Annotated in this window: 50 protein-coding genes and 4 pseudogenes (1 of these 54 running past the window's edge); 20 read left to right on the top strand and 34 right to left on the bottom strand. The window is 59.1% G+C overall.

All coding sequences use genetic code 11. From position 1 onward, the window contains the following. The 4 genes from AX760_RS10695 to AX760_RS10710 form a co-directional block, all read left to right on the top strand. Nucleotides 1–958, top strand: a 958-nt coding sequence (locus AX760_RS10695; protein WP_071832873.1) for a TRAP transporter large permease, incomplete at its 5' end; no start/stop codon positions are given. Between the two features lie 63 nt (nucleotides 959–1,021). After that, complete coding sequence (locus AX760_RS10700; protein ID WP_071832874.1) at nucleotides 1,022–2,089, top strand: L-idonate 5-dehydrogenase; 1,068 nt, start codon at nucleotides 1,022–1,024, stop codon at nucleotides 2,087–2,089. Nucleotides 2,090–2,100: 11 nt separating this feature from the next. Further along, entirely contained in the window at nucleotides 2,101–3,297 is a 1,197-nt protein-coding gene (gene uxuA / locus AX760_RS10705; RefSeq protein ID WP_071832875.1) for a mannonate dehydratase, read from the top strand. A gap of 3 nt (nucleotides 3,298–3,300) precedes the next feature. Continuing rightward, nucleotides 3,301–4,704: a mannitol dehydrogenase family protein gene (locus tag AX760_RS10710; RefSeq protein WP_071832876.1), complete on the top strand. Its 1,404-nt coding sequence runs from the start codon at nucleotides 3,301–3,303 to the stop codon at nucleotides 4,702–4,704. 299 nt (nucleotides 4,705–5,003) lie between these two features. On the opposite strand, the gene AX760_RS10720 is transcribed toward AX760_RS10710, so the two are convergent. The 4 genes and pseudogenes from AX760_RS10720 to kdpF form a co-directional block, all read right to left on the bottom strand. Beyond that, nucleotides 5,004–6,965, bottom strand: coding sequence for a potassium transporter Kup (locus AX760_RS10720; RefSeq protein ID WP_425348838.1), 1,962 nt, complete (start codon nucleotides 6,963–6,965; stop codon nucleotides 5,004–5,006). 107 nt (nucleotides 6,966–7,072) lie between these two features. Next, the gene (locus tag AX760_RS10725) at nucleotides 7,073–7,771 is read right to left on the bottom strand and encodes a response regulator (protein ID WP_071832877.1); all 699 of its coding nucleotides are present in this window, start codon (nucleotides 7,769–7,771) and stop codon (nucleotides 7,073–7,075) included. After that, nucleotides 7,768–8,237: pseudogene (locus tag AX760_RS10730) on the bottom strand (sensor histidine kinase); the annotation flags it as partial. The gene AX760_RS10725 and the pseudogene AX760_RS10730, both read right to left, overlap by 4 nt. A 5-nt stretch (nucleotides 8,238–8,242) precedes the next feature. After that, nucleotides 8,243–8,554, bottom strand: coding sequence for a K(+)-transporting ATPase subunit F (gene kdpF / locus AX760_RS28170; RefSeq protein ID WP_139275959.1), 312 nt, complete (start codon nucleotides 8,552–8,554; stop codon nucleotides 8,243–8,245). Between the two features lie 502 nt (nucleotides 8,555–9,056). On the opposite strand from kdpF, the gene AX760_RS10740 reads away from it, so the two are divergent. Continuing rightward, nucleotides 9,057–10,358 (top strand): TrkH family potassium uptake protein, encoded by a 1,302-nt coding sequence (locus tag AX760_RS10740; protein ID WP_245294982.1) that lies wholly within the window; start codon nucleotides 9,057–9,059, stop codon nucleotides 10,356–10,358. Beyond that, nucleotides 10,351–11,022 carry a potassium channel family protein gene (locus AX760_RS10745; RefSeq protein WP_071832879.1) on the top strand — a complete coding sequence of 224 codons (672 nt, stop codon included), beginning with the start codon at nucleotides 10,351–10,353 and terminating at the stop codon, nucleotides 11,020–11,022. Before AX760_RS10740 ends, AX760_RS10745 begins: the two co-directional genes overlap by 8 nt. A gap of 397 nt (nucleotides 11,023–11,419) precedes the next feature. Here AX760_RS10745 and AX760_RS10755 read toward each other — a convergent pair whose 3' ends face one another. The 7 genes from AX760_RS10755 to AX760_RS10785 form a co-directional block, all read right to left on the bottom strand. Next, the gene (locus tag AX760_RS10755) at nucleotides 11,420–12,310 is read right to left on the bottom strand and encodes a LysR family transcriptional regulator (RefSeq protein ID WP_071832881.1); all 891 of its coding nucleotides are present in this window, start codon (nucleotides 12,308–12,310) and stop codon (nucleotides 11,420–11,422) included. Nucleotides 12,311–12,448: 138 nt separating this feature from the next. Further along, a complete protein-coding gene (locus tag AX760_RS10760; protein WP_245294983.1) occupies nucleotides 12,449–12,766 on the bottom strand; it encodes a hypothetical protein in 318 nt (105 codons plus the stop codon). Nucleotides 12,767–12,794: 28 nt separating this feature from the next. Then, on the bottom strand, nucleotides 12,795–13,259 hold the full coding sequence (locus AX760_RS10765) for a nuclear transport factor 2 family protein (protein ID WP_071832882.1): 465 nt from the start codon (nucleotides 13,257–13,259) through the stop codon (nucleotides 12,795–12,797). A gap of 70 nt (nucleotides 13,260–13,329) precedes the next feature. Then, nucleotides 13,330–13,878, bottom strand: coding sequence for a carboxymuconolactone decarboxylase family protein (locus AX760_RS10770; RefSeq protein ID WP_071832883.1), 549 nt, complete (start codon nucleotides 13,876–13,878; stop codon nucleotides 13,330–13,332). Between the two features lie 128 nt (nucleotides 13,879–14,006). Then, nucleotides 14,007–16,073 carry a 2Fe-2S iron-sulfur cluster-binding protein gene (locus tag AX760_RS10775; protein ID WP_071832884.1) on the bottom strand — a complete coding sequence of 689 codons (2,067 nt, stop codon included), beginning with the start codon at nucleotides 16,071–16,073 and terminating at the stop codon, nucleotides 14,007–14,009. Nucleotides 16,074–16,129: 56 nt separating this feature from the next. Beyond that, the gene (locus AX760_RS10780; RefSeq protein ID WP_071832885.1) at nucleotides 16,130–16,741 is read right to left on the bottom strand and encodes a glutathione S-transferase family protein; all 612 of its coding nucleotides are present in this window, start codon (nucleotides 16,739–16,741) and stop codon (nucleotides 16,130–16,132) included. 168 nt (nucleotides 16,742–16,909) lie between these two features. Next, nucleotides 16,910–17,860 carry a LysR family transcriptional regulator gene (locus AX760_RS10785; RefSeq protein WP_071832886.1) on the bottom strand — a complete coding sequence of 317 codons (951 nt, stop codon included), beginning with the start codon at nucleotides 17,858–17,860 and terminating at the stop codon, nucleotides 16,910–16,912. A gap of 141 nt (nucleotides 17,861–18,001) precedes the next feature. Between AX760_RS10785 and AX760_RS10790 the strand changes: the two genes are divergently transcribed. From AX760_RS10790 to AX760_RS10825, 8 genes and pseudogenes are all read left to right on the top strand, one after another. Beyond that, nucleotides 18,002–18,847: an SDR family NAD(P)-dependent oxidoreductase gene (locus tag AX760_RS10790; RefSeq protein WP_071832927.1), complete on the top strand. Its 846-nt coding sequence runs from the start codon at nucleotides 18,002–18,004 to the stop codon at nucleotides 18,845–18,847. Between the two features lie 220 nt (nucleotides 18,848–19,067). Then, a pseudogene (locus tag AX760_RS10795) lies at nucleotides 19,068–19,549 on the top strand (IS630 family transposase); the annotation flags it as partial. A gap of 532 nt (nucleotides 19,550–20,081) precedes the next feature. Beyond that, on the top strand, nucleotides 20,082–22,217 hold the full coding sequence (locus AX760_RS10800) for an EAL domain-containing protein (protein WP_245294984.1): 2,136 nt from the start codon (nucleotides 20,082–20,084) through the stop codon (nucleotides 22,215–22,217). A gap of 74 nt (nucleotides 22,218–22,291) precedes the next feature. Further along, the gene (locus tag AX760_RS10805) at nucleotides 22,292–23,188 is read left to right on the top strand and encodes an amino acid ABC transporter substrate-binding protein (RefSeq protein WP_071832888.1); all 897 of its coding nucleotides are present in this window, start codon (nucleotides 22,292–22,294) and stop codon (nucleotides 23,186–23,188) included. Nucleotides 23,189–23,201: 13 nt separating this feature from the next. Next, nucleotides 23,202–24,131 carry an amino acid ABC transporter substrate-binding protein gene (locus AX760_RS10810; protein WP_083531151.1) on the top strand — a complete coding sequence of 310 codons (930 nt, stop codon included), beginning with the start codon at nucleotides 23,202–23,204 and terminating at the stop codon, nucleotides 24,129–24,131. Between the two features lie 579 nt (nucleotides 24,132–24,710). Beyond that, complete coding sequence (locus tag AX760_RS10815; protein ID WP_175552045.1) at nucleotides 24,711–25,286, top strand: RNA polymerase sigma factor; 576 nt, start codon at nucleotides 24,711–24,713, stop codon at nucleotides 25,284–25,286. 330 nt (nucleotides 25,287–25,616) lie between these two features. Further along, nucleotides 25,617–26,933 (top strand): tetratricopeptide repeat protein, encoded by a 1,317-nt coding sequence (locus AX760_RS10820; protein ID WP_071832890.1) that lies wholly within the window; start codon nucleotides 25,617–25,619, stop codon nucleotides 26,931–26,933. A 52-nt stretch (nucleotides 26,934–26,985) separates the two neighbouring features. Further along, complete coding sequence (locus AX760_RS10825; RefSeq protein ID WP_425348841.1) at nucleotides 26,986–27,462, top strand: hypothetical protein; 477 nt, start codon at nucleotides 26,986–26,988, stop codon at nucleotides 27,460–27,462. A gap of 98 nt (nucleotides 27,463–27,560) precedes the next feature. Here the strand turns inward: AX760_RS10825 and AX760_RS28055 are convergent, their stop codons facing one another. Further along, nucleotides 27,561–28,235 carry a CE1 family esterase gene (locus AX760_RS28055; RefSeq protein WP_087149221.1) on the bottom strand — a complete coding sequence of 225 codons (675 nt, stop codon included), beginning with the start codon at nucleotides 28,233–28,235 and terminating at the stop codon, nucleotides 27,561–27,563. 220 nt (nucleotides 28,236–28,455) lie between these two features. Between AX760_RS28055 and AX760_RS10835 the strand changes: the two genes are divergently transcribed. Genes AX760_RS10835 through AX760_RS10845 form a run of 3 tightly spaced genes read left to right on the top strand, consistent with a single transcriptional unit; the run spans nucleotide 28,456 to nucleotide 32,473 of the window. Continuing rightward, on the top strand, nucleotides 28,456–30,090 hold the full coding sequence (locus tag AX760_RS10835; protein ID WP_071832893.1) for a thiamine pyrophosphate-binding protein: 1,635 nt from the start codon (nucleotides 28,456–28,458) through the stop codon (nucleotides 30,088–30,090). Then, the gene (locus AX760_RS10840; protein ID WP_087149222.1) at nucleotides 30,068–31,234 is read left to right on the top strand and encodes an OpgC family protein; all 1,167 of its coding nucleotides are present in this window, start codon (nucleotides 30,068–30,070) and stop codon (nucleotides 31,232–31,234) included. The genes AX760_RS10835 and AX760_RS10840 overlap by 23 nt, the downstream gene beginning before the upstream one ends. A 24-nt stretch (nucleotides 31,235–31,258) precedes the next feature. Beyond that, complete coding sequence (locus AX760_RS10845; RefSeq protein ID WP_245294987.1) at nucleotides 31,259–32,473, top strand: CaiB/BaiF CoA transferase family protein; 1,215 nt, start codon at nucleotides 31,259–31,261, stop codon at nucleotides 32,471–32,473. 55 nt (nucleotides 32,474–32,528) lie between these two features. Here the strand turns inward: AX760_RS10845 and AX760_RS10850 are convergent, their stop codons facing one another. After that, nucleotides 32,529–32,969 carry a YHS domain-containing (seleno)protein gene (locus tag AX760_RS10850; protein ID WP_071832895.1) on the bottom strand — a complete coding sequence of 147 codons (441 nt, stop codon included), beginning with the start codon at nucleotides 32,967–32,969 and terminating at the stop codon, nucleotides 32,529–32,531. A gap of 69 nt (nucleotides 32,970–33,038) precedes the next feature. Continuing rightward, entirely contained in the window at nucleotides 33,039–33,350 is a 312-nt protein-coding gene (locus tag AX760_RS26715; protein ID WP_139275957.1) for a hypothetical protein, read from the bottom strand. A gap of 163 nt (nucleotides 33,351–33,513) precedes the next feature. Between AX760_RS26715 and msrP the strand changes: the two genes are divergently transcribed. The 3 genes and pseudogenes from msrP to AX760_RS28180 form a co-directional block, all read left to right on the top strand. Next, nucleotides 33,514–34,461, top strand: a complete 948-nt coding sequence (msrP, locus tag AX760_RS10855; RefSeq protein WP_071832896.1) for a protein-methionine-sulfoxide reductase catalytic subunit MsrP — start codon at nucleotides 33,514–33,516, stop codon at nucleotides 34,459–34,461. Continuing rightward, nucleotides 34,461–35,099: a protein-methionine-sulfoxide reductase heme-binding subunit MsrQ gene (gene msrQ / locus AX760_RS10860; RefSeq protein WP_071832897.1), complete on the top strand. Its 639-nt coding sequence runs from the start codon at nucleotides 34,461–34,463 to the stop codon at nucleotides 35,097–35,099. The genes msrP and msrQ overlap by 1 nt, the downstream gene beginning before the upstream one ends. 203 nt (nucleotides 35,100–35,302) lie before the next feature. Next, nucleotides 35,303–35,458 (top strand): annotated as a pseudogene (locus tag AX760_RS28180) (type II toxin-antitoxin system RelE/ParE family toxin); the annotation flags it as partial. 96 nt (nucleotides 35,459–35,554) lie between these two features. Here the strand turns inward: AX760_RS28180 and AX760_RS10870 are convergent. The 20 genes and pseudogenes from AX760_RS10870 to AX760_RS10965 form a co-directional block, all read right to left on the bottom strand. Further along, nucleotides 35,555–35,743: pseudogene (locus tag AX760_RS10870) on the bottom strand (P-loop NTPase family protein); the annotation flags it as partial. 76 nt (nucleotides 35,744–35,819) lie between these two features. Then, nucleotides 35,820–36,911, bottom strand: coding sequence for an ABC transporter ATP-binding protein (locus tag AX760_RS10875; RefSeq protein WP_071832899.1), 1,092 nt, complete (start codon nucleotides 36,909–36,911; stop codon nucleotides 35,820–35,822). A gap of 121 nt (nucleotides 36,912–37,032) precedes the next feature. Continuing rightward, the gene (locus AX760_RS10880) at nucleotides 37,033–38,487 is read right to left on the bottom strand and encodes an extracellular solute-binding protein (protein ID WP_071832900.1); all 1,455 of its coding nucleotides are present in this window, start codon (nucleotides 38,485–38,487) and stop codon (nucleotides 37,033–37,035) included. Between the two features lie 45 nt (nucleotides 38,488–38,532). Next, a complete protein-coding gene (locus AX760_RS10885) occupies nucleotides 38,533–39,561 on the bottom strand; it encodes a carbohydrate ABC transporter permease (protein WP_071832901.1) in 1,029 nt (342 codons plus the stop codon). After that, a complete protein-coding gene (locus AX760_RS10890) occupies nucleotides 39,558–40,433 on the bottom strand; it encodes a carbohydrate ABC transporter permease (RefSeq protein WP_071832902.1) in 876 nt (291 codons plus the stop codon). The genes AX760_RS10885 and AX760_RS10890 overlap by 4 nt, the downstream gene beginning before the upstream one ends. Further along, nucleotides 40,430–41,362 carry a ribokinase gene (gene rbsK / locus AX760_RS10895; RefSeq protein WP_071832903.1) on the bottom strand — a complete coding sequence of 311 codons (933 nt, stop codon included), beginning with the start codon at nucleotides 41,360–41,362 and terminating at the stop codon, nucleotides 40,430–40,432. The genes AX760_RS10890 and rbsK overlap by 4 nt, the downstream gene beginning before the upstream one ends. 16 nt (nucleotides 41,363–41,378) lie before the next feature. Beyond that, complete coding sequence (locus AX760_RS10900) at nucleotides 41,379–41,834, bottom strand: RbsD/FucU family protein (RefSeq protein ID WP_071832904.1); 456 nt, start codon at nucleotides 41,832–41,834, stop codon at nucleotides 41,379–41,381. Nucleotides 41,835–41,981: 147 nt separating this feature from the next. Continuing rightward, nucleotides 41,982–44,381 carry an aldehyde dehydrogenase family protein gene (locus AX760_RS10905; protein WP_425348840.1) on the bottom strand — a complete coding sequence of 800 codons (2,400 nt, stop codon included), beginning with the start codon at nucleotides 44,379–44,381 and terminating at the stop codon, nucleotides 41,982–41,984. A 5-nt stretch (nucleotides 44,382–44,386) separates the two neighbouring features. After that, on the bottom strand, nucleotides 44,387–45,376 hold the full coding sequence (gene deoC, locus AX760_RS10910) for a deoxyribose-phosphate aldolase (RefSeq protein WP_071832931.1): 990 nt from the start codon (nucleotides 45,374–45,376) through the stop codon (nucleotides 44,387–44,389). Between the two features lie 164 nt (nucleotides 45,377–45,540). Continuing rightward, nucleotides 45,541–46,269 (bottom strand): DeoR family transcriptional regulator, encoded by a 729-nt coding sequence (locus AX760_RS10915; protein WP_071832906.1) that lies wholly within the window; start codon nucleotides 46,267–46,269, stop codon nucleotides 45,541–45,543. 239 nt (nucleotides 46,270–46,508) lie between these two features. Beyond that, on the bottom strand, nucleotides 46,509–47,492 hold the full coding sequence (locus tag AX760_RS10920) for a sugar-binding transcriptional regulator (protein ID WP_071832907.1): 984 nt from the start codon (nucleotides 47,490–47,492) through the stop codon (nucleotides 46,509–46,511). 6 nt (nucleotides 47,493–47,498) lie between these two features. After that, complete coding sequence (locus AX760_RS10925) at nucleotides 47,499–49,010, bottom strand: FGGY-family carbohydrate kinase (RefSeq protein ID WP_071832908.1); 1,512 nt, start codon at nucleotides 49,008–49,010, stop codon at nucleotides 47,499–47,501. A 21-nt stretch (nucleotides 49,011–49,031) separates the two neighbouring features. Next, nucleotides 49,032–50,048 carry a galactitol-1-phosphate 5-dehydrogenase gene (locus AX760_RS10930; RefSeq protein WP_071832909.1) on the bottom strand — a complete coding sequence of 339 codons (1,017 nt, stop codon included), beginning with the start codon at nucleotides 50,046–50,048 and terminating at the stop codon, nucleotides 49,032–49,034. A 38-nt stretch (nucleotides 50,049–50,086) separates the two neighbouring features. Next, nucleotides 50,087–51,205, bottom strand: a complete 1,119-nt coding sequence (locus AX760_RS10935; protein WP_071832910.1) for a glycerol dehydrogenase — start codon at nucleotides 51,203–51,205, stop codon at nucleotides 50,087–50,089. 82 nt (nucleotides 51,206–51,287) lie between these two features. After that, complete coding sequence (locus AX760_RS10940) at nucleotides 51,288–52,046, bottom strand: SDR family NAD(P)-dependent oxidoreductase (protein WP_071832911.1); 759 nt, start codon at nucleotides 52,044–52,046, stop codon at nucleotides 51,288–51,290. A 42-nt stretch (nucleotides 52,047–52,088) separates the two neighbouring features. Then, nucleotides 52,089–52,862 carry an SDR family NAD(P)-dependent oxidoreductase gene (locus AX760_RS10945; protein WP_071832912.1) on the bottom strand — a complete coding sequence of 258 codons (774 nt, stop codon included), beginning with the start codon at nucleotides 52,860–52,862 and terminating at the stop codon, nucleotides 52,089–52,091. 7 nt (nucleotides 52,863–52,869) lie between these two features. Then, nucleotides 52,870–54,390 carry a xylulokinase gene (locus AX760_RS10950; protein WP_071832913.1) on the bottom strand — a complete coding sequence of 507 codons (1,521 nt, stop codon included), beginning with the start codon at nucleotides 54,388–54,390 and terminating at the stop codon, nucleotides 52,870–52,872. A 19-nt stretch (nucleotides 54,391–54,409) separates the two neighbouring features. Then, nucleotides 54,410–55,405: an ABC transporter permease gene (locus AX760_RS10955; RefSeq protein WP_071832914.1), complete on the bottom strand. Its 996-nt coding sequence runs from the start codon at nucleotides 55,403–55,405 to the stop codon at nucleotides 54,410–54,412. Beyond that, nucleotides 55,405–56,913, bottom strand: a complete 1,509-nt coding sequence (locus AX760_RS10960; protein ID WP_071832915.1) for a sugar ABC transporter ATP-binding protein — start codon at nucleotides 56,911–56,913, stop codon at nucleotides 55,405–55,407. The genes AX760_RS10955 and AX760_RS10960 overlap by 1 nt, the downstream gene beginning before the upstream one ends. Before the next feature lie 91 nt (nucleotides 56,914–57,004). Next, nucleotides 57,005–57,671, bottom strand: the 3' portion of a protein-coding gene (locus tag AX760_RS10965; protein WP_071832916.1) for a sugar ABC transporter substrate-binding protein. It continues 302 nt past the right edge of the window; only the last 667 of its 969 coding nucleotides appear in the window; its start codon lies off the right edge, out of view; the stop codon is at nucleotides 57,005–57,007.

Here is a 57,671-nt window from a genome sequence, read left to right on the forward strand (position 1 = left end):
CTCCCTGCCCTTCGTCATCTACGGCATGATGGCAAATGCCTCGATCGGCGCGCTTTTCATGGCCGGCATCCTGCCCGGTATCGTGATGACCGCGCTCCTTATGCTGACGGTCTTCATCTTTGCACGACGCCATGGATGGGGTTCGGACACACCGTTCGAGCTTCGTCGGCTGGCTGGTGCATCGCTTGAAGTGGTTATTGTGTTGTGTTTTCCGGCGGCAATCTACCTGCTGATCATGGCCGGGCTTTCCGTCAATATCGCCGTATTGATCGGTCTTGCGGTCCTTGTTGCAGTCGACTGGTACTTCAATTTCCATGCCGTCATGGCACTGATGACACCCGTTCTGTTGATCGGCGGCATGACGATGGGCTGGTTCACGCCCACGGAGGCGGCGGTCGCCGCGGTGATCTGGTCGCTGTTTCTCGGTCTGGTACGCTACCGCACCATGACGTTCAGGGCCCTGGCCAAGGCATCGTTCGATACGATCGAGACAACCGCATCGGTGCTTTTCATCGTCACGGCGGCCTCCATCTTTGCCTGGTTGTTGACCGTCAGCCAGGCCGCCCAGCTGTTCTCGGACTTCATGTTCGCGCTGACCGACAACTGGTGGACCTTCCTCATTCTGGTCAATATCCTGCTGCTCATCATCGGCGCTTTTCTGGATACGATCGCCGCCATTTCCATCCTGGTGCCGATCCTCATGCCTGTAGCAGCCCGCTACGGCATCGATCCGGTGCATCTGGGCGTCATCATCACGCTGAACCTGATGATCGGCCTTCTGACGCCACCAATCGGCATGGTTCTCTTCGTTCTGTCGCGGATTTCCAAGATGTCGGTCGAGCGCACAACCATGGCCATCCTTCCCTGGATGATCCCCCTGTTCGTCGCGTTGCTGCTGATCACCTTTATTCCGGCACTAACGTTGTGGCTGCCGACGCAGCTTGGCCTGATCCGCTGATCACCGGTCTGTGCGTTATCGCGCCGGACCACCATAAAACTGAGTTGGAAAAAGGCTTCGGACATGCTGACGCGAGTGGCACGGCTCTACGGGACACGTGACCTAAGGGTCGAAACGCAGGACCTTGCGCCGCTTGGCGCGGGCGAGGTGCTGTTGCGCATGGCCGCTGGCGGCATCTGCGGCTCCGATCTCCACTATTTTCAGGATGGCGGCTTCGGGCCTGTCCGGGTCATCGAACCGATCATCGCCGGTCATGAGGCGGCAGGCTATGTCGAGGCCCTCGGAGAAGGTATCGATGCCGGAGCATCGAAACTTGTTTCCGGGATGCTGGTCGCAGTCAATCCATCGCAGCCCTGCGGACAGTGCCGGTACTGCGGTCTGAACCAGCCAATCCATTGCCTCGCCATGCGCTTCATGGGCAGCGCCATGCGCCTGCCGCACGAACAGGGCATGTTTCGTGATCGGATGATCGTACCGGCCATTCAGTGCCATCCCGTCGTTGGCAATGTCACAGCCGCGGAAGCCGCCTGCGCCGAGCCGCTCGCCGTCTGCCTGCACGCGGTGGCACAGGCCGGCGATCTCCTCGGAGCGAAGGTCCTCGTCGCGGGCGCCGGCCCCATCGGCCTGTTGACCATCGCCGCGGTCACCCATGCCGGCGCCGCCGAGATCATCGTCACCGATCTCAGCGATACGGCCCTGTCCCACGCGCCGGCCATGGGCGCGACGTCCACGATCAATGTCGCAAGAGATCCTGATGGTCTCGCCCCGTGGCAAACCGACAAGGGCCAGTTTGACGTGGTTTTCGACTGCTCGGCGGCGGGGCCGGCGCTTCGCTCAGCCTTTGCTGCGGTGAAGCCGCGCGGCATCATCGTCCAGGTCGGCGTGACCGGCGACATGACGATTCCGCTCAATGCCCTGGTTGGCAAGGAAATCGTCTGGCGTGGGTCACAGCGCTTCGATCGCGAGTTCGCACAAGCCGTTGCGCTCATATCAAACCGGACAATCGATGTGCGGCCGATCATCTCCCACACATTTCCACTTGAGAATGCGATCGAGGCCTTCGAGCAGGCTGGCGACCGCGCAGTGGCCTGCAAGGTGCAAATCACCTTCGATGGCGCCAACGGACATTAAAGGAAAAGACGATGAAGCACACATGGCGGTGGTTTGGCCCTATCGACAAGGTATCGGTGCGCGACGCCGCGCAGGCCGGAGCGGAAGGCATCGTCAGCGCGTTGCATCATGTGCCGACCGGAACGGCCTGGACGACCGACGAAATCGGCAAGCGCCAAAATGAAATCAAGGCCGGCGGACTCTCCTGGGACGTGGTGGAAAGCATTCCGGTATCGGAGGATATCAAGACCCAGACAGGCCAATGGCGCAGCCACATCGCCAATTGGCAGGAAAGCCTGCGGCGTCTGTCTGCCTGCGGCATCCGCACCGTCTGTTACAATTTCATGCCGGTGCTCGACTGGACGCGCACCGACCTGCGCTGGGAAACCCGTCACGGCGCCAAGGCCATGCGCTTCGACCTCGGCGACTTCGCCGCCTTCGACATCCATATCCTGAAGCGCCCCGATGCCGCCCTCGACTACCCCGAAGGCCTGGTGGAGGACGCCGCAAAGCGGTTCGCCACAATGACCAACACCAAGATCGTTGCGCTCGGCCGCAATATTGGCGCTGGCCTTCCCGGCTCGTCCGACGGCTATAGCCTCGAACAATTGCTTGAAAAGCTTCGTTGCTACCAGGGTACAGACCGCGCCAGGCTACAGCAGAATTTCGTCGACTTCCTCTCGGAAGTCACGCCGGTCGCGGAGGAAGTCGGCATCAATATCTGCGCCCATGGTGACGACCCCCCGTGGCCTTTGCTCGGCCTGCCGCGCATTCTCTCGACCGAGGCCGACTACGCCCACATGCTGAGCCAGGTCAATAGCCGCGCCAATGGCGTCACGCTCTGCACCGGCTCACTTGGCGCGCGTGCCGACAATGACCTGCCCTTCATCGCCAGGCACTTCGCCGAGCGCATCCATTTCGTCCACCTGCGCAATGTCACGCGCGACACCGATACCGTGCCCTGCTCCTTTTTCGAGGATGAGCATCTGGAAGGAGGCACCGACATGGTCGCAGTGATCGCTGCCCTGCTCATCGAGGAGAAGCGTCGCCGTGAAGAAGGACGGGAGGACCATCGCATTGCCATGCGCCCCGACCATGGCCAGGAAATCCTCGATGACCTGACGCGCGGTGCACAGCCCGGCTATCCGGCGATCGGCAGGCTCAAAGGCCTGGCCGAGTTGCGTGGCATCGAACGGGTCCTGCTTCACGATCACTTTGGACTGGCCTGACCCATGGAACGTCTCTCTCAAGCGACCGTTCTACCCTCTTCCATCGCCCAGCCAGCCTATGACCGCGCAGCCCTTCGCCCCGGTATTGTCCATATCGGGCTCGGGGCCTTCCACCGCGCCCATCAGGCCGTTTATACCCAGCGCGCCCTTTCCGCGACCTTCGGTCCGTGGGGTATCATTGCAGTCAATCTGCGCTCTTTCGAGCCCGTCGAAGCACTGGAAGCGCAGGACGGCCTCTACTCCATCGTGGTGCGGGGAACAGCAGGCGATTCGGCCGAAGTGATCGGCGCGACCGTGGACTGGATCTGCGCGGCGAGGGACGGCGCAAGGGTTCTGAGTTGTCTTGCAGATCCCGACATCCGCGTCGTGACGCTCACCGTGTCGGAAAAGGCCTATGGCCTGCACCCGGCCACAGGGGGCCTAGATCTTAATCATCCGGCAGTTGTCGCCGACCTTGCGCATCCGCACGCACCAACCGGCGCCCTCGGTTATCTGATTGAGGGCTTGGCGCTCCGCCGTGCCAAGGGCATAGATCCCTACACCGTGCTCTGCTGCGACAATCTCCCGTCGAACGGGACGGTCGTTCGGCGCCTGGTGCTGGAAATGGCCGAACAACGCGACGCGGAACTTGCACGCTGGATTTCGGACAATGGTGCCTTTCCCTGCAGTATGGTGGACCGCATCGTTCCTGCTGCGACAGAGGTTACCCGGTCGCTGGCAAGCTCCCTCATCGGCGTGGACGACCGTCTTGCGCTCGAGACGGAACCATTCATGCAGTGGGTGATCGAGGATAATTTCGTCTCCAGCCGCCCCGATTGGGAAGCCGGTGGCGCGATTTTTGTCCGCCACGTAGACCCCTATGAAAAGATGAAACTCAGGCTTCTCAACGGTTCCCACACGCTGATCGCTCATCTCGGCCTGCTGCACGGCCACGAATTTGTCCGTGACGTGATGGCCGTACCGGAACTCGTCGACCAGGTACAGCGCCACATGAAAGCCGTTCTACCGACCCTTGATCCCGTCCCGGGCATCGATCTTGACGTGTATCAGTGCCAGCTCATCGAACGCTTCACCAACAGGGCGATTGCCCACCGCAACATCCAGATCGCGATGGACTGCAGTCAGAAGCTGCCGCAACGCATTTTCGCAGCGGCGGTCGATGCCTTGTCCGCCGGCGACAGCGCGACCGAATTTGCCTATGTCGCCGCACTCTGGATCGCCGTCGTTCGCAGGCGTATGGATTGCGACGATCCGCGCCGGGCAGAAATCCTGTCTGCTGCAAGCAACCTCGACCCAGCCGATCCCTCCGCCTCCTTCTTTGCTATTGGCGGGCTGTTCCCGCGCGAACTGGTTGCGGCCAGAGCGTGGCGCGATCTGGTGAACGGCGAGCTGAAGACTCTTTCTTGAACCACCGGATTATTTCGACAACGCCACGATCTAAACCAAGGGATCGATGACAGGATCCCTTGGCATAGCCCTTTTTGTAAATGGTTGTGGCGTGGCAAACTTTCGGCACGCTTGCGGAACTCCGGTGGGCCTTCGATGACGGCACCATCGGAAAGCTGCGTCATAGTTCGGCGATACAGCATCTGTCGGGGTGTGGCGTCAGGCGGTACGGCAGGATGGCCCTCCGTCCTGCGCCGTGCGATCGCTTCCGGCACGACCGAAATATCGCAACTTTCAGCAACAAGGACACGAGACCCGGATCAGATCGTGACCTGGATTCCGAGCTCAACTACGCGGCCCGTCGGAAGCTGGAAATATTCGGTGGCGTTGCTGGCATTTCGGGCAAGACCAATGAACACGCGATCTTGCCAAAGCGGCATTCCGCCCTTCACCGATGGCCTGATCGTGCGGCGCGACAAAAAGAATGACGTGGACATGATATCGAACTTCCAGCCGAGTTTTCGTGCCAGCGCGAGAGCCTTTGGAATGTTCGGCGTCTCCATATAGCCGAAGGTGATGACCGCGCGGCTAAACAGCGGATTGAAGCTCTCAAAATGGATTTTCTCGTCGTCTGGTACGATCGGCGAACTGGATGTAACCACGCTTAGAATGACGTTGTGTTCGTGCAGCACTTTGTAGTGTTTGAGGCTGTGAAGGAGAGCAGTTGGCGCACCCTCGACTTCGCTTGTCAGAAAGATCGCTGTTCCGGGAACGGTGTTGGGCTTCTTCTTCGTTAGATTACCGAGAAGGAAATCCAGCGGCACATCGTCCGCCTTTGTCCGGTCTGATAGCAGTTTGCGTCCCGATATCCAAGTCTGCATCAAAAAAGCGATGAAGATGGCGACAACTGCCGGGACCCAGCCGCCTTGGGCAAATTTGGCAACATTGGCGACAAAGAACCCGGCATCGATGATGAGCAGCGGAATGACAACCGCGAGCGCCGCAACAAGCCGCCAACGCCATATCTGCCGCATGACCACGAGAAGCAGAATAGCCGTCACCAGCATCTCCCCCGTCACAGCAATGCCATAGGCTGCGGAAAGGGCGCTCGAGCTTTTGAAGCCGACCACCAGAAGGACGACGGAGATCAGCAGCAGGAAGTTAACCTGCGGCATGAAGATCTGGCCGGCCTGTGTTTCAGACGTGTGGAGCACGGTAAAACGGGGCAGCAAATTGAGGTGCATCGCCTGGCTCATGAGCGAGAAGGCACCGGAAATCACCGCCTGACTGGCTATAACCGTCGCCATCGTGGCCAGCACCACCATCGGCAGCAACGCCCACTCGGGCTGCATCTCGAAAAAGGGATGCTCGACCGACTCAAGATGGGTCAGCACGAAAGCGCCCTGCCCGAAATAGTTCAGCAGAAGGCATGGAAACACCAGCGCGAACCAAGCGAAGACGATCGGCCGGCGGCCGAAATGTCCGAGATCGACATAAAGGGCCTCGGCACCTGTGACGGCGAGAAAGACCGCTCCGAGCACGGCGATGGAAATATACGCATGGTCGATCAGGAAACGGATGCCATAGTATGGATTGAGAGCGACCAAAACGCCGGGCGCTTCAAATATATGGACAAGGCCAGAAACGCCGAGCGCGAGAAACCATAGCGCGGTGATCGGCCCGAATACGGATGCCACGCGCCCGGTCCCAAATCTTTGGACGAAGAAGAGCGCGACGATGATGCACAGCGTGATCGGCACGACCCAATTGGCGAGCTGGGGCGCAAGGACCTCCAGCCCTTCAACGGCCGAGAGAACGGAAATTGCCGGGGTGATGATGGCATCACCAATAAACAATGACGCACCGATGATGCCGAGAACCAGAACCCAGACGGGTCTGCCCTTCAAGCTGTTTCGGGCAAGCGTCATCAAGGAAAGCGTGCCGCCCTCCCCGTGGTTGTCAGCCTTCAAAACGAAGCCGACATACTTGACCGTCACAACAAGAGTTAGCGCCCAGACTATAAGGGACAGAAGTCCGAGAATCTCTGTGACGGTTCCGCCTACCGACTGTTTCGATGCATGAAGCGCCTCGCGGAAAGCGTAGATCGGGCTTGTACCGATATCGCCGTACACGACCCCGATCGCCCCTAGTACAAGTATGCGAAAGTTCTTGTTCTCAGCGGGTGCTTTGTCTCCGATGTCCGGCTCTGGAGCAGGCGTCAAATTCGATCTCCTGTTATATTCAACAAAGCAATCTAGGGCGGCACACCAAGGATCGCGCATCTGGGCGTGATCGTTCTAGGGCGCACAGCTCTCAACACTCGTCAACCAATATGTTCAGCGCCGGAGAACATAAGTTGCGGCTGATGGGACGCACGGCAGTTACCGATCTACGACATCTCATTCTCCACCTTCATGCGATAGCCCATGCCCGGCTCGGTACGCACGATCCGCGGCTCGGTCGGGTCACGGTCGATCTTCTGGCGAAGCTGGCCGATGAACACACGCAGATAATGCAGGTCGTCGCCATGTGCTGGGCCCCACACAGTGGTTAAAAGCATCCGATGGGTAACGACGCGGCCTGCATGACGGGAGAGCAGGAGCAGCAGGTCATATTCCTTCGGTGTCAGATGGATGGTCTCGGCCCCACGTGTGATCAGTCGCCGGATCGGATCGATGGTGAGGTCGTCCACTTCCATGATCGTCGGGATCGCATCTCGCCTGCCACGGTGGCGAAGGGCATTGCGGATGCGGGCGGTCAGTTCGCCGATGCCGAAGGGCTTTTCGACGTAATCGTCGGCCCCCAAGTCAAGGGCTGCAATCTTCTCGCTTTCCCGATCGCGGGCAAAGAGAATGATGATCGGCACCTCGCTCCAGCCGCGCAGGCTGGAGATTACATCCTTGCCGTCCATGTCCGGCAAGCCGAGATCGAGGATGACCAGGTCCGGCGCTTGGGTTGCCACCGCCTTCAGCGCCTGCGCACCGTTCATGGCTTCAATCACGTCATAGCCTGCTGCTGTCAGGGAGGGCCTCAGGAAACGCTGTATCTGCGGCTCATCGTCAACCACCAGGATGCGGGATACGGTCATCCGGGCTCCCTCGATGCTGTTTCGGCGTCCGGGAAGCGCAGGATAATGCGGGTCCCTTTCTTTTCCACGCCGGGCTCTCCGCATGGATCGTCCCGCCCATCGCCTCGACGAACCCGCGCGCGATGGACAGGCCAAGGCCGGTGCGGGGCGCGCGACCATCCGGCTTGCCCCTGCGATAAAATTTTTCGAACACCCGGTCGAGATCCTCGTTCGGTATGCCCTAGCCAAGGTCCGTCACGGATACCAGCACGGCCGTGCCCTCGCGACGGGCATAGACATTGATCGGTTCATCACCGCCATATTTGACCGCATTGTCGAGCAGATTGAACAGCACCTGGCCGATGAGCACGCTGTCGCCTCTGATCAGCGGCAGATGCGGCGCGATGCCGGTTTCGATGGCGCGGTCCGGGGCGTATTTGCGCGTCCGCTCGACGGCTGACTGGACCACGTCGGCACCGTCCACCCATGCTCCTAAAACCGCTCGGGACGCAGAAGGGTGATCAAAAGATAGATGGCGAGGGCAATGGCGACGAGAAGGCCGAAGAGAGGTTCAAGCATGCTCGCCCCCCCAAAGCCGGTCGAGGGCGCGGCATAAGTGCAAGAACAAGAAGCGTGCCGCCACCAAGCGCCAGAAACATGAGGTCGGACATGTCCGTTTCTCCTGTTGATGCAGCAGGAGACGTAGACGCGATCGCGGTCAGGTTTCGATTGGGAAGAGACAGTGCGGGTATAAGGAAAGCATAAGGAGCGCCGCACTGATCGGCAGCCTGGGCGTTCGAACATGAAAAATTCATCCCCCAGTGTCAAAACGCAATCTATTCCAACAATATCAGTCTGTTGTGAGATGTGATGCGTGGACGGAAACGCTCTATCACGCGGTTTCCTGGACCGCAGAGGACAACCGTTGCGGCGAGCTTTGGGCAGCTATTGACAGATAACCAGCCAATTTTTCCGCTTGCTCTGGATAAAGCGGCAAATTGTCTTGCACATCGTGTCTCGTAGCATGGTGTAGCTCTCGACGGGTGTTCGGACCTTCGTCACGGGTAGAAATAGTGTCAAAGGGACGATCTATTTCGGTATTCGCTCCGGCCGATTTTTGCTCGGGCGGTCATCGGCTGAATGCTGTGCCGAGACCGAATCTGCGGAGCAACATTAAGCGCGAATTTTATACTGGGCTCTTTTATGCACCGTCCTCCCCCTGTAGGAGTTCCAGGTTAGAAACAGAAACGCATACCCGACAGAAGCGTAGGTGATCGTGCTACACCCCGTTCAGCATCCCGCCCGCATGGTGCCAATTGCATTCTTGATTGCAATTGCAATAGGGACCTTGCTTTTGATGCTGCCCTCCGCCCGGACCGCTCCGGGGGCAACTCCATTCCTTACAGCTCTGTTCACAGCCACATCCGCGGTATCTGTAACCGGCCTCATTATAGTCGATACGACCACCTACTGGTCCCGGTTCGGTCAAGGCATCATTCTCGCGCTCATTCAGGTTGGCGGGTTCGGGATCATGACGGCAGCGACACTGCTGGGCCTCCTGATAACGCGAAAACTACGGCTTTCACGACTGCTGATTGCAAAGGCGGAGACCAGAAGCATTGGTCTTGGCGATGTGAAGGACGTCATGCGGCTTATATTGGCCATCACCCTTGGGGTGGAGGCGCTAACGGCTGCGATCCTGACCATACGTCTGCACGGTCAGTACGGGCTTTCCTTTGAAGAGAGCCTCTGGCACGGAATTTTCCATTCTGTCTCGGCATTCAACAATGCCGGCTTTTCAACATTTTCAGACAGTCTGAAGGGATTTGCGCCGGATTTTTTGGTGCTTGTCCCGATCATGTTTGCTGTGATCGTCGGCGGCTTGGGTTTTCCGGTGCTTTTCGAGTTGCGGCAGGGCGTGCGCCATCGCTCTCAGTTTTCCATTCATACAAAAATAACGATTATTGGAACGGCACTGCTTCTCGTTGTCGGTTTTGTGGGTGTAGCGGCCTATGAATGGGCAAACCCCGCCACACTTGGACCCATGACATGGCCGGAAAAGCTGCTCAACGCGATGTCGCACTCCGTCATGACGCGCACGGCTGGTTTCAACAGCATTGAGATCGGCGAACTTCATACGGAAACGCTTACATTGACCAATGCGTTGATGCTGATCGGTGGTGGAAGTGCAGGCACGGCGGGCGGAATAAAGGTCACGACTTTCCTGCTTCTCGGGTTCGTGGTCTGGGCAGAAATTCGAGGCGAGCAGGACTCCAATATCTTTCGCCGCAGGATCGGGCGTCAGACGCAAAGGCAGGCACTCACAGTCGTCCTACTATCGCTGAGCGTGATCGCTGCGGGTGTGCTTTTTGTGCTGAGCGTGACGGATTTCTCCCTCGACGTTGTTTTGTTCGAGGTCATTTCGGCATTTGCGACGGTTGGTCTTTCTACCGGTATAACGGCCAGCCTGCCACCTTCAGCGCTGTATGTGATTATTGCCATAATGTTTATCGGAAGAGTCGGCACGATTGCTGTGGCAAGCGCACTGGCGCTTCGGGAAAGACACGTGCCATATCGCTATCCAGAGGAGCGCCCAATCGTTGGCTAAAAAAACTCATTTCGCGGGTGACGGCGTTGTTGTCATTGGGCTGGGCCGCTTCGGCACAGCCGTTGCACAATCGCTCGTCCATCTAGGGCATGATGTGCTGGCGATCGACGAAAGTGCACGATTGGTGCAGAGTTGGTCCGATCGTCTAACCCACGTCGTCGAGGCCGACAGCACCGATTCAGAAACTCTCAGGCGGCTCGGCGTCCAGGACTTTGGGCACGCAGTTGTAGCGATAGGAACGGACATCGAAGCCAGCGTGCTGACAGTGCTTGCTCTTTCGGAACTTGGCGTTCCCGACATCTGGGCGAAAGCGCTCAGCCAGAATCATGGGCGGATTCTCGATCGCACCGGCGCGCACCACGTGGTTTACCCTGAGGCTGCAATGGGCGAGCGGGTCGCGCATCTTGTAACGGGCAAGATGATCGACTTCATCGAATTCGATGATGGGTTCGCAATCGTCAAGACCACAGCACCGGCAGAGGCCGCAGGCAGGACACTATCCCAATCAGCGTTGCGCACCAGGCATGGTGTGACCGTCGTAGGCGTGAAGAGGCCACATCAGGATTTCACCTACGCAACTCAGGACACGGTCGTGGAGCGGGGCGACCTGCTGATCGTATCTGGACCGACTGCCTTAGTGGAAAAGTTCGCGGCGCTGAAATGAGGCGAGTGAGCAGGGCCCGGTCTTCGTACTGGCGGATGATACGAAGGCCCCCAGCCCCAATGCAGGATGAAGCGCGCAGGGCAATCCGCCTCCTTGTGAACCTTATTCACCGAATAGAAGATTTGCGGTTCATACTGTCAACGCCGGAGTTCTTCGACAATTTCCCGCACGTAACCGGCAGGAAATAGTCACCGCCATCAGTATCACAGTCTCATGCTTGCGACAGCGCCGCATTCGCCGGGCGCTTCGGCGCCGATGAGGCATGGATCGCGGCTGCATGATCCGACCGCGTGCGATGCTACTCGCCGCCCGCGATGAAAACAGCTTGTAGGGCCGCCATGTATGTCGTCGATGAGTGGTCTGCTCCCTGAAAAGGGCCCGCAAGCGGTGGCGACGTTTAGTTCAGAAGGCGGTTTCCTCGCAGGCGCGCGGCTGCCATGTCCACAAACGCGCGAACCTTTGCGGGTGCGTTTCGCCCCTGGGGATGGAGGATGTGGATGGGCATTGGCGGCTCTTCGTAATCGCTGAGAACGATCTTCAACTCGCCCGCAAGCAGAGCGGAGCCGATCTGGTAATGCAAGACCCGGGTCAATCCCCAACCCGCACGGGCCAGCGATATCGCCGCCTCATTGGTATTGCACTGCAGGACAGGGTCGATCGTCACGCGATGGTCATCAGCAAAGCGCCATTCGGGTGATGCCCATGCGCTCGTCGACGCAGCAATGCGATGGCTCTTGAGGTCTGCCGGAACGGCCGGAACGCCGTGTGTTTCCAGATATTGCGGGGATCCGCAGATGACGTGCCTGACGGTACCGACCCTGATGGCAGCGAAGCCTGAATCCCGCAGATGGCCGATACGAACCGCTACATCCATTCCTTCTTCGACGATGTTGACGGGGCGATCGATAAACAGCGTCCTCGCATGCATAGCCGGATAGGTATTCAGGAATTCGGTGACAATGGGCAGCACGTAGATCTGCCCGAACAACGCCGATGCGGTAATGGCCAGTGTGCCGGTTGGCGTGGCATAGGAGCCGCCCGCTGCGGCCTCGGCCTCCGCGATGTCTGCCAGTATGCGCCGGCAATCGTCGAAATACCGGATACCTGCCTCCGTCAATTTTACCGAACGCGTCGTGCGAACGAACAAGCGGGCACCGATGAGATCCTCAAGAGCTGCAACGGCCCGCGTGACCGCCGGCGCGCTCATGTGCATGTGGCGTGCCGCCTCAGCAAAGCTCTCGGTCTCTGCAACCCTGGCAAATATCCGCATCGCCTGCCATCGATCCATTCCGTCCCCCAATCGCTGGTATCGGCACGTTTGTGCCACGGCCGACTGACTTGAATCAAACGCCAAATCAAACCAGGCGTCATCCACTATGCCGGCAATGCCATGAAACGACATTGCCAAAGCCCGAGCGCTTGAAGCCTACGTGGATTTGCGGAGCGCACCGCCCATGTATGACGCTGCTATTTGCTCGATCGCTGCACAAACGCGGTCATCGAGACCTGCCTTTATTGCGCTTTCGCGGTTTGCTTCATTTGGCGCAAGCGCGAACGCAGTTGCCTTGGCGAGCTGGAAATCAAAGCTCGAGCCGCTCCGGGCGATGTCGATGTCCGCCCCGGTCATGCCCAGTGTCCTTGCGTCATTTTCCTGGCGTCGCACGTCAAATTGATCGGCGCTTTTGGCGGAAAGCGCCAATTCTATCGACAACCATGCTCGCGCGTCGAGTTCATAACTGCTCATAGCTCTATGTCCTCAAACAGCCGGTCCTTTAGAATCCAAAATCGCTGAGGTTCGGATGATCATCCGGCCGGCGGCCGATCGGCCAACGGAACTTGCGATCCCCCTCCGTGATTGGGTGCTCGTTGATACTGGCGTGACGCGCCCGCATTAGGCCATCCTCTGCAAACTCCCAATTCTCGTTGCCATAGGCGCGAAACCACTGGCCGCTGTCGTCGTGGTATTCATAGGCATAACGAACAGCAATACGATTGCCCTGAAAAGCCCAAAGCTCCTTGATCAGCCGATAGTCCAGCTCGCGATTCCATTTGCGCGTCAGGAAAGCTTCGGCTTCCGCGCGGCTGGTGACGAACTCCACGCGATTGCGCCAGCGCGTGTCGAGCGTATAGGCCTGCGCCACCTTGGCGGCATCGCGGCTGTTCCAGCCATCTTCGGCAAGGCGGACCTTCTCGATGGCAGTCTGCTCATTGAATGGAGGAAGTGGCGGACGGGACATGGGTTGTTTCCTTGTGAGAAAGAAAGAGGTGGAAGGGTGGCCGGCTGGGACCAGACCACCCGTCGGTTGTTCATGCAGCCAGACGATCGATGCGAGGGAAATCGATCTCGGTGCCCAGGGCTTCGTTGACATAGTTAGTAAAGGTGTTCAGCGCGACATGGGCGATAATTTCCAGAATGTCCGCATCGCTGTAGCCGGCGGCGCGAACCTTTTCGACTTTGCCTGAAGCCACCGAACCGCGCGCGTCAACAAGGGCACGGGCAAACTCGACGGCCGCTGCGGCCTTCGGATCATTCGACGTACCCCGGCGATTGGCGTCGATCTCGTTTTCATCCAGTTTGGCAAACGTTGTGCCCGTGTACGTGTGTGCGGACAGGCAGTAGTCGCAGCCATTGGCTTCGGCCATGGTGAGCGCGATGCGCTCGCGGGTGGCTGGCGCAAGCTTGCCTTTGCCAAGAGCGCCTTGCAGCGCTGTCAGGCCGTTCAAGGCAGCGGGGCTGTTGGAGACCAGGCGAAAGATGTTCGGGACGGAGCCGATCTGCTTCTGGATCGCTTCGAGCATGGGGCGGGATGCTTCCGGTGCATCGTCGATCGTCGCAGGCGTTGGGATGCGTGACATGTCTATCTCCTTGATGTGATTGCGAAAGGCTGTCCCTTTCGTCTTGATCAAGATGCGTTGGTTTGGATTGCTGGTGAACGTCGAAAACAGGCAAGATACCGTTGCGTCAGACGCATCAATGACGATCCTCAGAGTTCAAGCTGGATCCGGTTTTCCTGACCCTTGTTCTGTTCAGCCGGAACAGCGCAGCACAAAAGGACTTCACCTTCGCCGATCGTTGCCGTTGGTTCCTTTATGTAGGTTACGGCACCCTTGGTGAGCTTGGTACGGCAGGTGCCGCATGTGCCTTCCCGGCAGCTGAACTCCGGCTCCAGGCCGCGCGCTTCCGCCAACTCCAGCAGAGTACCGGCTTCAGGCGTCCAGCGCGCCTCCTTCAGCGATGCCATGAACGCGACCGGCACGGGCTTCGTCGATGGCGGCTGGCGCACCGGCGCGCTCACCTCGACGTCGAGCGTTCGCGTCAGGGATGACGGACCGAAGGCTTCCGCGTGGATGCGACTGTCTGCGATATTGTAGCCCCGCAACCCGTCATAAAGGGATTGGGTAAACTGGGGCGGTCCGCAGACGTAAAAATCATAGTCGCCAAACGGCAGGTGACGGGACAGCAGCCCCATATCGATACGGCCGATCGCATCATAGTCGATGCCTTCCCTGGCCCCCTCCGCGTCGCTGAGTACTCTAATCAGCCTGATCGCACCCTTGCCTGCATTGACCAATTCGGTGATTTCCCGGTCGAACGGCCGCTCATTCTTCGAGCGCGCTGCATGGAACAGAATAACCGGACGGATGCGTTGCTTGCGGAGACCTTCGTAGACAACATGGCGCAGCATGGCGAGCAACGGCGTGATCCCAACGCCCCCGGCAAGCAATACCGCCGGGCGGGTGGCGCGGGCATCGATGGTGAAATCGCCGGCTGGCGCCCTTGCCTCGATCGTGTCGCCGACGCGGATATGATCGTGGAGGTACTGCGACACGGCGCCATCGCGCTTGACACTGATCCGGTAAATTCCGTCGGAGGGAGCCGCCGACAGCGTGTAGGTCCGGATCACCGGCTTGTCAGCGCCTGGAATGCTGACTCGGATCGGCAGATGCTGGCCGGCACTGTGCGGCAACAAACCTGCGCCGTCGGAGGGCTTTAGATGAAGCGAACGGATCGACGCACTCTCCTCGACGATCTTCGTCACCGAAAGAGCGCGCCACTGGGTGGCGAGCTTCGCGGCATGCAGCCGATCAGCCGCCTGCGCCCAGTCGCCGGTCATCAGTGAACTCTCAGACCAACCGCCTTCCCGAAAGGCCCAGCGCAGCGCCAGCGCATTGCGACGACGGACGATCTTGCGGGCCTTGAACGTCCAAAGCCGTTCGGCCCCCTGGAAGGCTGCGATCTCGTCTGAATCCAGAACGACTTCGGCATCGCCGGTCATTTGCAGCATGTCGCCGTTTGTGTAGTCGATGAAAACAAGCCCCGCCTTGCCGTTCAGGACGATATTGCCAAGCGTATTGAAGAAGAGATTGCCATCGAAGTCGGGAATGGTCAGCGTCCCGTCTTCACTGATGCGAACAAAACCGGCCTTGCCGCCACGATGCGACACATCGACCTGGCGACGGTCCTTCCGGTCGGCATAGGACGCTACGAAAAAGGCATCGGCCGCAGCAATCATGGACCGTGCTGCATCGTCCGGCACCGGCATGTCTTCGACGGCACCGGAAAAGGGCTGGCCAGGTTTGCGAACGAACTCAAAGTCACGCAACTGGATGTAACGCGGGCAGTTTCCAAAACTCTGGTCGACATCGACGCGAACGCCACCCGCGGTGTGGGAGACGACCCCGTTCATACGATTGCGGCGCCGGGTGTGCATCTCCATTCCGAGAAGGCCGACGGGCTGACCATCGGTCAACCCATCGCTTGCGGGATCGCTCACATCCGCTTTTGCTTCGATCTTGAGAGTTTTGGATGAGGGAGACGAGATAAAACCGGAGCGCCCCTCAAGAAGGGTCGCCCAGGCATTACCGTGGTTGTCCACACTGCCAACGACAATATAGGGCAATTGTGCGTAAAAATCGCGGTGTTGATCGGGCATGAAGTCACGAATGACGCGCTGGCCGACGGTTGCCATGCGGTCCACCACGCCAACCTTCTCTTGCAGGTAGATTTCGCCTTCGTGCCATGCTGGCAACGTCTTGAGCATCTCGGTCATGTCTCATCTCCCTCAAGAGGCGCGGGCCCGCTCAGCCGCGCGCCCGCATCACGACGTCAGGCAGCAAGGCCGGCCGGTGTTTGAACGAAGGAAACGAAGCCCGGCAAAGCTTCGATACGACGGAGAAATGCATCGACTGCCGGATAGGCGGAGAGATCAACATTGCCCTCCGGTGCCCGGGCGACATAGCTGTATATGGCCACATCGGCGATGGTCGGCCCGTTGCCGACAAGCCATTGACGATCGGCAAGGTGGCTTTCGAGCCGTCCCAGCAATGTGTGAGCACGGCCGATGACTTCTTCAGGATTGAACTTTGCACCGAATACAGTGATCAGACGGGCCGCGGCCGGACCATAAGCGACTTCGCCGGCGGCAACCGACAGCCAGCGCTGGACGGCGGCAGCGCCCTCGGCGTCTTCAGGGAGCCAATCGGCACGGTCCGCCTTCTTGGCAAGGTAGACGAGAATAGCATTGCTGTCGGCGACAACGACGCCATCGTCTTCCAGCACAGGCACCTGGCCGAACGGGTTCAGTTTCAGGAAGTCCGGCAGCTTGTGTGCGCCGGATTTCAGGTCGACCTCGACCAGTTCATGCGGCAGCCCAAGCAGCGAGACCATCAGGCAAGCGCGATGCGCATGACCCGAAAGCGGATGATGATAAAGTTTCATTGTGTGCTCCTGCGAAATTGTTGGACGGGTTCATTCCCAATCCGCATTCCGAAGGTGCACCAGACTGTCATCGTTGAGAACGATCAGACTTCGCAGTTCATCATTCCACTTGACGCAATAGTCCCACACACCGGGTGATCACGGCCAATCCGTGGTCGCGACCCCGTGTCACACGCGGGTGCGAATTTGCTGCGCCTGCTCTCGAAGATATGCCACGAAGGCACGCATCGCCGCGCTGAGGTAACGATGGCGCGGATAATAGAGACACAGTCCGGGATAGGGTGGTGTCCAATCCTGCAAGATCTGGACCAGCAGGCCTGCATCGATCGCGGGGCCGGCCATCCATCGGGTCAAGTAACCGAACCCGTATCCGTCCATCGCAGCAGCGAGAATGAGACGGGAGTTATCAAAGACAAGGCCGCCCTTGGTCTCGACGACAATAGCTTCTCCCCGATGCTCGAATTCCCAGCGGTACAATCTACCACTCGGCATGCGGAGTTGAATGCAGCGGTGCGCGCTCAGATCCGCGGGAGAACGCAATGCCGGAAGACCATCGAGATAGGAAGGCGCGGCGATAACGACATGCTGCTGCGTCGCACCGATCGGCACAGCGATCATGTCTTCCGACACGATTTCGCTGGAGCGGATGCCGCAGTCGAAACCGTGCTCGGCAATATCGACGAGTCGCCTCTCGCTGACGATCTCGACCTGCACGTCAGGAAATGCGGCCATGAATTTCAGCAGCAGCGGCCTCAGAACCTGTTCGGCGGCCGTAGCATCGGAATTGATCCGTATCTTCCCAGACGGGGTGGCGTTGAAATCGCCGAGTTCTTCTGTTGCCTTGGCGATCTCGTCCAGCGCGGGGCCGAGCCGCGCAAAGAACCGCCGCCCCGCATCCGTCAGCGAGACATTGCGCGTGGAGCGGTGGAAAAGCTGGACATTCAAACGGGTTTCGAGATTGGCGACGCTGTGGCTGAGCGCAGACGGGCTGAGGTTGCATCTGCGGGCGGCGGCCCGAAATCCGCCAAATTGGGCCACTGCGACAAAGGCTGTCAGTTCAGCCGGCGACAGGGCGCTCACTGTTCGAAAAACCTCAGCATGCTGTTCATTTGTGTCCATCTAAATCGGACAATGGCGGAATGCTATCTCCATTGCAACCAACCACAGTCAAAGGTCAAAGCAATGTCTCAACACCTGCCTTTTGGATTTTTCTCAACTGCCACGGAAGTGCTGTCTGATGTCGATTTGAGCGGCAAGACGATGATCGTCACCGGCGGCGCGAGCGGCATCGGGATAGAAACGGTCAGAAGCCTAGCCGCAGCCGGCGCCTCGGTCACGATCGCTGCGCGCCGCCCGGATGCGGCCGAAGAGGTGGCGCAGAACCTCAGAACTGAGACCGGCAATAAAAACATCGATGTGCGTCCGCTGGATGTGTCCGATCTAGCCTCGGTCAGAGAGTTTGTCAGAAGCTGGGACAAACCCCTGCATGCCCTTGTCAACAATGCGGGGGTCATGGCCCTGCCGGACCTGCAGCGCAGCGCCCAGGGTTATGAAATGCAGTTCGCTACAAACTTCCTCGGCCATTTTGCCCTTACCCTCGGCCTTCACCGCTATCTGGCCAAAGCTGAGGGCGCGCGCGTCGTCTCAGTCAGTTCGACCGGCAGCCTGTTTGCGCCGGTGTTCTGGGATGACCCGCATTTCCACTTCATCCCCTACGATCCGCTGCTGGCCTATGGCCAGTCGAAGACCGCCTGCATCCTGCTGTCGGTCGGCATCAGGGATCGTTGGGCGTCCGATGGCATTGTCTCGAATGCACTCAATCCGGGCGCTATCGCCACCAATCTCCAGCGCCATACCGGAGGATTGAGAACTCCGGAGGCGTTTCGCAAAACGCCGGAACAGGGCGCGGCGACATCCGTGCTTCTGGCGGCGTCACCACTGCTGGGCGGTGTGACCGGCCGCTATTTCGACAACTGCCAGGAAGCCCCGCTGGTGGCGCATCGCCCGGAAGGCAAGTTCAACGGCGTGGCAGCCTATGCCCTCGACAGCGCCAATGCGGATCGGCTTTGGGAAATGGCCATCAAGATTGTCGGAGAAGCGAAATGAGCGCGAATCTGCGTGTCGGCTTCATCGGCCTCGGCTATCAGGGCTCGCCGATGTACGCGCAGGATCTGCAGGCATAATCGCACGACCAATCGTCTGAGCCATCTACCATCAGCAGTCGATCCGGATGGCACGCCTTGAAGGCATTCGAACCACCGACGACACGTTCTAATTCATCGAGGCATCCAAGTTTCTGAAATCAGGCCGTTTGTGTCAACGGCCAGAGAACAAGATCACCCGTCGCTGGGCAAAGAGAGGAACGCGACTGTCAGCCCTGCATGACCAGCGAACCCGGTCAGCCTACATATTCGGGGCGATCTGCCCAAAGCTCGGCAAGGCGGCGGCGCTGGTCATGCCATGGTGCGATAGCACGCCATGACGCAGCATCTGGCCGAAATCTCCCGTCATGTCACCGATGACGCGCATGCCATCCTCATCATGGATCAGGCGGGGTGGCACATGTCGAACAAGCTTGTCGTGCCGGCCAACATCACGACCCTGCCACTGCCGCCGAAGTTGCCAGAGCTCAACCCGGTTGAGAACCTCTGGCTCTTTATGCGTGAAAACTGGCTCTCAAACCGTACCTTCAAATCCTACGACGACATCGTCGCCCCTTGTTGCGATGCCTGGCGCAAACTCAAAAACCAACCATGGCGCATCATGTCCATAGGGCGACAAGAATGGCCAATGGGTTCTGATCAGTGAGGCGGCGGGTTCGGCATGTCGTTGAACTGCGGAAGGACGGTGTCGAGCTCTGCGACGACGCTCGACGGCATAGATACCACGTTGCATGTGGCTGCGAGTTGCAGCCTTTGCCTGATAGTCTTTCTCGCAGCGCATGGGCGATACACATCAGCCCGGCGGACTGAAGCATGATCTCCGACAAACGGTAGCTGTACGGGGATCTCCCATCGGCCCACGGCTTCTCCCGAGCATAGCCCGGCTCCAATGCTTCGACATGCAATGTTCGAGCACAATTTAAGATAGAATAAAGGAAGATTCAGCAAATATGACACTTCTAAGCTTGTTTTCTAGTTTCGCAATCTCTGTCGGGCAAACAGGCTAAGTTGCGGAAAAAAATAAGTAGGCGAAGAGGGAATGATGAAATCTGGGTGGCAATCGACTGATGGCTGATGACACCTGTCATACACAACCGTCTACAGCTACCGGCAATTCGCCATGGCTGTTGCGAATCCTTCGATCGAGCCTTTCACAGGCGCGAGCCTGGAACCGTTCGTTGCTTTCCAAGATCATCATCGTATTTCTCGGTGTGGCACTCTTCTCCTACGCCCTAGGCGCAATGGTCGGCTGGTCGATGTTCGTCGATGCGGCCAAGGAGCAGTGGAACAATCAGGCACGCATCAACACCCAGATCGCCAGTTCGACCCTGCGCAACATTTACACATATGTGGCGATCAAGACCGACAGCAGCGGCCAGGTGGAGCGGATCGTCACCGGACAGCCAATCGGCGACGACGATTCCATCCTCTTCACAGGATTCACCCCGACGGACGTGCTAGCGTTGGTGGCCGCGCAAACCAAGAACGACGCGTGGCTCTTCAGCCTTGATCCCCAGACCGGGCTCTTTGCCGACGTGGCATCATCATCGGGTCTCTCACCTGCAGAAACTCCCTGGGTTGCGCCGGACGAGATACTTTTCACGGGTGACGCGCTGGCAGGTCTGGTCTCAAGCGGTTTCGCCACAATCGCCGGTGAGAGATACTTTGTCGGCCTGCTGCCGATTGTCAGTCCGGACAATGCGCTGCTAGGCGCCGTTGCAGTGTCGATTGGCAAGGCTTCCATGCTCAACCGCGCGCAGGAGGAGTTGCTTCGCAATTCGCTGGTCATGGTCATTACCGTCCTGGTTTTGACCGGCGTTGTCGCCACGTTTCTCGCCCGGCGACTGTTTCGACCAGTGCCGGCACTCGTTCAGGCCACGTTGCAGATCGCAAGCGAGGTGACCGACACGGTGACGCCCTTCCAGACCCGCAGCGACGAAATCGGCGATATGGCGCGCGCCATTGAGGCACTGCGCGAGGCTGTGGTCGAGCGCGCCCGACTGCGTGAAATCCGGGACATGGCGGTGACGCTCGAGCACATGGCCCATCACGACGCCTTGACCGGATTGGCCAACCGGGCGCTGCTGATGAAAACGTTGGACACAGCCCTCGAAGATATCGAGCACTCGGGAGGGTTCAACGTCCTTTTGCTCGACCTGGATCGTTTCAAGGTGGTCAACGACACATTGGGCCATGGCTACGGCGACCAACTGCTTGTCACCACAGCGCAGCGGATCCGCAACGTGCTCGGCGAAGGCGATCTCGCAGCCCGGCTCGGCGGCGACGAATTCGCGATCATCCAGCGAGTGCGCAAGGACCCGATCAACGAGGCGCGCGGGCTTGCTGGCCGCCTCCTGCAGACAATTTCCGCCGTCGTCATGCTTGAGGGCCACGAGATGGTGGTGGGCACCAGCATCGGCATCTCCTGCGCGCCCGCCCATGGCGCAAGCGCCGGCCAGCTGCTTCAGAACGCCGATCTGGCACTCTATCGCGCCAAAGCCGCCGGACGCGGTACTCTCATCGTCTTCGAACAGGGCATGGACATGGTGGTGCAGGACCAGCATGCCCTGGAAATCGACCTCAGGCGCGCGCTACAGCGTGGCGAGTTTGAATTGCACTATCAGCCCTTTATCAATATTGCCAGCGGCCTCGTGTGCGGTTTTGAGGCGCTCGTGCGCTGGCGCCATCCGCAGCAAGGCCTGATCCCGCCTGATCGTTTCATTCCGCTGGCCGAGGAGACGGGGATCATCGTACCGCTTGGTGCATGGGTGCTGGAACGCGCATGCGCCGACGCCGTCACATGGCCTGTCGAGATGCGACTTGCCGTCAATCTGTCGCCGGTACAACTGCGCCATTGCGGTATTGTTGAGACCGTCGGTGGTGCCCTTCGCGCATCCGGTCTGCTGGCCACACGGCTGGAACTGGAGGTGACTGAAACGGTGATGCTAGCCGGCGCCGACAGCCGCAAATCCCTGCAGGCGATTGGCGCCATGGGGGTGTCCATCGTACTTGACGATTTCGGCACCGGATATGCCTCTCTCAGCTATCTCGCCGAGATGCCGTTCAGCAAGATCAAGATCGACCGCGGTTTCGTGGCGGACCTGCCAACGCATCACACCTCAAGGGCGATCGTTTCTGCCATTACCAATCTAGCCAGCGCATTGCATATGGAAATTACTGCCGAAGGCGTCGAAACCGAGGAGCAACTGATGATCCTGAAGGCGGCCGGCTGCACCCATGCGCAGGGATACTATTTCGCCCGGCCGCGGCCGATCGGCGACATCGAAATGCCGAGACAAGCCAAAAAGGTATGAAACAGCGTTGACGTGCATGACATCAAGGACCGCCGGGGTGGGCACCACCGCTGGAACCCAGTTTGGAGAAACATATGCCTAGACTTGCACCAACAGTGTTGGCCCTGGCCTGTCTCGTGTACTCAGCGCAAGCGATGGCCGACGAGACGAGCACTACGCTGAAAAAGATCACCGAAACCGGTGTCATCTCGTTGGGCTATCGGGAGGCCGAGCCCCCGTTCTCCTACAAAATACCCGATGGTAAAATCATCGGTTTTTCGATGGACCTATGCCACCAGGTGGTGGAGGCGGTCAGGCAGCACCTGAAGCTCGACAATCTGACCGTCGACTACGTTGCGGCCACCTCCGCCACACGCTTCGTGCTGGTCAAGAGCGGCAAAATTGACATTGAATGCGCGGCGACAACCAACAATGCCGAACGGCGCAAGGTCGTTGGCTTCTCCTATCCGCATTTCACCACCGCCACGCAGTACATGACGCGGCGCGCGGACGGCATCGCCAAGATTGAGGATCTCGCCGGCCGTTCGGTCGCAGCCGCCTCCGGAACCGTCAATATTGAACAGTTGAACACACTCAACCGCGAGAAGCAGCTCAACATCGGCGTGTTGCCGACCAAGACCAATTCTGAAGCCTTCGATCTCGTGGCAAGCGCTCGTGCGTCAGCTTTCGTCTGGGATGGCATCCTGCTTGCCGCCATGATCGCACAGGCGCCCGATCCATCGACGTTTGAGCTGTCGGAGGAGACGCTAAGCCCACCCGAACCCTACGGCCTCCTGGTCCGCCACGGTGACGAGGAGTTCCGAATGGTGGTCAATGCGGCGCTGGAGCGGATATTCACCAGTCCAGAGATCGACACTATCTACAAGACGTGGTTCATGTCGCCGATCCCGCCGGACGGCATGAATCTCAGGCTGCCCATGTCCCCAACCCTGAAAGCAGCCTTTACCGCTCCAACGGCCTACCTGGATTAGAGGGGACGAACAGATGACAAGAAAATTTCAACGTAAGACGCCAATACTGAAATTGCTTCTTGGTGCCGTTACTGTCCTTTCAGTCCTGGCACCGGCTTCGACAGGCCATGCCGAAGCGCCGGTCTCTACGCTCAAGAAGATTGCGGAGACAGGCATCGTCCGCATCGGCTACAGCGCGGAAGATTTCCCTTTCTCCTACCGCCAGCCCGACGGCACCGTTACAGGGTACTCGACCGAACTTTGCCTTGATGTCATTGACAACATCAAAAACAGGCTGAAGCTTGCGGCGGTGAAGGTAGAATATGTTGAGCGGACACCGCGCAACCGCGTCACCAAGCTGCGCAATGGCGATCTCGACATCGAATGCGTGGCCAGCACCAACAATGCCGAGCGGCGCAAGAGTGTCGGCTTCTCCTATCCGCACTTCGTCACCGGCACCCAGTTCGTGTCACTGAAGAAAAAAAACTTAAAGACCATCGCCGATCTCGGCGGCCACACGGTCGCCGCGACGTCAGGCACAACCAATATCGGCCAGCTCAACACGATCAATCGCGAACGCGCCCTGAGCATCGCCGTCATGCCGGTCGAGACCCACAAAGATGCCTTCCGGCTGGTGACCGAGGGGCGGGCAGCAGCCTTTGTGATGGACGGTATCCTTCTCGCAGCCATGGTGGCAAAATCGGAGAATCCGGAGATTTATGCTCTTTCGAAGGAAGCGCTCGGCTTTCCGGAGCCCTACGGGCTTATGGTCAGACTGGAAGACACCGATTTCAAGGATGCCGTGAACGCCGCCCTTGTAGACATATACGCGAGCGACAGGATCGAAACGCTCTACGAGAAATGGTTCAACACTGTCGTTCCACCGGAGGGCATCAACATGCGCCTGCCAATGTCAGACGAACTGCGCGCAGCCTTCGCAAAGCCGACCGATCCCGTCGAGTGATTGAGAAACTGTGGGGCCCCACTTGTCCAACGATGGGCTGCATTACACTGGTGGAGAAAATGCCACCCATGCTCAGGCGGCAGTCTTCGCGTTTTCGTCAGCGATGATCGATTGACGAGATGCCGCCAGCGATACATGGCGAAGTCGCAGGGGATGATGTCCTTGCGATCCGCTTTCGACGGAATGACGGCTTGGATTTGAGTTTCGCGGGGGCAACGCCCCGCAGACGATTTTTATCGATCCCCTTGTCGGCCAGCAGCGTCGACTGCGGACCGACGGTATTATTTGCAATTGGTTGGCAAAGCGTCTGGCCATTCCTGTGAGCCATTGCAGGACGGGGAAGTTGATTTTGAAAATAGGCAATGTCGTCCTTGAAGGCGTGTCAACGGGGTTATGACGGAACCTTTACTTTTCAGTTGGAGGTAATTTTTGCTAAAAGAACGCGAGACGTAAAACGCGCGGCACGGGGCAACAATGAGTATAACATTCTGGGTTGCTGCCATAGGATTTGGCGTTCGCATTCATGCGGACGGACTCTTCCTTGACAGGCTGCGAAGCGGTGACTCGGAAGCGCTGCGCATGCTCGTTGAACGCCATCATAGGGCGCTGGTTGGTTTGGCGCAAACCATCGTGAAAAATCGAGCGACTGCCGAAGATGTCGCGCAGGAAACCTGGGTCGCCGTCATTGCCAACATTCGAAAGTTCGAGGGAAAGTCAGCCTTCTCGACATGGATCATTGCGATTTTGCTCAACAAGGCAAAAACCTATGCGAAGCGCGAAGGACGCTATACCGTTCTTCTTGAGGAGGAGCACGGGGCCGACGAGGAGGACGCTGTTTCGGCATCGCGATTTGACAATTCGGATCATTGGATTGAACCACCGTCCTCCTTCGATGGACTTAACCCTGAACGCATTTTTGCAGGACGTCAGCTCTGGAAACATGTGTCAGACGTTATAGACCTGCTTCCCCCAGCCCAAAAGGCAGTTGTCATCATGCGCGATGTTGAAGGCAGCGATGCAGCAGAAACCTGCAAGCTGCTTCAGCTCACTCCGGCAAACCAGCGCATCCTGCTTCATCGCGCGCGGGCGCGCATCCGCAACGAGATAGAGAACCTGCTTCGCGACAAGAGCAAAAGCCTGATCACGCAGGCGTGACCGCATGCTGGTGTAACGTATCGGAGGCCAAAGTGTCTTACGGACAGAACCTGACCGGGTTTGAACCAAGAGGCGAATGGCATTGTGGACCTGCAGAGAAGTCCCTGACGTTGCGAGTGACTACATCAGTCGGGAGGGTTCCAAGAGAACCAGGCTGATGGTTGCGATCCATCTGGCGCAATGCAGCAACTGCAGGACTTACGTAAACGGACTTAAAATTGCCAGAAGCATTGCGGCCGAGAGCCTGCGTGGCTCCGTCCCAACCGCACTGCTTCACAAACTTGGGCTCAACACTCCGGATCGTGGAGGTTCTTTCAAGGAGCCCAACGAATGAAACTTGATGCCTACAATCTCTCGACGAGCACGGTGAGCGCGCAAGCAGAAACGGCCTTCGAAGAGGCCGTCCACGGCCTTGCCGCACACCGTCCCAACACGGGCACGGCACTGCAGGCCGCGCTATCCGCGGATCCCAATCATATCGCAGCCCTTGCGCTGAAGGGTTTTGCCAATTTGATCCTTGCCCGTTCGGAACTGGCACCACACGCCGCTGAGGCTCTGGCTGCAGCGCGCCGGGCGATGGCTTGTCGAGATGGCGGGACTCGCGACGAGCAAGTGCTGGTCCACGCCCTTGATGCAGCTGTCGATGGCTCGTTCGCAACCGCGGCCCGGCGGCTTGACGAAGGCTTTGCGGAGCGGCCGGCAACATTCCTTCCGTTCAAGATATCGCATGCGCTGCGCTTCATGCTGGGTGACGCGAAGGAAATGTTGGCCATGAGCAGCCGCGTTATGGAGGACTGGAACGAGACCCTGCCGGCCGCAGGCTTTCTGCTTGGATGCCATGCCTTCGCGCTGGAGGAACATGGCTTTTACGATGCTGCCGAAGCTGCAGGCCAACATGCTGTTCAACTACAGCCGGATGATGCCTGGGGGCTGCACGCTGTATCGCATGTCTACGAGATGCGCGGTAAAACGGCGGATGGCATTGCATGGCTCGAGGATGGCCGCAAGTCGTGGTCTCGTTGCAACAATTTTTCCTTCCATATGGCCTGGCATCTGGCGCTTCTTCATCTTGAGAGAGGCGACCACGCGCATGTGCTCAAAATCTACGACGAGGAAGTTCGTCCGCAGCAGACAGACGATTTTCGCGATATGGCCAATGCCATCTCCCTCCTTTGGCGCCTCAACCAGACGGGCGTCGATGTTGGCTCGCGCTGGGGGGATATGGCCGAGATCGCGCTGCGCCGCCGGCACGACACGACGCTGGTGTTCGCGTCTCTGCATACGCTGGCCGCACTGGTCGCAATCGGTGAGCATTCCGCGGTTCGTGACGTCGTCAGCGGTCTGGAGCGCAAGGCTACAGGCAGCGGCGATCAGGCCAAGGTTGCAGCCGAAGTTGGCGTGCCGCTCGCCCGTATCATTGCCGGCCTCAGCACGGCAGCCGACCGGCGGGTACTTGACCGGATCGTCGTCGATCTGCCGACGATCGGCGGCAGCAACGCCCAACGTGATTTCTTTATGCTGGCAGTGGCAAAGGCTGCTGGAACCAATGGCGACAGTGCAGGACTTTCCCGCATTCGCGACGTCCGCCGCCGTCTGCGCGCCGAAGACCGGCTGCTCGGTACCATCGAAATGCGCGCGGTACTCTAGCCGAGTGCCTGCGCAACACATTCAAAACTCATCAGGGGAAAATGCCATGACCATGAGCGACACGCATGAAACGCATTTGCTGCCGCGGCTCTCGACAAAGCTGCTTTTCACCATCCTGATCGCCGGGTTTGCTGCGGATATTGCCTGGGAAATCTGGGCGAGAGGGATAACGCCGCTTCTTGTCGGCGGAGCGCTGGAACCCGCCGCGCTCGTCCAGAGCGTGTTCGGATTCCAGAACCGGTTTGCCGCAGAAATCATCCACGCCATCGTCGGTATCGTTTTCTATCCGATCGGCTACCTGTTCATCGCCAGACCGCTTCAACGCATGATCGTACCAAACCTTCCACTGTTCCTGACAGGTCTCGGTTTCGGGACAGGCCTGTGGATCTTCGCACTCTATGTCATGGCGCACCTGATTGCCGGCCTGCCCGCTTTCCTAGGGTTCATCCCGTTGACCTGGGCATCACTGGTGGGACACTGGCTCTTCGGCCTCGTCGTCGCCTATGTCGTCTGGTACCGCGAGCATTGAGCGTGCAGGCCAACCAAGGCGTTCAATGCAAGCCTCTCGTCCGCGATCGGAATTGCGGGCGGGATTGCTGTTCAATGGCCATCAACGGGCCCCGCCTCTTAGAAACCAAGTTCGGTGAGCCCGGCATCGAGCTGATCCGGTTGTATCTGATGACCGCCACCATGGATGCAAAGCGCCATTTCACCACGATTGCAGCCGGGCGCCACTGCGCAAGCAATGTCGCCAATCTGCTTTTTGACTTCCATCTCGCAACTCGCACGTTGCCGCACGATTGCCATGCTTTTAAAGGCATCGCCCTGATGGAACTCTTGCCCGATGGCACGACCGCTCAACGGGAACGTTCTATCCGCCGTTCCGTGAAAGTGCACGATCGGCGGCATGTCAGTCACGCAATCCTGTGGTCTCGGCAGCGGGTCCCAGAAGACGCCGGAGAAAGTCACGGCCCCTGCCGTGCGGCTGCCCTGCTGACAGAGCGTATACCAGGCCATGGACGCCCCTTGCGAAAAACCGCCAAGCAAGGTGTTTCTCGCGGTAAAGCCGAAACGTGCCTCCAGATCGTCGAGAACATGGCCGACAAAGCGTTTCTCGTCCCGGAAGTTGCCGGGCGCATTCGGGTGCGACCAGGTTCCATTCAGCCCATCGACGGCAGCGAAGGCCAGCCCATGCGCATGCGCGACTTCGACGAGGGCGCGATGGCGCATCTGCAACGCGGCGGAACTCTTGTAGCCGTGAAAAAAGACCAGAACGCCTTTGGCGGCAGTGGTTTGAGGCATCTCGATACTGTAGGAGCCATCTTCAACGGTGCAGGCGACAGTGTCGCCGCAATCGGCAGCCTGAACCGCGAACGGCGACAGAATAAATGCAGCGACAGCCGCAACACGTTTAAAACCCACCTGTTGGCCTCCAGCGTCAAACCTTCAAATTCAAGTACAGTCTTTGTTAATGCCCGGCAATTTTCCGGGGCTTCACGATTTCGCGAGAGGCGCATGCCGCATGTCTGATACCAACACGTCCACAGCAACGCGCGTTGCCGATACTGTTGCCGCAACGCTATACGCCTACGGCATTCGCCATGCCTTCGGCATGCCGGGCGGCGAGGTTGTCACATTGATCGATGGTTTGGAAAAGGCCGGCATCGCCTTTCACCTGGCACGCCATGAAACTGCAGCGGCCTCAATGGCCGCGGGCGCCAGCGTGACAACCGCAACGCCCGGCCTCCTTGTCACCACCGTCGGGCCGGGTCTTGCCAATGCCGTCAACGGTATCGCCGATGCCGCACAGGAACACGTCCCGCTGGTGGTGATATCCGGCATCGTCGATCGCGCCACCCGGGCGCGCTACACCCATCAAGTCATCGACCAGGCGCAAATGCTGCGGCCGCTGGTCAAGGCGAGCTTCGAGATCGAGCTGGAAAGTGCTGGCCCGACGGTCGCTCGGGCCTTGGCTATTGCCCTTACGGAACCGATGGGCCCCGTGCATCTCGACCTTTCACCGGCTGTCGCAGCCATGATGGACCCGGTACCGCGTATTCTACAGCCGACGCTCATCTTGACACCATCAGTGCGCGCCGCTGATCCCGCGATCCTCTCTCTTGCTCGCGATTTATCCCATGCCGAGCGTCCGCTGATCCTTGCAGGCTTCGAAGCGGCACGGGCGAACGCCGGAGACTATGTTTTGCGCCTGGCGGAGGCGATCGGAGCTCCTGTTCTGACGACCTACAAGGGCAAGGGGCTGATCCCTGAAAACCATCCGCTTGCGTTGGGCGGCGGCGGCCTGTCGCCGCGCGCCGATGCGGTGCTGCTCGATCTGATGCGCCGCGCCGATCTTATCCTGATGATCGGTTACGACCCGATCGAAATGCGCCTTGGCTGGCTTGATCCCGTCATCGATGCAAACCGGATGGTAGAGATCACGGCGGCGGCTCCCGATCATGCCATGCATCATGCCGCAACCCGCCTTATAGCAAACACAGCAGACGCTACGTCTGCACTGGCGGCCGCTGTCAGCTCTCGTCAATCCTGGCCGGATGGCGAACCGACGCGCGCAAAGACAAAGCTTCAAGCGCAGATTGCGACCCCCACGACCTGGGGACCGCATGCGATTATTGACATGATCCAGGAAGCTGCTGGAGCCGACGCCCTCGTCACGGTTGACAGCGGGGCACATCGCATCCTCCTGTCGCAGAAATGGGTGGCGGCCCGGCCACTGTCCTTGCTGCAATCGGCAGGCTTCTGCACCATGGCCGCGGCCTTGCCGCTGGCGATCGGCGCCAAGACCGCCGACCCGGCGCGACGTGTCTTTGCCGTCATGGGCGACGGCGGACTGGAAATGGGGATCGGTGAGCTTGCGACGCTACGCGACCTTGGCCGTCCCATCACCATCGTCGTGTTTCAGGATCGCAGCCTGGCGCTGATCGCCCTGAAACAGGCATCTGCGGGGTTGGCTGGGGCAGGCGTTGCACTCGGTGATACCGACTTTGCGACCATCGCCCGCGGCTTTGGCGGATATGGCGTCCGTGTCGGGACAGCTGACGACCTGCGCCAAGAGCTTTCGCAGGCATCCCAGCGAAACGTGTTTACGCTCATCTCATGCAGGTTTGATGCCGATGCTTACGAAAACGCATTCTGATCCCGCCCCCGCCCCCGCTCCGGTGCTGGCGCAACGCGCAAAGCGTCCGCGTGATCCGCGTCTTGATGTCTTTCGTGGCGTCGGCATGCTGATCATTCTCGTCGCTCATGTGCCGAGTGATCACTGGGCGCTGTGGATTCCGGCGCGCTTCGGGTTTTCAGATGCGACGGAGATGTTCGTCTTCCTGTCCGGCATGGCATCTGCCATTGCCTTTGGCCGCCTGTTTGATCGCGAAGGCACCCTGATGCTCACCGCCCGAGTTGTTCAGCGCATCTGGCAGATCTACTGGTCGCATATCTGTGTTTTCCTCGTCATAGCGACGCTGATGTCCCTCGCGGGCAACAAGCCGGACGGCACATCCTACATCCAAAGCCTAAATCTGGTGCGGTTCTTCGACGATCCCGCACCGCTGCTGATCGGGCTTTTGACGCTCACCTACGTTCCCAACTATTTCGATATCCTGCCGATGTATATGGTGATCCTCGCACTGATGCCGGTGATGCTTCTGGCCGAGCGTATCCATCGCCTTCTTCCCATGGTGCTGATGGCGCTCCTCTGGCTCACGGCACAGTTTTCGCTGGTGCATTTTCCCGCCGAGCCCTGGACGGAGCGGCCATGGTTCTTCAATCCGTTCGGCTGGCAGCTGATCTTCTTCCTTGGTTTTTTTCTGATGCGCGGCACGTTCGTCGCGCCTCCGCTCAATCGCTGGCTGATGACGCTGGCCTTTGTCATTGTCGTGACGACCATTCCCTTTGCCTGGTACATGATCCTCAACGCCTCGCCGTTTTTCCGCGAAGCGGCACACGCTCTTTTGCCGCTGACGGACAAGACCGCATTCGGTCTGCTGCGTCTTATTCATTTCCTCGCCCTTGCCTATATCGCTGTTCATGCGGTCGGGGTTGGTGGTCGCCGGCTGCTTCATCCCATTGTATATCCCGTGACGGGGGTCTTGATGAAGGTGGGCCAGCAATCGCTCGCGGTGTTCATCATCGGCATGGTGGTGGCGCAAATCATCGGTATCTGGCTCGATCATGCCGGTCGCACGCCGCTGCCCACCGCGATCGCAAACCTTGCCGGTTTCACTGTTCTGATCGCAACGGCCTATCTTGTCGGCTGGTTCAAGGCCGCGCCTTGGAAAACCTGATGTTCATACGGAAAGAGTGAGACAATGATGCAGGCGGACACGCAACGGCAAATGGGCAGCCTGGATGGGCTGCGCATCCTCGATCTTTCACGCATCCTTGCAGGTCCAACGGCAACGCAGCTCCTCGCTGATCTCGGGGCGGAGGTTATCAAGGTCGAGAAACGGGAATGCGGCGACGATACGCGCAGCTGGGGGCCACCCTTTGTAGCCGACGCGGATGGCACTGACAGCGATCTGAGTGCCTATTTTCTCTGTGCCAACCGCAACAAGAAGTCCATTGCCATCGACCTTGCAACGGAAGACGGCGTTGCACTCGTGCGCCGGCTTGTCGCCATTTCCGACGTCGTCGTCGAAAACTACAAACCAGGTGACCTTTCCCGGCGCGGCATCGGATATGAGGATCTTGTCCAGATCAAGCCCGACATTGTCTGGTGCTCCATCACCGGATTCGGCCAGACGGGGCCTTACTCGGACCGGACCGGCTATGATTTTCTCATTCAGGCGATGGGCGGCATCATGAGCATCACCGGGCAATCCGATGGGCAAGGTGGCGCGCCCGTCAAGGTCGGCGTCGGCATCGCGGACGTCATGTGCGGAATGTATGCGACCGTTGGAATTCTGGCGGCACTGCGCCACAGGGATCGCACCGGTCAGGGCCAGTATATTGATCTGGCACTGTATGACTGCCAGGTCGCATGGCTTATCAATTCCGCGACCAATCATCTTGTCTCGGGCCGTGTGCCGGGACGCATCGGCAATGCGCACCCCAATATCGCCCCTTACCAGACCTTTGCCGCATCTGACGAGCATCTGGCCGTGGCAGTCGGCAACGACCAGCAGTTCGCGCGTTTCGCGCAGGCGATCGGCAGGACGGAACTGGCGCAGGACGAGCGGTTTCGCAAAAACAGCGACAGGGTCGTGAACCTTGCAGCACTTCAAGCGATCATCGAAGGCGAGATCGCAAAGGACACGGCGCTCTCCTGGGAGCGCCGTCTGCTTGCTGCGGGCATTCCGGCTGGCAGGGTCGCCGGCGTCGATACGGTCTTGACCGATCCGCACACGCTGGCGCGAGGGATGGTCGTGTCGATGCAGGACGACGACGGTAATCCTCCCGTTCGAGTTCTCGGCAATCCCCTGAAAATGTCGGCGACCCCCGTTCAATACCGCAGTCGCCCGCCGCACCTGGACGAAGATCGCACAGCGGTGATGCAGATGCTGGAGCCTGAACCAAAACCATGACCGGCGATGCATCTATTGTTCGCAACTCCGATGCAGATCTTCTTCGGCAAATGCCTTACTGCGTCTTGACGACCGGCCAGTTTTCATCGGCTTTCCTGATATAGCCCGTCGTGTCCTGACGCCAGCTTTTCTGAACGCCCTTGTTATAGTTGAGATACAGTTTCCCGCCGGTAATCGTGAAAGCGGCTGGATCGATCGGGGCCTTGTAGCCGGAGGCCGTTCCATAGGCGCAGTAACCACCGTATTGAGGCGCATACGTCTCGGGATTGGCTTGGAAAGCGTCACGGTTGTCGGCAGATGCGAAGAGAAAAAGGGCATCTTTGTAGGTGACGGAGTATGTCTCCAACCCTTTGACCGGTTTTTCCTGTTTGAAATAGGCAACCGCGTCATAGCCGGAAATCGCGACACCGTCTGCTGCATTGATTTCGCCGGCGACCGCCTGCGTGGCCACAATCGTCATCATCAACACTCCAATCAGATATTGTACCATTTTCATCACATTTTCCTTCCTGATGTCCGTTCCTATCAACTCATGTGCAGTATGGACGCACCCTCCCCTGCCCGCTCACCCGCGGATCAATGCACGTTCGACCCGGTCGGCGCACGCCAGACAAACAACAGCAAGGACGGTAAAAACGATCGAAGAGAGGTCTTCAAAAACGGTACCGCGGAGAAAGGGCAAACCATACATCCAGAGCCCTGCGAGACAGGCGGTGACCGGTGCAGCAGGCAACCTTGGACGGGCGGTGGTCGCACATCCGGCCGCAAAATGCTTCCTGTCTGTTGGACGTTGCTGAGCGCGCTGCGTTACAGCGGGACGAAATAAAAAATCCTTCTGGATCGGTTTCTCTCTCTGCGTGTCGGCAAAGACGGGCAATAGGCGTCGATCTCCGCGCGCTCCGCGACCCCGTCGTCATCGTCCGATCACGCCCTGCGCACGAAAAATTGGGTTTCTTCCGCTTCGATTCCCGGCATAACAGCACGTGATCGGGGCAATCTGGGTTGGCCGCGATTGCTCGACCTGTGTGAAAGGACCAACAATGCCGGCCTATCGTCCGCCAAGAATTGCCGCTTCCGAAATCACCCCGAACGCTGTTTATCTGCAGCGCCGCGAATTTCTTGCTGCCGGGGCCTTCGGCGCGATGTCGCTTTTGTCCACGCACCGATCCGAAGCCGCAGCACTTTCCACCGTGTCCAGCGCCTACAAGGTCGATGAAACGCCGACCTCGCGGGAGGATGTCACGACCTACAACAACTACTATGAGTTTGGGCTCGACAAGGCGGATCCCGCGGCCCTGTCCGGTGATTTCAAACCGCTTCCATGGGCGATCAAGGTTGACGGCATGGTCGGCAAACCCGGCACATTCGATCTTGAGCAACTCCTGAAAGACTTTCCCATCGAGGACAGAACCTATCGTATGCGCTGTGTCGAGGGATGGTCCATGGTCATTCCCTGGAACGGATTTCCGCTCGCAGCTTTGCTGGACAAGGTTGAGCCGCTCGGCAGCGCCAAATACGTTGCCTTCGAGACCGTTGTTCGTCCGGAAGAAATGCCAGGACAGAAAAGCGTCTTCCAGTCCTTGCCATGGCCCTATGTGGAGGGGCTTCGCCTCGACGAAGCGCGGCATCCTCTGGCACTTCTGGCCGTGGGACTGTACGGCGAGACACTACCGAACCAGAACGGCGCACCGATCAGGCTGGTGGTGCCATGGAAGTATGGATTCAAGGGGATCAAGTCGATCGTCCGCATAACCTTGACCGACACGCAGCCCGTCAACACCTGGCAGGCCGCCAATGCGCGGGAATACGGATTCTATGCCAATGTGAACCCGGCGGTGGATCATCCCCGCTGGAGCCAGGCGACCGAGCGGCGCATTGGCGAGAGCGGGTTCTTCAATGCCGGCCGTCACCCCACCCTTCCCTTCAACGGCTATGCCGACGAAGTTGCAAGCCTTTATGCAGGCATGGATCTGCGGACCAACTTTTGATGAAGCCGACCTTGCGCAGCTCCTTGAAGCAATGGCAGCCGACATTGGTCTGGCTGACGTATGCCGTCGGACTTGCGCCTGCGGTTTGGTATTTTTACCTTGGCGCAACGGGCGGGCTTGGCGCGGATCCCGTCAAGACTTTCGAATTGTTTCTCGGGCTCTGGGGCTTGCGGTTTCTAATCCTGACTTTGGCGGTAAGCCCGGTTCGCGATCTGATGGGTTGGAATTTTATTGCCTATCGCCGGGCACTTGGGCTCCTGTGTTTCTATTATATCCTGCTTCACTTCACGGTCTATCTTGTGCTGGATCAAGCGCTCGATGTTACCGCCGTCCTGAATGATACGCTCAAGCGACCGTTCATCATGTTCGGCATGGCCGGTCTTGCGATGCTGATCCCGTTGGCGCTTACCTCGAATAGGTTCTCGATCAGACGGATGGGTGCGCACTGGATCAGATTGCATCGCCTGATCTACATCATCGCCGCCTGCGGCGTACTCCACTACGCCTTGTCGACGAAGGTGTTTTCGATGGAACAGTTGATTTACATCGGCTTGATCATAGCACTGATCCTCTACCGCAGCGGACGCCCCATCCTGCGCAACCGCAAACCCCGCCGTTACCTGACAACTTCGCCTTGAAGGGATTGGAACCAACGATCCGGCAGTTTCGCTATTCAGCAAACGGCGGCAGACGCCAGTTGAACCTTGACGAGCCAGCATGGTTCAAGGATGGTCGAGGTGAACAAGAGGCGAGGTTTTTATGACGGCGTTCACCATCCGCGTTCCAGACGACGTGGCACGCGTGGTCGGTAAATATGTCAAGACGACATCTCGGTCATGACGCAGAGCTGCCGACCGCTGGTCGCATTGGGCGCATCACCGGCACGCGCGAAGTTGTATTGTCCGACATTCCCTACATCATCCCTTATCGGGTTCACCACGATATCGCGATCATTACGGTGATGCACGCCTCTCAGAAATGGCCGAAAAGGGTGTAAAAGCTGTGTCTCTCCTGGGCAGGACTCCAGCAGCATCAAAGCTGCAATCGCCCGAACGGAACACCGCGAGACGATCTGGATTTCATTTCATTCAACAACGGCGATCGCATGCATAACCCGATGGGTAGTGAACGAGATGGCGAGACGGCGGTGCTTCGCCGCATTCACGATGCGAAGCACATGGGTCGCCTGCTTGACCCCAAGCGCGGCAGTCGGATCGTCCAGAATCAATACGCGCGCACCGAAATGAACCGCGGGGGCAAACGCAAGCGACTGCCGTTCGCCATATTTGCAGGACAGAAACGCTCTGACAAAGGTCTCGTGGTGATCCACACCTCAACAAGCAGGCCGATCGTAGAATTCATCTTCCAATCGCCTCACCGGTGCTCTTTAAAAAGAAGTGCATCTTTTCCGGATCGATGGAAACATCGATCGCGTCGTCCGGCCTGACCCGGGAGGACGCGTGGATCTGGGCGGTAAAGGGGCTTTGGCCAACCTTCCCGATAGCAAGCGTATGTGGACCAAGAGGCTCGATATCAGCCACGTGCACCTTGAGGTGCGGCAAGGCGGTATCGGCAATCATGGTATGTTCCGGCCGGATACCAAGAACGACGGCCTTTCCGATTGCGGTTGTGAGGCGTTCAGCGAGCCGAGCCGACACAGGGATCGCGACATCGCCTTCCGCACGGAAGCAAAGGTTGCCATCACTGCTGTCGAGCCGACCTTCAATGAAATTCATGCTAGGCGCACCGATGAATGCGGCAACGAAAAGATTCTTCGGCGATTCGTAAAGCGTGATCGGGTCAGCAGCCTGCTCGATCCGACCCTGGTTCATCACCACGACACGGTCGGCCATGGTCATTGCTTCGACTTGATCATGCGTGACGTAGACAATCGTGGTTTGCAGGCGCCGATGCAGCAGCTTGATCTCGGTGCGCATTTCGATGCGTAGTTTGGCATCGAGGTTGGACAGCGGTTCATCGAACAGAAAGACATCCGGCTGGCGAACGATGGCGCGGCCGATCGCGACACGCTGGCGCTGTCCGCCGGACAGGGCGCTCGGCTTGCGCTCGAGATAGGCATTGAGATTGAGAATGCGGGCGGCATTGGCCACGGCCTTGGCGATCTCGTCCTTGGACGTTCCGCGCACCTTCATGCCGTAGCCGATGTTCTCGGCAACGGTCATGTGCGGATAGAGGGCATAATTCTGGAAGACCATGGAGCAATTGCGAAGGCCGGGACGCAGACCGGTAACGTCACGGTCGCCGATGTGAACTGCCCCGGACGATGCCTGTTCGAGACCGGCGATCATGCGCAGCGTGGTTGTCTTGCCGCAACCCGAGGGGCCGACGAGAACCACAAATTCCTTGTCGGCGATCACGAGATCGAGCGGCGGAATGACCGCAACGCTTCCATAGGACTTGGTGACCTGTTCTAAGCGAACCTGGGACATGCTGTGCCTTTTTCATGAGAACGCCATAGCCCGGCTGTAAGCGGCAATGGTTCATTCTTGTGTCCGAGTTAAACCAGACCCGCCCCGATCGTGTCGGGGCGGGAATTGCTGTTGAGAAGTCTTACTTCGCCGGCAGGCCCATCGAAGCGCGGTACGCGGCCAGCTGCTTGTCCCGACCGAATTCATCAGTCAGCTTGTTCCAGCCTTCAGCCACCGTATCGAGCGCCTGCTGTGGCGTCACGTCTCCGGCGAGCGCCTTGGAAAGCTCGATCTCGAGAATTTCCGTGTAAGAGAAGTAACCGGGCAGGCGCATGTCGAGAGCGGTGTTCTTGGCTGTCACAGCCGCCTGCTGCGCGCCGAGATATTCCTTGGCTTCGCGTTCGGAGAAGCTCTTCGACCAGAGCTCCATGTTGGTGGTGTGCGAGATACGGTAGGGGTTGACGCCGGTACCGCCTGTAACCGCAGCCTGGCCGGATACCGCCGGGCTGGTAAGATACTGGATATAGTTCCACGCCGCTTCCTGGTTCTTGGACGATGCGGGAACGGCGGCCTGCCAGCCACCGAAGGCCATGAAGGAGGTCTGGACGACTTCAGGCTGCTTGTCCCAGGTCTTGGTCTTGTAGTTCCAGATCTCGTCCGAGCCAGGCAAGGATGCAGAGCCGACATTGCCGGCGACCTTGGACTGCTTCGGATCGGCGCCGATGACGCCGGTGTCGCCCCAGCCGATGGATTCCGCAACCTGTCCGCCGGCAAAGGCGGCGTTCACTTCACCGAAGGAGAAATTCAGCGCATTTGGTGGAGCAAGCTTGGAGGCGCGGATATATTCCTCAAGTCCGCGAACCCAGCCCGGGTTGTTGACCTGCGCATCCATCGTGTCCGGATCGAAGAACATGCCGCCAGGATTGTCGGGATGGCTGGTGTAGCCGGCAACATGGCTGAACAGGAACCAGAATTGCTGACCGCCACGACGGAAAGCCTCAGCCGTACCCCAAAGACCATTGTCCGGCTGCTGGAAGAATTCGGCGATGTCGAGATATTGCTTCCATGTCTTTGCCGGGGCCAGATCGTAGCCATACTTGGCTTTGAAAGCGCTCTGGTTTTCGGCGTTTTCGAACAGGTCGATACGGTAGGTATAGGTGTGAGCGTCGCCATCCATGGTCTGCGACAGAACCTTGCCGTTCCAGACCATCAGCTTTTCGCGATAGACCGGGGCAATGTCCTCCCAGTCAGCGCCTGTCTGCATCGCAGCTGGCATTTCGGAGAGGAAGTCGGTGAAGTCCGGTGCCCAGGCCGGGGCGAAGGCGATCATGTCGAACGTATCTTCGCCTGAAGTCAGGGACGTCACGATCTTGGGGTAGAGTTCCGACCATGGAAACTCGACGACATTGACCTTGCCGCAGGTTTTTTCCTCCCAGCCCTTTGCGGCCAGTTGCAGCGCCGAAGCGATGTAGGGACCGGTCTGTGTCGTGGCATTGATCGTCACGCCGGTATAGTCTGGCTCGCAGGCCAGTGCTGCCGTGTTCGCGGTCAGGGCCAGCAGTGCGCCGGCAGTTGAACTAAGCAAAAGTCTCTTCATAGTTTCCTCCCAGAATTAAAACAGTGGTTCAAACGCGTAAATCGGTCACTTAATCGCTCCCAAAAGCAGGCCGGACCGCATCAGCCTGCTTAATATTCCCGCCATGACGACCATGGGTATGATCGCGACCAGGGCGGCTGCCGATATCGCCCACCATTCATCGCCGCGCTGGCTATTCTGGCCGGCAACGAGAATGGGAAGGGTCTGCCATTTGGAATTTGTCAGGAAGAGCGCAAACAGGAACTCGTTCCAGACGAAGGCCAGGGTGATCATGAACGTCGCGATCAGGCCTGGTTTTGACATTGGCAGTACAATACCGAAGAAGATTCGCCATGTCGGGACATTGTCGACCATGGCCGCTTCCTCAACCTCAACCGGCAGCGCCGCGAAGAAATCGCGCATGAGCCAGATGACGATGGGAAGCGAAAAGGCGACATAGGCGAAGGTGAGACCGGTATAGGTGTCGACGAGCTTGAAGCCCATCTTGCCCATTTCCGTGTACATCAGGTACAGCGCAAAGGCCGTGACAATCGGCGGAAACATGCGCTGACTGACGAACCAGAAGACAATGTCGTCATTGCCGAGTACCGGTCCGGGTAGCCTGATCCGACTGGATCCGATCGCAAGGACGAGTGCGGCGACAAAGGCGTAGATCAGCGAGATTGCCTGTCCGAGGCCCAACGCATGGCGGCCGATGAGGAAGCCACCGAATGCGACGAAGACGAAGATGACGGCCGACAGCAGCCTGACCTCGAAGGTAAAGCGCACAAGCGCATAGGCCGCCATCGCGCCGATGAAGGTTGCCAGCAACGATGCGGAAATTCCGATGATGCTCGACGCGATAAAGGTTGCATAGAACTGTCCGCGCGCGCCGGACAGCAACTCGCTCCATGCTGTCAGCGAAGGCTCGAAGTCCACGAAGGGAATATATGTTGGACCGCCGACGACGCCGAGTGGCGACTTGAAGGACGTGATCACGGCCCAATAGAGTGGGAAGAGTGTAAAAGCCAGCCAGATCAGGCAGCCGGCGAGCGCCCACCAGCGGCTGGGGCCTTTGAGATCGCGGATGCTCATCTGTGCTTCTCCAGATAGGGCTTGAGAACGGCCAAGTAGATGAGGCCGATGACGGTGATCACGATCAGGAAAAGGAAGGAGAGCGCCGACGTGTAGCCGAGGTTGAATTTTTTGAAACCTTCCTGATAGGCAAACAGCGTCAGCGTTTCGGTCGAGATTCCCGGGCCCCCTCCTGTCATGACGAAGACGGTATCGATGATCTTGTAGCTCTCGATCAGGCGAATGAAGACGACCGCGGCAGAGATCGGCATCATCATCGGGAAGGTGATGCCGATGAACTGCTGCCACGGGCTGGCATTCTCCAATGCCGCGGCTTCATAAACGTCGTCCGGCAATGTCTGCAGTCCGGCCAACAGCATGAGGATGACAAAGGGTGTCCACTGCCAGACCTCCACCGCGGTGATGGCGCCAATCGCCCAATAGGTCTGGGTCAGGAATGGCAGGTTGGGGAAGCCGAAAAAGGTCATCACTTCGTTGAGGGGGCCCATCGTCGGGTTGAGCAATTGCCGGGCAATCAACGCAACAGCAACAGGCGCAACCAGCATCGGAAGGAGAAAGCTGACCCGGAACAAGCCTTCGCCGGGAACGCGCCGGTTGAGAGCCAGTGCAACGGCAAAGCCGATGATATATTGCAGCATCACCGACGTCACGGCGATGATCGTCGTCGTCCAGGTGACGCGCCAGAAGCGTGGGTTCTGCAACAGTTCGGTATAGTTCCCGAAGCCGACGAAGCGTGCGGGGATCGGCGGCACGAGCCGAAGGCTCATGAAGCTGGTGGTCAATGAATAGATCAGCGGAAAGATGGAAATCACCAACACGATCAGAACTGCCGGCCAGATGAAGAAGTGCTTGATGGGATCCTGGCGGGTCATTCTTCAACTCCCTGCCGAAGAAGCGCTTCGACCTCTTCAAGGCGCGGCATGGCCGGCGCTGTCCCGCGCCGCGTGACCGCGATGCCGGCGGTGGCGCAGCCGAAACGCACAGCCGCCACGGGATCGAAACCCCGGGAAAGAGCCGCGGTAAATCCACCGACAAAGGCGTCCCCAGCGCCTGTCGTATCGATCACCGTGCCGGATGCGATCGCCGGCACGTGAACGGATTGATCCCCGGTGTGATAGAGAACGCCGCGCCCGCCAAGCGTGATCAGCGCGGTCTTCACCCCTTTGGAAAGAAGCACATCGCCCGCACGGCGCGCATCGTCCAGCGTGTCAAGCGCAAAGCCGACGAGGGCGGCGGCTTCCGTTTCGTTCGGCACGATATAGTCGCAGAGCGGATAGATCGCCTCCGGAAAGCTTTCCGCCGGGGCCGGATTGAAGACGGTGGTGACGCCGGCCGCGCGGGCGATTTCAAGCGCGCGCTGGGCCGCCTCTGCCGGCTGTTCGAGCTGTGTCACGAAGACTGACGATTGCTCTATCGTCTCGCGCGCCGCCTCGACATCGGCAACATCGATCGTGCCGGCAGCGCCGGGATAGACGATGATGGCGTTGTCGCCATTCTGGTCGTTGACGTAAATGAAGGCTGCACCGGTGGGCATGTCGTCCATCTGCACGACCTTCGGGCGGACGCCTGCATCGGCATAGGTCTTCAGCGCCATGTCGCCGAACGTATCGCGGCCGATCTTGGAAATGAACGACACGTCCGCCCCGGCGCGTGCTGCCGCCACGGCCTGGTTCGATCCCTTGCCGCCAGGGCCGACCGAGAAGCCTGTGCCGGTGATGGTTTCGCCGACATCAGGCATGCGCCTGGCCAGATAGGCCGTGTCGGCCACGAAGATCCCGAGGATCGAAACGCCCGCTTTCATGACACTCTCCCCGCTCTCAAACGGCTTCAGGCGGAATGACGCCCTTGGTCAACAGGAAGCAGCCATAGAACCGGTTTTCGCCTGTTGTGATGACGCAATAGGCCTTCTTGGCTTCCTCGTAGAACTTGAACCGCTCGATGCCGTACATGGGCGCCGACTTGCCTTCCGCCGCATCGATTTCCGCCTGGACCTCGCCCTGGACAGCCGGAATTTCAGTCGGTGCGCCCATAATTTCCATGCGGCCGGCAGAGGGCTGTAGCGGCGTGTCCAGCGGCATCACCGAGAGAATCGCCTTGATGGCGCGGGCCGTCGATACATTGTCGATGCGCAGCAACTTGCCGAGCACCGTCTGGCGGGCGATCGAATCCGAGGGAAAATTCGTATCCGACACGACGAGCGTATCGCCGTGGCCCATGGAGCGCAACGCGTGCAGTACATCGGCGTTCAACGCCGGGTCTATGTTCTTCAGCATGAAATTCCTCCCTCATTATCTCTGTCTCGAAACGATAGCCGCCTGAGACTTCTGGGATCGCGCGCCGGTCAGGCCATACGATCCCTTTCATGTTTCGTCCAAAACCGAACCGCGTCGGCGCTCCTCCCAGCGCCGCGGCTGGTTCCCCTATTCGCCGTAGGGAATCCAGATGTTCTTGATGTCCGTGGCCCGGCGCAGATAGAGCGTGCCTTCCGCTGCCGTCCGGTCCATCCAGTCTGTGGCCTTGCCCTGATCGACGAAGGTTCGCTTCAGGTTGCCGGCAGACAGTCTCTCCACCATGGTCGAGAGTTCCGCGGTACCAAACGCCCAGAGCGCATCGACATCATTGTGCGTGGCAAGCGTCTTTGCCAGTTCATCTGCAGAACCGGTGACAATGTTGACGACGCCAGCCGGCACATCGGATGTTTCGAGAATGGCGTAGAAATCGGTGGCGGCCAGCGGATGCGGTTCGCTGGGCACGACGACCACGCGGTTGCCGACAGCGATCAGCGGTGCGACGAGGCTGATGAGGCCAAGCAGCGGTGCTTCCGGCGGGCAGATGACGCCGACCACGCCGAGTGCTTCCGGCATGGCAAGCGCCACGCCACGCAAGGGCGGCTGATGCACCACGCCCTCATACTTGTCGGCCCAGGCGCCATAGGTAAACAGCCGGGCGATCGAGGCTTCGACTTCGGCCTTTGCAACGGATGCAGATGCACCCGTCATCGCGACGAGGCGTTCGGCAAAAGCATCGGCACGGCCGCTGAGGTTTTCGGCAATGTAATAGAGGATCTGTGCGCGATTATGCGCCGTGGCGCCGGCCCAGCCGGAAGCGGCATGGGCCGCTACGACAGCATTGCGGATGTCCTTGCGGCTGCCTTCTCCGACCTCGCCGACCAGTTTGCCTTTTGGCGAGACGACAGGGCGGGAATAATTGCCGTCCGGTCGGGCCTGCTTGCCGCCGATGAACAGTTTTGCCGTCCGGTCGATCGTGGGGAGCGAGAAGTCGCCGGTCGTGGTCTTGAGCGGTGCGACAAGCGCGGTTGCGCGGGTTTTGCGACCGAGCCAGGCCTTCGGCTTTAGATATTCGTAGCAGCCTTCACGGCCACCCTCGCGACCAAATCCGGATTCGCGTTTTCCGCCAAAACCGACGGCTGCGTCGAACAGGTTGGTGGCGTTGACCCAGACGACGCCGGCAGCCAGTTTTGCCGCGACATTGAGCGCAAGCCCGATCGTCTCGCTCCAGACACTCGCGGCAAGGCCGTAGCGGCTGTGATTGGCAAGCTGGATCGCCTCTTCCGGCGTCCGGAAGGTCATGGAAACGGCGACCGGCCCGAAGATCTCCTCCGTCGCCACCGTCGACGTCGGCTGGACGCCGCTGAGCAACGTCGGCGGATAGAAGCTTCCGCCCTTGGGCATGTCGATCTGCGCCTGGTGCAGCGTGGCGCCTTCGGCCACGCCCTTTTTCACGAGGCTTTCGATGCGGCTCAACTGCACCGGGGCGACGATCGCGCCCATGTCGATGCACTTGTCGAGGGGCTGACCCACACGCAGCGTCTGCATGCGCCGCTTCAGGCGCTCGTGGAACAGCGCCGAAACACCTTCCTGAACGAGAATGCGCGAGCCTGCACAGCAGACCTGACCCTGATTGAACCAGATCGCATCGACGACGCCCTCGACCGCGCCATCAAGATCGGCATCGTCGAAGACGATGAAGGGCGACTTGCCGCCGAGTTCAAGCGTCAGCGACTTGCCGCTGCCAGCCGTGCGTTCGCGAATGATCCGGCCGACATCGGTCGAGCCGGTGAAGGCGATTTTGTCGACATCGGGATGATCGACCAGAAGCGCACCCGTTTCGCCCTCTCCGGTGACGATGTTGATCAGCCCGGCGGGCAGGCCGGCGGCGGAGGCCAGCTCGGCAAAAAGCAGCGCCGTCAGAGACGTGAATTCGGCAGGCTTCAGGACAACGGCGTTGCCGAGCGCCAGTGCCGGCGCAAGCTTCCAGGACAGCATCAGGAAAGGAAAATTCCAGGGAATGATCTGGCCGACGACGCCGACCGGCACGTGATCGGCAAACTCCGTGTCCTGGATCTGCGCCCAGCCGGCATGATGATAGAAATGGCGGGCGGCAAGCGGCACGTCGATATCGCGGGTCTCGCGGATCGGCTTGCCATTGTCGATCGCCTCGACCACCGCGATCAGGCGCGCGTGACGCTGGATCATCCGGGCGAGCCCATAGAGATGGCGCGCGCGAGCATGACCCGGCAGCTTCGCCCATTGCACTTGTGCCTTGCGAGCGCTTGAAACGGCGCTGTCGATATCCGTCTTGTCGCCAAGGCTCAGGCGCGCCAGCAGCTTGCCGGTTGCCGGCTCGAACGTGTCGAAGCTTTTGCCCGACGCCGACGGCACAAAGGCACCATTGATGAAGTGGCCGAAGCCGGAGGCGTGGCGGGCGAGCCAGGCGCGGGCTTCGTTATCGGCTTCTGGGGCGGGGCCGTAGGACATGTCGTCGAAATACTTTGCTACATCAGAGATCGCGGCGGTCATCGTCATCATCCGATCGGGTGTCTGTTGAGGGCTGAATAGGCGCCGGTGACATGATGCTCGAGCTGTCGCTCGATATCGGCCAGCAGGCTCGACGCGCCGATACGGAAGAGATCGGGTTCCAGCCAGGCGCGGCCGAGCTCTTCCTTCATGAGGAACTGGTAGTTGAGAACATCCTTGGCGGCCGAAATACCGCCGGCCGGCTTGTAGCCGATCTTGATGCCGGTGCGCTCCTCATAGGCGCGGATCGCCCGCAGCATGGTCAGCGTTACCGCGAGCGTCGCATTGACGCCTTCCTTGCCAGTCGATGTCTTGATGAAATCGGCGCCAGCCATCATGCAGACCAGCGAGGCCTTTGCGACATTGCGCAGGGTCTTCAAGTCGCCCGTACCAAGAATGGCTTTCACATGCGCATCGCCGCAAGCGGCGCGGTATTCAGTCATCTCGTCGTAGAGTGCCGACCAGTTTCCGGTCAGGACATGTTCGCGGGTGATGACGATATCGATTTCCTTGGCCCCGTCGGCAACCGAGGCTTCGATTTCCTTGACCTTCAAATGATGTGGGCTGAGGCCTGCGGGAAAGCCCGTCGAAACGGCAGCAACCGGAATGCCGGAATCGCCCAACGCCTCGACTGCGGTTCCAACATAGCGGTGGTAGACACAGATCGCACCCGTGGCGATGGCGCGCGATCCCATGCCCAGCGCATCGAGGATGTCCGGGCGCACCGGGTTCATCGCCTTGGCGCAGAGCCGCTTGACGCGCTCCGGGGTATCGTCGCTGTTGAGCGTGGTCAGGTCGATGCAGGTCACGGCCTTGAGAAGCCAGGCAGCCTGTGCGTCCTTCTTCACCGTGCGGCGCCCCGGCAATGTTGCGACCCGGCGTTCCGTGGCGGAAAGGTTGACGCGCACGTCCATAACCCAGGAAAGATCGAGGGACATACCCGGATTGCGCAGCGAGGCGTGGTTCGACAATTTGATGCCACCGGCGTGGTCAGCCATATCGCGGCGATGGGCAACGTCTGCTTCCACTTGATTTCCTCCCGCGCCGCATACCCATGAGCATGCGATACATAGTTTGTTATTATGCTATCATTGATTTTGATAGTTTCATCACAAAAGCAGGCCGTCAAGGTCGTTTGTAAAGGGAAGATGAAAAATTTCACTCAGGCGGAGAGGTCTGTCAGTCCATCCTCGGTCAGCACTGCGTCGAATGATTGCATATCGCTGAAGAATGCCGGCTTGAGTTTGCCGATCTTGCTTTTGTCGATCAGAAGCACGCTCGTTTGCGCCTGCGACATGGCCTTGCGCTTGATATCTGCCTCGTGAAAATGCGCGCATGTCGCCCCGCGCCGGCCATCGACGCCGGCCGCTGACAGGAATGCAACGTCTATCACAAGCGCATCGAGCGTTTCGAGGCCGGAAGAACCAGAAAACGAGGCCGAAGCCGGATGATAGAGACCGCCCAGCATGACGAGGCGGACATTGGGCTTGCGAGCCAGCCGTTCGGCAACGTTTAAAGAATAGCATACCGCTGTCATGAGAATATCGTCTGGAAGAAGATCGATCAAATAGGGCAACGTTGTCCCACAATCGAAAAATATGGTTTGATCAGGGCGAATGTATTTAAGTGCTTGAGCACAAACCTCACGTTTTGCCGACGCGTGGCTATCCGCTGCTTTGGATATCTCATATGGGCTTTCGGCATCGGCAGCAATAAACGGCAAGATATGACCGCCCAAAAATGAAAACTGTTCTGGACAAGCACTCACGTCGCGCCGAACGGTCATCTCGGAGACGCCCAGAATCGCAGCAGCCTGCCTTATATGGAGAGAACGATGTTGCGAAAGTGCCTCAGATAGCATGGCAATGCGCTGACCCTTTCGACTGTTCATGGCACACATCTCCCTTACCAATCTCTTTGATAGAGTTATGTTCGAATTTTAACAAGGCAGCGAGCCAGTCGGCTCACAAGTTAAAGCCGGATGACTTCCGGCGCGCATGCCGTTTGTTGAAATCAATGAAATGAATGACCACTCGAGGAGGCACGGCGTGCGAAGCGCTGCCGTTGAAGCACGCATTCTCACTGGCGAATCTATTTCGATTTTCGAAGCCCACACTCAGAAACAATCGCTCAGCCCATGACCGCCAGTGCGGTTGCTTCGTCGGTAATGACGACATTGACATAATTGGCGCGGAGGCACGACAAGATTGCATCGCGCTTTTCGAGGCCGGCGGCAACGCCTATGGAAAGCGCCCGATCGCGGCAGGATTCCAGACTGATGCCGATTGTGCGCGCATTGAGTTCCGGATCGACGATGTGCCCCTCGGCATCGATGTACCGGCTCAAAATATCCCCCACTGCACCTTTCTGCTTCAGATTCTCATGCTGTTGCAGCGACACATAGCCTGACTGGATCAAAACGGAATCTTGGACCATTGCGCCGATGCCGAAGCAGATCACCGGCACGCGCGCTGCGAAATCCAGTACGGCCGCAATGGTCGGGTCCTGTTCCAGCGCTTCCTTGGTTGAGGCATTTCCGAAGACGGCCGGTACAGGCAGCAGCGTTGCGATGCCTTTTCCTGCGCTGGCGAACAATTCAGCGACATTGTTTGTCTGAGGCCCGGAATAACGGACATTCATGGATCCGTTGAGCAGGACCACTTCGACGCCCTCATTCCAATAGGGCGGCAGACGGCGCGCGACTGCCGTCATCGTCCGCCCCCAGGAAATCCCGATCGCCGGGATTTTCCCAAGTCCGGAAAGATACTGCCCCGCCGCCCGCGCGACACTATCGAGAACGAATGCCGAATCCTGATCGCCGGTGCTTGGCACGATCACGGCTTCCTTTATGCCGAAAGCAGCTTCGAACTTGCTTTCCAGACCCGGCAGGCGCGGCGTATGCGGCACGATCTCGACGCGGACGAGCCCCGTCTCCTTGGCCTCCGTCAGTAGGCGCCTTGCCTGCCAGCGCGTCAGCCCGAGCTCCATCGACAAGTCACTCATGGTCATGTCAAGATGATAGTAGCGCTTGGCAACTTGGATCATCAACTGTTCGCGCTGCTCGGGGGTCAGCGAGCGGAACTGAATATCACGGTCCAGACGGTCGGGTTTCATAACCAACTATCCCTTCAACTGGCCCGTTGCCAAGCGCCGGGATTGCGGCATCAACAGTTCCGTCGCCTCTATATATTCACCAAGCAGCTGTTGATAGATTGCGTGGGCCGCCATATCGGGTTCGATCACAACAGTGTCCTGCCGCACTGCCTCAGCCGCGGCAAACAGATCGGCAACAAGACCGGAACCTGCGGCTGCGGCCGCCGCGGCACCGATTATGGTCAGATTTGCCTCCTTTGGAAGCTCCACCGGCATACCGATCGCATCCACCGTCGCCTGCAGCCACAGCCTATTCTTGGCATAACCGCCAGACGAGACAATGCGCTCGACCGGTACGTTAAGCTCATGCACACGCTTCAGCACATTGGCCGAAGCCAGCGCCACACCTTCGATCGCCGATCGGTACATGCTGGCACGATCATGCCCCAATGACAGGCCTATAATAGCACCCCGAAGCAGTGGCTCGCGATACGGTGTGCGATTGCCCATGAAATAGTCGAGCGTCAGAAGACCGGTGCCGCCAACTGGTATCGCTGCCGCCTTATCCCGCAACGCCTGGCGACCATCTGCATCCAGCTCGAACAGATTCTTTTCAAACCATGTGAGGACCGAACCGGCAGACACCTGGCCAGCCTCCACAAGCCAGTGATCGTCAATCAAAGCGTGTGGATAAGGGCCCCAGAAACCCTGCATCGGTCGCTGTTCCTTGAGTTGGAACAACTGGACGACAGAGGTGCCGCCGATCATCAGCATCTCGCCCGGTTTTATCGTGCCTGCACCGAGCATGCCGATATGCGCGTCGATTCCGCCTTGCGAAAGAACCGGCCGACCGGACAGACCGAGATGCGTTTGAGCGTTTTCGCTGATCCGTTCGATCGGGGCTCCAACGGCAAAAATCTCCGGTGGAAGCTTGTCTTCAAGGCCCTCGACGCCCAACTCTGCGTAAAGCTCCGCCGGAAAGCGCTGCTGTACGGAATCGTAATTCCATTTGCAGGTGGCATTCATGCGCGAGCCGACCCAGCGGCCAGTCAAGTTGTAGTTGATGTAGTCAAGACATTCGCAGACGATGTCGGCATCGTCGTAGACTTGCCGCTCATGGACAGCGAGCCACATCGCCTTGGAGATCAGCCACTCCGACGCGTTGGCGCCACCGACATAGTCCATGACAGGGTTGTTCGACGTGCTGCTGCGCTCAGCTTCCCCAGCAGCACGGCAGTCCATCCACAAAAGCGCCGGACGCAGCGGAGTCCCGTCGCGCTTGCAGGCAACAACTGTAGAGGCGGTGGTCGCCACGCAGATGCCTGCGATTTCGGGTCTATCCAGCGTTTGCATCAACGCCCGGCAGGCACGACCGAGCGCATTCCACCAGTCAAGCGGTGACTGCTCCGCCCAGCCGGGACGCGGATAGACCGTTTCATAAGCCTCCTCGTTCTCCCCCAGCATCCGACGGTTTTCGAGGTCGAACACGCCGACCCGAACGCCGCCAGTGCCAAAATCAAGACCGAGGAGAAAGGTCATGCATATGCTCCGATGCTTCGGTTAAGGACGGAACATGATTTTCGAGAAGAATTCGGTCTTGTTCTTGATCTTGTCGAACATTGCGGGCAATTCCTCCAGGGGAAGTTCATGCGTGATCATGAATTCCCACCTCAGCCTGCCACTGGCAAGCATGTCAAGCGTGACTGTCCATTGCTTGCCGGGATAGGGCGCACCAAAAGAGTTCCAGGCTCCGTGCAGGGAAACTTCCTGACGCAGGAAGTGCTGAAAAGTCTTGTTTTCCAGCGTTACATCGCCAACTGGTATGCCGATAAACACCACATGCCCACCCGGTGCCGCAAGCTTTGCTGCGGCATTGATAGAGGAGTTGTGGCCTGCTGCCTCGACAATGAGGTCACATTTCAGGTCGGCGGGGATGGCATCAGTCACGAGAAAGACATGGTCGGCGCCGGCTTCACGTGCTTGAGCGAGTTTTTCGCTGGAGACATCGATGGCAACCACCTCCGAGCAACCCATGAGCTTCATCCATTGGATTGCAAACAGACCGATCGGGCCGCAACCGATCACAGCGCCACGCTGGCCGGCAGTGGGCGGAGCTTTCCAGATCGCATGGAGCGCAATGGATGCCGGATCGATCATTGCCGTGGCTCTGGGGTCCATGCCCTCGGGCGCGCGCAGCAAATTGCCCACCGGGACGGCGACGAACTCGGTGTAGGCGCCATCCCGGCGCGAACCGAAATAATCATAGTCGCGGCATCGGGAGAAGTTGCCCGTCAGGCATTGATCGCAGGCATGGCAGGGCAGCATGGGTGGAACGCCCATCAGTTCCCCGATCGAGAAGCCCTCCACGCCTTCGCCGATCTCCGTGATATGCCCGGAGAATTCGTGGCCACAGACAATCGGCATCGTATGAGCGCCTTTGATCAGCATCCGCGGAATATCGGAACCGCAGACGCCAACGGCGGCGACCTTCAACATGACATGGCCCGGTTTCAGCTCTGGCTTGGGGATATCCTGAAGGCGAATATCACCGGGAGAGTGCATGACGGCTGCGCGCATTTGGCTGTTCCTGTCTTCAAATGAAAAAATGCAGCCGTTCAAAGCTGCTGGGTAAAGGCATCGGTGGCGATGATCGCGTCGCGAACAATGGCGACAGAGAGCGGAACGGCGACTTTCCATGTCGGCGCTCCGGGCAAAAGAGCTGCTTCAGCCACACGCTCGATATCGGCCTTGCTTGCGGAAGCCAGATTGAGATCGGCAAGCCGCGTCGGCAGTCCCAGACTGCGGCAGAACATGGCCATTTCACTGATTTCGGCGAGAGGCCGACCTTCAAGCATCAAAAGGCACAAGACCCCGAACGCGACCTTCTCACCGTGAAAGAAGGCATGCGTTTCGTCGAGCACCGTCAGGCCATCATGGATCCCGTGGGCGGCTGAGACGCCGCAATTCTCAAAGCCGAGGCCCGACAGCAAGGTGTTGGCCTCAATGATATTCTCGACGGCCGGGGTCAGCGCGCCTTTTTCGGCGGCAAGCTTGGCGGCCAGCGCATCGCGCATCAGCACGTCGTGGCACGCCCGCGCAATGGCGATCCCGGCGGCCGGCGGCAGCATGTTCGGTTTGACCAGATTGTTCGAGTTGGAATCGAGATTGGAGCGCGCTTCGAACCAGGTCGAAAGCGCATCGCCGATACCAGAGACAAGGAAACGAACCGGAGCATTAACGATCACCGCGCTGTCGACAATCACCATATCAGGATTGCGCCCAAGCGAATGTGCCTCCTGATAAACCCCGTCATCCGTATAACGAACGGCGACAGCGCTGCACGGCGCATCCGTGGAGGCAATGGTTGGAACAATGACGATCCTGGCTCCGGTGGCGATAGCGGCCATCTTGGCGGTATCGGCCGTTTTCCCGCCGCCGATGCCGACAACGACCTGCGCACCGGATGCCCTCACCAGGCCAGTGACGCGGTCGATTTCCCCCCTTGAACATTCGCCGTTGAAGCTTTCGATCTGAAAGGTGAGGCCAGAGCCTTCCATCGTGGTTTTGAGGGCCTCGCCATACTGGTTAAGCACAAAGGGATCGGCGAGCAGAAATGCACGCGCGCCCAACTGCGCCGCATGGTCACCAAGCCGTGCAATTTCCCCGGCTCGCTGAATGTATTTGTTTGGCCCGCCATAGGACCGGCCACCCAAATTTCGCTTATCGTCCGCCATCGGAATCTCCCTCCCAGTCACAAAGCTGCATCAACCTGTTGATTTCGCCGCACAGTCCGCCCAGCTCAGCACCCAGGCAGAATTACCAGCCACCGTTTACGTAGCCGCCGTCCACGGGCAGCGTCGTGCCGGTGACATAAAGTGCTGCAGGGGATGCGAGGAACAGGCATGTTCCAACGAGATCATCGACCGAGCCCCAGCGTTTGAGGGCCGTCCTGTGTTCGATCTTGCCTGCCAGTTCCGGCACGGACCAGATATCCTCGGTCATCGATGTCTTGTGATAACCGGGCGCGATGGCATTAACCCGGATACCGTCCGGTCCGAATTTGTGCGCCAAAGCGCGCGTCAGGCCGACGATACCGGTCTTGGAAGCGCAATAGGCTGGCACCCTGTCATCGGCGAGGTAGGACAACATGGATGCCGTGTTGATGATGGCACCCTTGGACGCCTTCAAAAGCGGATACGACGCCATCGCCAGCCGCATGGCGCTGTTCATGTTGACATCGATCACCTCCAGATAGGCCTCCTCGTTGAACTCCTCGTCCGGCTTGACGATACCCGCAGCATTGACCAGCACCGATAGTGAACCAAGCGACGGCACGAAGGCGTCGATTGCTGAACGGTCCCTGACATCGAGTTTTTCAAAACGAATGCCCGACAGAGCCGGGTCCTTGCGGGCACGGTCAATTTTGCCCTGCGATGTGCCGGTTGCCACCACCTGAGCGCCCATGCCGGCAAAGCCCTGGGCAATCGCGAGCCCAATACCGCTGGTCGCACCAGACACAAGCACCGTCTGGCCGGCGTAAAGATCCTTGCGGAACGTATCCAGTATGCCTTGCATGCCTATTTTCTCCTGCGTTTCTTTTCTGCCGCCAGTGTCGATTTACCAGAGCGTGTAGCCACCATCGGCCGCGACGATGGAACCGGTCATCAAGCTCGACGCGTCGGAGGCCAGGAAAAGGATGACGGCCGCAATTTCGGGTGGTTGGCCCATGCGGTTCATCGGCGTATTGCCGACCCAGTGTTTCATCATCTCAGGGTCGTCATAGACGTACCGGGTAAGGTCGGTTTCGATATAGGTCGGAGCCACCGCATTGACGCGGATTTTGCGGGTCGCCCATTCGGCTGCAAGTGACCGGGTCAGATGGTGAACGCCGGCCTTGGAGGCATTGTATTGCGCCTGTTCCTGCGGCCGGTTGACGATATCGGCAGACATCGAGCCGACATTGACGATGTTGCCGCCCCCCTGTTCGATCATCGCCTTGCCGAACGTGCGGCAGCACCAGAAGAGCCCATTGAGATTGACGTCGATAACCTTCAGCCAAGTGGGATCGTCCATCGTCTCGGCTGGGCGGTTGGAGATTGCGATGCCGGCATTGTTGACGAGGATGTCGACGCGACCATGTTTTTCGGTGATCGATGCATGCACGGCCTCTACCGCGCGCGGGTCGGTCACGTCGAGAACGGCGCTGTCGATCTGGCGCCCTTTGGCGCTCAGTTCGGCGGCTGCCTTGGCTGCTGCTTCCCCGTTCATGTCGGTAATGATGACCTTGGCCCCCGCCTCGCTCAGCGCGTCCGCGGTGGCAAAGCCGATGCCGCGCGCAGCACCGGTGATGACGGCGGTTTTGCCCTTGAGGCTGAAAAGTTCGAGATACATGGATTGCTTACTCCCCTGACGATGGTGTTTCGACCAGCCGGTCAAGCTCGTCGTAGAGGGACTGGCTCTGGAAATAGAGTTTGTCAAAGATCGGCTGCATCCGGTGATAGCGTTCCTGCCATGCCGGGTTCGGCCCAATCTCGTCTGCGTAACGAACGATCCCGGTTACGGCGGCGTGCAGTGTGGAATATTGACCCGTGGCAACCGCGCCCATCACGGCGCAGCCCAGGATGCCGCATTCCTGCTCCACCGGCACGACGATCGGCACGCCATAGATGCTTGCCTTGATGCGCAGCCAAAGCTCGGTCTTCGCGCCGCCGCCTGAGGCGATGACACGCTCGATTTTCTGACCGGCTGCCTTCTCCATAACCCTTAGGTGCCTTGCGCCGGCAAACGCTACACCTTCCAAAATCGCCCGGTTCAAGTGGGAAAGCGTGTGCGCGGCACCAAGGCCGAAAAACTGGGCGCGGGCATTGCGATGCGCGCCGAGCCGTTCACCGGTCAGGAAAGGCAGGAAGAACAGGCCGGCCGAGCCGACGGGAGCCTCTGCGGCCCGCGCCACCAGTTGATCATAGCTCTCCCTGCCCTCAAGCAGTGCCCGACGCGCCCAGCGCATGGCATCACCGCCGCTTTCAAGCAGCGCAAACGGACCCCAGTTTCCCTCGATTGTCGCGACGTTGGAGATGTCAGGGTCAAGCAGCGGCGCGGCTGCGATCAGCGTCAGGATGCAAGAGGTTCCCGTCACATCGGAGGCGAGGCCGGGCCTGCACGCACCGGAACCGAGAAGGGCGACGGGATAATCCGCGCCACCGACCAGGACCGGCGTGCCGGCCAGTAGCCCTGTTTCCAGCGCTGCGGCCTGCGTAACAGCGCCCAGAACATCCAGCGAATTTCGGATCGGAGGCAACTTCGCCGGATCGAGCCCCAACCGCTCCACCATGGACGACGACCATCTGCGCGTTGCCGGGTTCATCAGGAACGAGCAGGAGGCATCGCCCTCATCCATGGCGATTTCACCGGTCAGCCGCAGGTTGATATAGTCCTTCGGCATAATAACAAATGCCGCCCGACTGTAGGCCTCGGGATCGCTATCCCTGAGCCACGCAAGCTTGAACGCCGGCCAGGCTGGCGTCGGCGGATTGCCGCTTTCGGAAAGATAGCTTTCGGAAGCATTGGCCTTCTCGAAGTTTTCGACAATATCGATCGTGCGCTTGTCGTTCCACAAGGGCACAAGATCGCGTGTGAGGTTGCCAGCATCATCAACCAGCACGGTCCCGTGCATCTGACCGCAGGCGACCAGAACAGAAATGCGCGCCTTTGCATCCGGTATCTGCGACAGCACCTCGCGAATGGTGACGACGACACCAGACCACCAGTCGGATGGGCGCTGCTCGGCCCACCCGAAGCGCGGAACGATCTGGTCGTGCTCGCGCGCCGCAATTGCGACGATCCGGCCTGCGCTATCGACAAGCGCCGCGCGCACGCTTCCGGTGCCGACATCAATCGCAAGTGTGAGTGCGGAGGTCATATGAAATGTCCCTTACCGCTTAGCGCTTCAGCGAGCCGGTGCTGTATTGAAGGAGCATGGCAATGACGATGATGGCGCCCATATAAACCTGCTGGTGATAGCCCGGAACACCCGCCAGGTTCATGATATTGGCGATGATACCCATGACCAGTGCACCCAGCAGCGTGTTGATCGCGCCGCCCTTGCCCCCCATGAGGCTGGCTCCGCCGATGACGACAGCTGCAATCACATTGAGCTCGGCACCGACGCCGACCTGTGCCGAGCCGACACCGGTTCGGCTGGACGAGATGATGCCTGCGACCGCCGCAAGTACGCCGGAGATCATGTAAACCGCAAGGATGTAGCGCGGCACAGCGATGCCCGAGAGACGAACCGCCTCCTCATTGGAACCGATGGCCGTGATGAGCCGTCCGAAACGGGTGAAATTCAGAACGATTCCCCCCACAATAAAAACTGCAAACATCAGAAGAACAGGCTGCGGTATGCCAAACAGGAAGCCCGAGCCAAACCGGCTGAAGGCCTCTCCCACCTCACCCAGGGGAATCGGTCGGCCTTCGCTGATGATCAGGGACAGGCCGCGTGCAATCGCCATCATCGCCAGCGACATGACGAAAGACGGGAGCCGCAGATAAGCGATGAAGCCTCCGGTCACCAAGCCGCACACCGCACCGGACGAGAGCACCAGAATAATCGTGGGGATCGTGCCAAATCCCGAAATCGTGCAGAAATATCCTGTTAGCACGGACCCAAGCGCCATGATCGAGCCGACGGAAAGATCGATGCCGCGTGTCAGAATCACGAACAGCATGCCAACGGCCATGATGCCAGCGCCTGATGCCACCTGGCGCAGCACGTTGAGGATATTGCCGCGCGTCATGAAGTTCTCGGACCACAGCGTGGCGACGACGACGAGCACCAGAAAAATCGCCAGAGTGCCGAAACGTTGAATGACAACGCGGAAATCGACGGATCGCTTTTCTTCTCGTTGCGTGGTTGAATCTGTTGTTGTGGTCATCAGTGGCTACCCTGATTTGCAATTATGGTGCCGCCCGTCATCGACAGGCCAAGCAGGTTTTCTTCCTTGTAGTCCTTTGGCAGAAGTTCGCCGCGGATCTGTCCCTGCCCCATGGCGAGCACACGGTCGCAAAGACCGAACAGCTCCTGATGCTCCGATGAAATCACCAGCACCGCCTTGCCGGCTTCGGCGAGCTTGTTGACCAGCGCATAGATTTCGGTCTTTGCGCCGACATCAACGCCGCGGGTTGGCTCATCAAGAATGATCACGTCGCCATCCGCATGAAACCACTTGGCGAGAACAACCTTTTGCTGGTTGCCGCCCGACAGGCTTGACACGGGAGCATCGACGCTGGATGCCTTCAGACGAAGGCTCTGTCCGAGTTCGGTGACATCGGCCCGCTCCTTGCCTTGCTTCAGGAAACCGAATGCATTGACCACCGAGGACATCTTGGCCATCGTCGAATTGACGCGGATTGGCTTGTCCAGAATGACGCCCTGGTGTTTCCGGTCTTCCGGCACCAGTCCGATCCCGGCCCTGACGGCATCCTTGGGCGAACGCGGCTTGAAGGTTTGGCCTTTCAGCGTGATCGTGCCGCTTTCGAGCCGGTCAGCGCCGAAGATGACACGCGCAACCTCCGTGCGACCTGAGCCGATCAATCCTCCGAGACCAACAATCTCACCGGCGCGGACGGAAAAGCTGACATCTCGCACCATGCGCCCGGCATTGAGCTTCTCGACCTTGAGCAACTCCTCGCCGATCCCGCGTTTTGCGCGCTCCGGAAACATCGTTGCAATCGGGCGGCCAACCATCATGCGGATGATATCATCGACCTTGACGTCGCCGGTTGCAACCGTGCCGACCTTCTGACCGTCCTTCATGACCGTCATCCGGTCGGCGATATCGAACACCTCATCAAGGCGATGGGAAATATAGACGACGCCGACGCCGCGATCGCGAAGACCACGAATGATCTGGTGCAGTTTCATCGCGTCCTGAGCACCAAGCACGGCGGTCGGCTCATCGAACACGATGATCTTGATATCCTGCGACAGGGCCTTGGCAATTTCAACGACCTGCTGATGGGCAACAGCCAGCGAGCCTACTGTGCGACCCGGATCAATGTGAAACCCAAGCCGATCGATAAGATCCTTGGCGCGTTTGCGCAGGCTTGAATGCGAAATAACGCCTGGCAGTTCGCCGAGGAAAATATTCTCCGCCACGGTCAGGTCAGGCGCCAGTGCCAGTTCCTGATGGATCACAACGATGCCAAGCGCTCTTGCCGCCCGCGGGTCACGAAAGAGTACCGGCACGCCGTCAATAATGACCTCGCCACTGCTGGGAACCATCTCTCCGCCGAGCACGCGCATCAGGGTTGATTTTCCAGCGCCGTTCTCGCCGAGAAGCGCATGGACTTCCCCTGGTCGGACGTCGAAATCGACCGATCGCAGCGCATGGATGCCGCCAAACGACTTGGAAATTGACTTGAGTTGGACGAGTTCGGTCAAAGGGGGGCTCCGGACTGATGGTAACGAGACGACGGTGGAAACCGCCGTCCCGTCATTTTACGACTTTACAGTCGTCTCGGGAGGAAGCCGATCAAAAGACGGCTTCAGCGCGGTAGAACTGGTCGACGTTCTCCTTCGTGATGACGGCAGGTGTCGTCAGTTCAAGCTTCGGAGTGTCGGCACCGAGTTCACCCTTGACAGCCTTGAGGCCGATATCGACAGCCGTGCGGGCTACCAGGTCTGGATCGTTGAGGCCTGTCGCGCCGTATTTGCCTTCCTTGATCAGAGCGAGCGCTTCCTTCTGACCATCGGCAGCAGCGAGCGCCAGCACGTCGGTCTTGCCCTGGGCTTCCAGAGCCTTCATGGCGCCGAGAACCATCGAGTCGTTTTCGCCAAGCACGACGTTGGCGTCGGGATGTGCAGTCAGCAAGTCTTCCATGGCAGCAAGGCCGCCCTCGTTCGACCAGCCACCCCAGCCCTGACCGACGACTTCGAAGCTAACCTTGCCGTCATTGACGAGCTGACCTTCGACCAGCCCCTTGAACACGCCGAGACGACGATCACGACCGACTTCATTGCCCTTGTCACCGGAGAGCAGAATGATTTTCATCGGCTTGCCCTTCATGCTGTTGGCAAGCCACTGGCCAACAAGGTAGCCGTTCTGGTCGTTTGACGAGCGGACCTGCGTGACGACGTTCGCCTTGGTGCTTATGGAGGAATCCATCACCACGACCTTAACTCCTGCCGCCGTTGCGGCA

The organism is Pararhizobium antarcticum (assembly GCF_001885585.1).
In the GTDB taxonomy this organism is placed as follows: domain Bacteria; phylum Pseudomonadota; class Alphaproteobacteria; order Rhizobiales; family Rhizobiaceae; genus Pararhizobium; species Pararhizobium antarcticum.

Coding starts and splice junctions, on each gene's coding strand:
- AX760_RS10820 (WP_071832890.1), top strand. CDS start 25,617: ATGAAACTTGATGCCTACAATCTCTCGACGAGCACGGTGAGCGCGCAA.
- AX760_RS10790 (WP_071832927.1), top strand. CDS start 18,002: ATGATCGTCACCGGCGGCGCGAGCGGCATCGGGATAGAAACGGTCAGA.
- AX760_RS10885 (WP_071832901.1), bottom strand. CDS start 39,561: ATGAGCATCCGCGATCTCAAAGGCCCCAGCCGCTGGTGGGCGCTCGCC.
- AX760_RS10825 (WP_425348841.1), top strand. CDS start 26,986: ATGAGCGACACGCATGAAACGCATTTGCTGCCGCGGCTCTCGACAAAG.
- AX760_RS10725 (WP_071832877.1), bottom strand. CDS start 7,771: ATGACCGTATCCCGCATCCTGGTGGTTGACGATGAGCCGCAGATACAG.
- AX760_RS10765 (WP_071832882.1), bottom strand. CDS start 13,259: ATGTCCCGTCCGCCACTTCCTCCATTCAATGAGCAGACTGCCATCGAG.
- AX760_RS10700 (WP_071832874.1), top strand. CDS start 1,022: ATGCTGACGCGAGTGGCACGGCTCTACGGGACACGTGACCTAAGGGTC.
- AX760_RS28055 (WP_087149221.1), bottom strand. CDS start 28,235: ATGCCTCAAACCACTGCCGCCAAAGGCGTTCTGGTCTTTTTTCACGGC.
- AX760_RS10770 (WP_071832883.1), bottom strand. CDS start 13,878: ATGTCACGCATCCCAACGCCTGCGACGATCGACGATGCACCGGAAGCA.
- AX760_RS10915 (WP_071832906.1), bottom strand. CDS start 46,269: ATGAACAGTCGAAAGGGTCAGCGCATTGCCATGCTATCTGAGGCACTT.
- AX760_RS10900 (WP_071832904.1), bottom strand. CDS start 41,834: ATGCTGAAGAACATAGACCCGGCGTTGAACGCCGATGTACTGCACGCG.
- AX760_RS10930 (WP_071832909.1), bottom strand. CDS start 50,048: ATGCGCGCAGCCGTCATGCACTCTCCCGGTGATATTCGCCTTCAGGAT.
- AX760_RS10835 (WP_071832893.1), top strand. CDS start 28,456: ATGTCTGATACCAACACGTCCACAGCAACGCGCGTTGCCGATACTGTT.
- AX760_RS10805 (WP_071832888.1), top strand. CDS start 22,292: ATGCCTAGACTTGCACCAACAGTGTTGGCCCTGGCCTGTCTCGTGTAC.
- AX760_RS10845 (WP_245294987.1), top strand. CDS start 31,259: ATGATGCAGGCGGACACGCAACGGCAAATGGGCAGCCTGGATGGGCTG.
- AX760_RS10920 (WP_071832907.1), bottom strand. CDS start 47,492: ATGAAACCCGACCGTCTGGACCGTGATATTCAGTTCCGCTCGCTGACC.
- AX760_RS10925 (WP_071832908.1), bottom strand. CDS start 49,010: ATGACCTTTCTCCTCGGTCTTGATTTTGGCACTGGCGGCGTTCGGGTC.
- AX760_RS10905 (WP_425348840.1), bottom strand. CDS start 44,381: ATGACCGCCGCGATCTCTGATGTAGCAAAGTATTTCGACGACATGTCC.
- AX760_RS10890 (WP_071832902.1), bottom strand. CDS start 40,433: ATGACCCGCCAGGATCCCATCAAGCACTTCTTCATCTGGCCGGCAGTT.
- rbsK (WP_071832903.1), bottom strand. CDS start 41,362: ATGAAAGCGGGCGTTTCGATCCTCGGGATCTTCGTGGCCGACACGGCC.
- kdpF (WP_139275959.1), bottom strand. CDS start 8,554: ATGTTCGAACGCCCAGGCTGCCGATCAGTGCGGCGCTCCTTATGCTTT.
- AX760_RS10760 (WP_245294983.1), bottom strand. CDS start 12,766: ATGAGCAGTTATGAACTCGACGCGCGAGCATGGTTGTCGATAGAATTG.
- AX760_RS10880 (WP_071832900.1), bottom strand. CDS start 38,487: ATGAAGAGACTTTTGCTTAGTTCAACTGCCGGCGCACTGCTGGCCCTG.
- AX760_RS10945 (WP_071832912.1), bottom strand. CDS start 52,862: ATGTATCTCGAACTTTTCAGCCTCAAGGGCAAAACCGCCGTCATCACC.
- AX760_RS10875 (WP_071832899.1), bottom strand. CDS start 36,911: ATGTCCCAGGTTCGCTTAGAACAGGTCACCAAGTCCTATGGAAGCGTT.
- AX760_RS10935 (WP_071832910.1), bottom strand. CDS start 51,205: ATGGCGGACGATAAGCGAAATTTGGGTGGCCGGTCCTATGGCGGGCCA.
- AX760_RS10810 (WP_083531151.1), top strand. CDS start 23,202: ATGACAAGAAAATTTCAACGTAAGACGCCAATACTGAAATTGCTTCTT.
- AX760_RS10850 (WP_071832895.1), bottom strand. CDS start 32,969: ATGAAAATGGTACAATATCTGATTGGAGTGTTGATGATGACGATTGTG.
- AX760_RS10780 (WP_071832885.1), bottom strand. CDS start 16,741: ATGAAACTTTATCATCATCCGCTTTCGGGTCATGCGCATCGCGCTTGC.
- AX760_RS10740 (WP_245294982.1), top strand. CDS start 9,057: ATGGTGCCAATTGCATTCTTGATTGCAATTGCAATAGGGACCTTGCTT.
- AX760_RS10940 (WP_071832911.1), bottom strand. CDS start 52,046: ATGCAAGGCATACTGGATACGTTCCGCAAGGATCTTTACGCCGGCCAG.
- msrP (WP_071832896.1), top strand. CDS start 33,514: ATGCCGGCCTATCGTCCGCCAAGAATTGCCGCTTCCGAAATCACCCCG.
- msrQ (WP_071832897.1), top strand. CDS start 34,461: ATGAAGCCGACCTTGCGCAGCTCCTTGAAGCAATGGCAGCCGACATTG.
- AX760_RS10950 (WP_071832913.1), bottom strand. CDS start 54,390: ATGACCTCCGCACTCACACTTGCGATTGATGTCGGCACCGGAAGCGTG.
- AX760_RS10775 (WP_071832884.1), bottom strand. CDS start 16,073: ATGACCGAGATGCTCAAGACGTTGCCAGCATGGCACGAAGGCGAAATC.
- AX760_RS10815 (WP_175552045.1), top strand. CDS start 24,711: ATGCTCGTTGAACGCCATCATAGGGCGCTGGTTGGTTTGGCGCAAACC.
- uxuA (WP_071832875.1), top strand. CDS start 2,101: ATGAAGCACACATGGCGGTGGTTTGGCCCTATCGACAAGGTATCGGTG.
- AX760_RS10710 (WP_071832876.1), top strand. CDS start 3,301: ATGGAACGTCTCTCTCAAGCGACCGTTCTACCCTCTTCCATCGCCCAG.
- AX760_RS10955 (WP_071832914.1), bottom strand. CDS start 55,405: ATGACCACAACAACAGATTCAACCACGCAACGAGAAGAAAAGCGATCC.
- deoC (WP_071832931.1), bottom strand. CDS start 45,376: ATGGCTGACCACGCCGGTGGCATCAAATTGTCGAACCACGCCTCGCTG.
- AX760_RS10720 (WP_425348838.1), bottom strand. CDS start 6,965: ATGCGCGATCCTTGGTGTGCCGCCCTAGATTGCTTTGTTGAATATAAC.
- AX760_RS10785 (WP_071832886.1), bottom strand. CDS start 17,860: ATGGACACAAATGAACAGCATGCTGAGGTTTTTCGAACAGTGAGCGCC.
- AX760_RS10840 (WP_087149222.1), top strand. CDS start 30,068: ATGCTTACGAAAACGCATTCTGATCCCGCCCCCGCCCCCGCTCCGGTG.
- AX760_RS10755 (WP_071832881.1), bottom strand. CDS start 12,310: ATGGATCGATGGCAGGCGATGCGGATATTTGCCAGGGTTGCAGAGACC.